The sequence below is a fragment of the Verrucosispora sp. WMMA2121 genome (assembly GCF_027460185.1).
Taxonomy (GTDB): Bacteria; Actinomycetota; Actinomycetes; order Mycobacteriales; family Micromonosporaceae; genus Micromonospora; species Micromonospora palythoicola.
Map to the genome: position 1 here is coordinate 1,431,090 of NZ_JAPZBH010000004.1, position 56,255 is coordinate 1,487,344.

Here is a 56,255-nt window from a genome sequence, read left to right on the forward strand (position 1 = left end):
CCGTCGGCGGCGGCGGTCTCGCCGTACACCCGTGGGCTCGGTGATTCCGGGTAGGCGGACCAGTACCCCCGCTCCGCGATCGCGGTCAGCGCGCGGTTGAGGGTCTCGGCGTGCCTGGCGTAGAGGGGGTGCGGGGTCTCCGTCATGCCCGCCATCATGCAACACGAAGCCCTCAGATCAGTAGGGGCGTGTCACAACTTCAGATGGTCAGCTGCCAGTCGGTCCAGGCGTCGACCGGGCGGAAGCCGAGCTGCTCGTTGATGCCGATCATGTGATCGTTGACCGCCGCGTTCCAGGTGTCGATCGCGGCCAGGTCCGGCTCGTGGGCAAGCGCGTGCCGAAGGTTCTCCACCTTGACGAGCAGGCCCAGACGGTGTCCCCGGTGTGCGGGGTCGACGATGGTGATCTCCTGCCAGGCGTGCCATGGCGTGGACGGACCCCTGTCGATCATCGTCCAGGCGACCATCCGGCCGGTCGCCTCGTGCACCGCGCCGACGTGGTAGCGCCGTCGGCCCCGCAGCCGCTGGATCCGCTCGATCTCCCGGAACCGCGCGGCGTCCACCCGCTCCGCCTCGATCGCGAGGTCGCCCGTCGGCGCGTCGATGAGCAGCCGGCTCTCCAGCCGCGCGACGTCGACCACGTACTCCTCGGCCACCGGTCCTCGCCAGGCCACCGTCCGGTAGCCGGCGGCGCGGGCGCGGGCAGAATCGTGCAGCGCGGCCAGGGCCGCCTGGTCGAGCCGCGTGGTGTCCAGCCGACGCCGTACCTCGGCCAGCGCGGCCTGCGCTCCGGCCGCCGCCGCGAAGGCCGCACCGGGCGCCGCCCGCTCCGGTCCGCCGGGCAGTGGCCCCGGGGTCTCACCGATCAATCGCTGCCGGCCGTGCTCGGCGGCCACCTTCCGGGCGTACGCCAGCAGCGCCCGCCCCACCCCCTGCCGCCGCCGCGCCGGGTCCACCGTCAGCTCGACGGTGGCGATGCCGGTGTTCTCCAATTGCGGCAGCCGCATCCGCAGGTGGCCGGCCACCTCGCCGTCCCGCCGGGCCAGCGCCTGGTGGATCACGTTGCCGTGCGGCGGATGGGCGACCAGGAGCCCGAACTCGGCCCGGTCCCCCACCGGCAGGTCGGGCAGGTCGACGGCCTGCGCCGCCGCGACGACGCGGTGCGCCGCGTCGAGCGCGGCCGCGTCGGTGGAGTCGTACGGCGTGACGGTGACGGCCATGGCGCGAGCCTGCCCGCCGGCCGGCGGGCACCGCCACCGGATTTCCCGCCGGTCACACGTCGAGTTGCCAGTTGCTCCACCGGTCCCGCACCCGGAACCCGAGCTGTTCGTTGATGGTGATCATGTGGTCGTTGCTGGCCGCGTTGAACGTGTCGATGACCCGCACGGCGGGCTCGTGAGCAAGGAGGTGCCGCAGATTTTCGATCTTGGACAGCAGGCCGAGCCGATGGCCCCGGTGCTCCGGGTCGACGATGGTGATCTGCTGGAACGAGTGCCAGTCCGCGGACGCCCCGACGTCCAGCATCGTCCACGCGACCAGTCGACCGGACGCCTCGTGGCGCAGGCCGACGTGGTAGCGCCGCCGGCCGCGCGCATCCAGCGCCGACTCGGTGCCGCGTAGCCGCTCGGCGTCGACCCGCTCCGGCTCCCAGGCCAGGTCGCCCATTGGCGCGTCGGCCAGCAGCCGTCCGTCGAGGTACGCCACGTCGGCCGCCAGGTCGTCGGGAGTACGCCCGCGCCAGCGCAACACCGCGTAGCCGGCCGCCCGAATCCGGGCGTCGGCCAGCAGCGTGTCCAGCCGCGCCTGGTCCAGGTCGGCGACGGTCAGGCGCCGCCGGACGTCGGTCAGGGCGTCGACCGCGCCGAAGGCCGCAGCGAACGCGTTACCCGGCGACCGGCGACCGGGCTCGCCGGCAACCTCCGCCCGGCTCATCGCACTCACCCGTTTACGCCCGCGCTCGCGCAGCAGGCCGAGCCCGTGTTCGGCCAACGCTCGGCCCACGCCCCGGCGACGTAGCGCCGGATGCACGATCAGCTCAGCGGAGGCGTTCTCGGTGTTGTCCAGCTGCGGCAGGTCCAGCCGGAGAAAACCGGCCGGCGTACCGTCGATCCGCGCCAGCAGCATGATGGTCTCGCAGCCCGGCATCGGATGGCGGAGCAGGGCGGTGAATCGTCGCCGGCACATGGGTGGGAAGTCCGGCTCATCGGCGGCCACCTGTGCGGCACCGATCTGGTACGCCTGCTCGACGGCCGCCTCGTCGGCGGCCTCGACCGAGGTGATGGTGATGGTCATGCCGGCAGACTGCGCCAGCGACAGACGAGCGGGCCAGCGAATTTCGCTGGCCCGCTCGGAACGTTGGTCGGGAGGGACGATCGCACAACGCCTCCGGCGCTGGGTCGTAAAGACTGAAAGTCTACGGCGAAGCGCCCTCCCGCACGGAGCATCTTGCGCCGTCCGTTTGCGGTCGTCAAGTCCCTGGCGGCGTGTTTCGCTCACTCCCTGCGAAATGCCGCTCACTCATCCGTTCGTCAGCTCAACAGGCCCGCGTCCCGGGCGGCCCGCAACGAAGGCTTGATCCGGTGGGTGGGACCGACCTCACCGGCGACCGCGTCGAGGGTCTTCAGCCCCTCGCCGGTGTTGAACACGACCGTCTCGGCGGTCGGGTCCAGCCGGCCCGACTCGACGAGCTTGCGCAGCACCGCCACGGTCACCCCGCCGGCCGTCTCGGCGAAGACCCCGGTGGTGCGCGCCAGCAGGCGTACCGCCGCCCGGATCTCGTCGTCGTCGGCGTGGTCCATCCAGCCACCGGTGCGGCGCACCGCCTCCAGGGCGTACAGCCCGGCCGCCGGGTCGCCGATGTTCAGCGACTTGGCGATCCCGGTCGGCTTGACCGGGGTGATGGTGTCGGTGCCCGCGTGCAGTGCGGTGGCGATCGGGTTGCAGCCGGCCGACTGCGCGCCGAAGACCTTCCAGCCGCCGGCCGGGGCCTCGACCAGCCCGATCTCGACCAGCTCACTGAACGCCTTGTCGATTTTGGTGAGCAGCTCACCGGAGGCCATCGGGATGACCACCTGGGCGGGGATCCGCCAACCGAGTTGCTCGGCCACCTCGTAGCCGAGCGTCTTGGACCCCTCCGCGTAGTACGGCCGCACGTTGACGTTGACGAAGGCGGTGTCCTCGAACTCGTCGGTCTCGACCAGCTCACCGCAGAGCCGGTTCACGTCGTCGTACGACCCGTCGATGGCGACGAGGTCACCGCCGTAGACGGCGGTCGTGACGACCTTGCCCTGCTCCAGGTCGCCCGGGATGAAGACCACGGACGGCGTACCCACCCGGGCGGCGTGCGCGGCGACGGAGTTGGCCAGGTTGCCGGTGGAGGCGCAGGCGAACCGGGAGAAGCCAAGCGCGCGGGCGGCGGTGAGCGCCACCGAGACCACCCGGTCCTTGAACGAGTGGGTGGGATTGGCGCTGTCGTCCTTGACCCACAGTGCAGCGGTGATGCCCAACTCGGCGGCGAGCCGGTCGGCGGCCACCAGCGGGGTGAACCCGGGGTCCAGGGTGACCCTGGTGGCCGGGTCCTGGCCGGCGGGCAGCAGGGCGGCGTACCGCCAGAGGTTGCGGGGCCCGGCCTCGATCTGCTCGCGGGTGACGGTGGCGAGGACGGCCGGATCGTAGTCGACCTCCAGCGGGCCGAAACACTCGTAACAGGCGTGCTGGGCGGCGAGCGGGTAGCGGGCCGAACAGGCCCGGCAGACCAGGGCACGAGCGGGGCTGGCGGCGGTGTCGATGCCGGACGGGGCGAGCGTCGACGTCATGTCGAAGTCCTCTCATCTTTCCCCGCATCGCACCCTGCGGCGGGGACGGAATTGGCACCTGCCCCGCCGGACGCTCACCGGTGAGCGCGCGAGGTGGTTGCCGGGGCGTCGTCGGGCCGTATCCCTCAGCCCCTCTGGATGAGGTATGCAGTTGTGTCGCCGAGTCTAGGCAATCCGGACGCGGCCGTCGCCTGTCAATCCCAGCCTGTGAGCGAAACCTCAGCGGCGCCGTTGCCGCACCCTCCGGCGCCGCTGAGCCTCGCCGTCAGGCCGGCACGGACCGCGGTTCAGCCTGATCCACGGCCACCGTCGCCGCCTCCCGGCGCCACAGGTTGTCCACCGCCCAGGTGCCCGGGCCGAGCACCGCCACCAGGAAGAACGCCCAGCAGAAGAGGACGGACAGTTCGCCGTTGTTCCGCAGCGGCAGCAGCGCATCGGGCTGGTGGACCACGAAGTACGCGTAGGCCATCGAGCCCGATGCCAGCAGGGCCGCCGGCCGGGTGAACAGGCCGAGGAGCACGAGGGCGCCGCAGACCAGCTGGATCACCGCGGCGTACCAGCCCGGCCACTGGCCGAGCGGCACCGCCTCGCCGCTACCCCGGTTGCCGCCGAAGACGCCGAAGACCGATGACATGCCGTGAATGAGGAACAACAACCCGATGACGATGCGGAACAGGGACAGGGCCGGCCCGCCGAACCGGTCAGTGCGCATTGGTACCTCCTACGAATGGGGTGGTGGTACCAGCATGCGGACTTGATAGATAGTTGTCGATGCAATCTCTCTTGGTGGGAACGCTCCCAAAATCAGTCTAGCGGCCGAAACTTTCGGCGAGCAGCACCACGAGGAATTCCTTACCGCCCGCTTACGCGAGGGGCGGGACCACCGGCCGCCGCTGCCGGGTGCGACGATGCTCCGATGCCACGCACAACGGTCCGCGGGTCGGCTCCCGGTGGTCGTCGGCTCAGCATCGTGCCGATCTCGATCGCGGCGGCGTTCGGCCTGCTTGCCGGGTGTGCACCGGCCGGCGACATCGTGGCGGCGCCACCCGGTCCGGTCCCGGGCTCCAGTGGGCCGGACGCCAATAGCTCCGGCACCACGCCGCCCAGCGACGGCGGTCTCGACCGCCTGCCCGCCCGCGACGGCGATCTCGGGGGGAGCACCGCCCCGACGTCCGAATGCCCCGACTCCGGCGTCCGGATCACCTACCGCGGCGTCAGCGCCGCGATGGGGCTACGGGCGATGGGCCTGGAACTGGTCAACTGCGGCGACCGCACCTACCGGCTGCGTGGGTATCCGGAGCCGAGCCTGCGGGACGCCGACGGCAAGGTCATCCCGGTCAGGGTGATCCGGGGCGCGAAAGGGATCACCTCCGGCTTCGACGATCCACCCCGGTCGTTGGTGCTGGCCCCCGGTGAGGCGGCCGGCGCCGCCCTGCTCTGGCGCAACCTGGTCGACAACCCGACCGTGGTGGCGACGAACGCCGAGCACCTCGAGGTCGCCCCGCTGCGCGGCCGACCCGCCCAACAGGTCGTCATGGAGGGGCGGATCGACCTGGGCAACACCGACCGGGTCGGGGTCAGCGCCTGGCGGAAGCGGACGCGGAGCACGCCGGACCCGACGCCGTCGACCCCGAACCCGCCACCCACCACACCGGTCCCGCTGCTCTGAGCTGTCCCGGCTGTGGCCGAGCGGTCGCGGGCAGCGCGCTCAGCTGGTGATGTCCTTGCGGGTGAAGCGCCAGAAGGCCAGACCCCAGAACACGGTGGCATAGCAGATCGCCGAGACCGTGCCCCGCACGATGTCGTCGGTCTGCACGGGCGTGGAGAGCAGCCCCAACCACGCGGTGCTGTAGTGCGTCGGCAGGAACGACCGGATGACGCCGAGCGCGGTGATCTGGTCCAGGATGCTGGAGAGGATCCACAGCAGCACCGCACCACCGACCGCGCCCAGCGCCGCGTCGGTGGTCACCGACAGCAGGAACGCCAGCCCCGCGACCACCAGCAGGACGATCGCCAGGTAGCCGAGCACCGCGAGCAGCCGCAGCAGCCCCTCGCCCGGCTCCAGTTGGGCGGCGACCGTGCTGCGCAGCGGCGACCAGCCGTAGCGCAGGGTGCCGATGGCCAGTGCCGTGCCGGCGAGCAGCACCAGCGCCAGCGCCGAGTACGCGAGCGCGACCAGCAGCTTCACCGTGAGCAGCCGGGCCCGGGGCACCGGAATCGCCAGCAGATAGCGCAGGCTGCCCCAGCTCGCCTCGCTCGCCACCGTGTCACCGCAGAACAACGCGACCACCACGACCAGCAGGAACGAGGCCGACACGAAGATGGTGAAGAGGGTGAAGTTCAGCCCGCCGGAGGTGGCGAGATCGATCAGGCTGCCGAACTCTCCGCCGCCGTTGTCGTCGTCGTTCGAGTCGAACTGGAACGCGATCAGGATGATCAGTGGCAACAGCACCATGAAGCCCAGCGCCAACTGGGTACGCCGGCGCGACGCCTGCCGGCGGAACTCCGCGCCGAACGGCAGCGTCCGGGCGGGCCGGTAACCGGCCGCCGCACCCGAGGCGGCAACGGTCGTCGTGTCCCGCGTCGGCTCGACAGTCGATCCCGCCATCACCGGTCCCCGCTTCCCCGAGAGTTCTCGCCCACCAGGGCGAGGAAGGCATCCTCCAGGCGACGCCGGGGCACCACCCGGTCCACCGCGATCCCGGCCCGGACCAGCTCCGCGACCACCTCGCTGCGGGCGGTGCCGTTGGTGTCGACCACCAACTGCCCGTCGGCGTCGTCGAGGATCCGTACGCCACCGAGGCCGTCGAGTACGGTCCGGGCCGCGCTCGGGTCACTCACCTCGAACAGCACGCTCGGCGAGTCGCCGACGATCTCCTCGACCGGGCCGGAGGCCACGATCCGGCCCTTGTTCACCACCACCGCGTGGGTGCAGGTCTGCTCCACCTCGGCGAGCAGGTGGCTGGAGACCAGCACCGCCCGGCCGTCGGTGGCGTAGCGCTGGAGCACCCGGCGCATCTCGGCGATCTGCGGTGGGTCCAGCCCGTCCGTCGGTTCGTCGAGCACCAGCAGTTCCGGCAGCCCGAGCATGGCCTGGGCGATGGCGAGGCGCTGCCGCATGCCGTGGCTGTACTTGCGCACCCGCCGGTGCACCGAGGAGCCCAGGCCGGCGATCTCCAGGGCCTGTTCGAAGTGGGCGTCGGTCTCCGGCCGGCCGGTCGCCCGCCAGTACGCCCTCAGGTTCTCCAGGCCGGACAGGTGCGGCAGGAACCCCGGCCCTTCCACCAGCGCACCGATCCGCGACAACACGGGCGAGCCGGGCACCAGCCGGTGCCCGAAGACGTAGATCTCACCCGCGGTCGGCTGGGTCAGCCCCATCAGCACCCGCAGCGTGGTCGTCTTGCCGGCACCGTTGGGTCCGAGCAGGCCGACCACCTGACCGGGGTGCACCTCGAAGTCCACCTCGGAGACCGCGACGAAGCCGTCGGCGTACTCCTTGCGCAGCCGGCGTACCGCCAACGGGGTGTCCGCGTACTCCGGGTGCACCGAGGTGTCCTGACGGCGGTGCCGGCGGCGTAGCACGGCCACGAGCACGACGAGCCCGACCACGATCGCGGTGAGCAGCCCGACCAGGATCCAGCGCCAGATCGCCGCCTCGGTGGGGATCGGGTCGGCGTCGACCGTCGGCAGGCTGACCGGGGTGTCGCCGAGCGCGACCGCGTGGACGGCCGGCTCGATCGGGGTCGTGTAGGCCTGGTCCGAGGTGGCCACCACCAGCCGGAGCCGGTGACCGGCCGCCACCCGGTGCACGATCGCGGGCAGGGTCACGGTGACCGGCGTGGCGGCATCGACGCTCGCCGGCAGGCCGGTGAGCCGGATCGGCGCGATCAGCCCGCTGGGCAGGGTGGCCGCCCCTTCCGGGTCGACCACGTAGAGCTTGGCGAAGAGAACGGCCTCGCCGCTGCTCGACGCGGCGCGCAGCGACACGGTCGGCGCACCGACGATGTCGACCGCCTCGGTCAGCGGCTCGGACTCGAACCGGGCGTGCTGCCCGGGTATGTCGCCGGCCACCCCGCTGAGCAGCGAGCTCAACGAGCCGGCGAACGGCACCGAGGAGATCGCGGCGGGGTTGCCGCGGGGCGGATTGGCCACCGGCTGGGCCGGGCCGGCCACGGCCACCTCGACGCGGGAGTCGCCACCGAGACCGGGGTAGTCGTCGGTGCGGTAGCCGGTGGCGACCAGCCCACGGTCCATCGCGTCGAAGCCGGCGATCCGGGAGAAGGTGAAGGTGTCGCCCGGTGCCGCACCGTCGCCGGCGACATAGTGGTCGAGCCACTGCGCGGTGAGGAACTTGACCCGGTCGGAGTCGGTCTGTGGTCCCGCGCCGCCATCGTGGCCGCCGGTGAACCAGGCGACCCGGACCGGGGTCCCGTTCGCGGCGATCCCCCGGGCGTTGGCGTCGGCCTCGGCCAGCGGGAAGAGGGTGTCCGCCGCGCCCTGCACCAGCAGGGTGGGCGCCGTGACGCGGTTCAGCACCCCCGCCGGACTGGACCGTCGCAGCAGGTCGACGGCGGCCTGGTCGGCCCGGCCGGTGGCGGCGATGCGCAGGTACGCGGCGCAGACGTCGGCGGCGAACCGTCCGCAGGAGGGATCGGGCAGAGCGCCGACGGTCGGCGCGCCAGGTGCGGTACCGGGCCCCTGGCCCGGGGCGGGGCTGGGCGGCCCGGCACCCGGCGCGCCCTCCGGCGTCTCGGCGCCGGTGCCGGAGATCCCGGCCGGGCCGGAGCCGACGTTTCCGCCGCCGCCGAAGAAGATGCCGGCCCAGCCCGACTTGAACACGCCCTCGGTCGGCTCGCCGCCGGTGCTCTCCGGCAGGAAGGCCCGGGACAGGTCATTCCAGGTGATCATGGGAACGATCGCGTCGACCCGCTGGTCCTGGGCGGCGAGCAGCAGGGACAGCGCCCCTCCGTAGGAGCCGCCGACCACGCCCACCCGGGGGTCACCGGCGGCGTCGGTACGGATCTCGGGGCGCGCGGCGAGCCAGTCCAGCAGCCGTTGGGCGTCGCGTACCTCGTGGTCGGGACTGTCCAGGTGAATCTGCCCGCCACTGCGACCGAAGCCACGCGCGGTCCAGGTCAGTACGGCGTAGCCGCGGTCGGCCAGCTCCTCGGCGTCGGTGCGGACCGACTCCTTGGTGCCGCCGAAGCCGTGGGCGAGCAGTACCGCGGGCACCGTGCGGCCGGCCGCGGCGTCTCGCGGAAGGTACAACGTGGTGTCCAGGTCGACCGGCTCGTCACCGCTCGGTCCGGACCGGACGGTGAGCATCGCGGACTCGGTACGGAAGCCCGGCCGGTCCGGCCGGACCGCCCAGAGCACGGCCACCGCCAGCAGGACGACAGCAGCCGTGGCGGCGACGGCCCGGCGGCCGGTGGGCAGGGCACGTCGGAGCCGCGCGGCCGAGAACGGCGATCTCATTGGGCACACGGTACGGCCCGAAACCTGAGTATTAGCTGAGATCCGCCGTACGTCCGTTCTGGTAGCCCGTTCGTCATCCGACGAAGGTCATCCGCACACCGTCCAGTCGGCGAACCTTTGGGACGACTTCGCATCGCGGAAATTCCTGCCTTTCACTCGAATCTATACTCAAGTACGCCTATCTCCAGCGGAACGGCACCCACCGTGAGCGAAATGATCGCCGTGAGTCACATCGCTCGAAGTGACGCAAAGCTGACCCTCGCCGACCGGGGCCAAGTCAGCACGCTTCGATTAGTTTTCCGGTCCGGCGCACGGGACCGGCTCGTCGACGCCGTCGGACAACCTGCGCCACGCCGGAGGAGACAACCATGACCGTTCCCGCTCCGCGGGTCCGTCGCCGGCCCCGGACACCGGGCCGGCTGTTGCCGCTGCTAATCACCACCGCGCTGCTGCTGCCGGTGGCGTTCCTGGTCGGACAGGCACACGAACTCGTCGACACCGACCGCGACGTCGTCGCCCGGGAGCGGCTCGGCGTCGAGTACCTCCGCGCCCTGGGGCCGGTGACCGACGCGCTCGTCGACGCGCAGAGCGCCGCCGTCACCGGCCGGCCACTGCGGCGGGACACCCTCGACCAGGCGGTCGAGCGGGCCGCCACGGTCGACGCGCGGATCGGCGGCGAGTTGAGCACCAGCGAGCGGTGGGCCGGACTCCGCGCGAAGTTGGAGGCGCTACCCGAACGCGCGCTGACCGACCGGGAGGCCGCCTTCACCGTGTACGGCGAGGTGACCGACCTGTTGCTGGCCCTGCACAACAAGGTCCGGGAGACCTCCGGCCTGATCCGGGACACCGGCGTCGACGCGTACTTCCTCCAGGACGGCGTCGCGGAGGAGATGCCGGAGGCGATGGTCGCCGCCGGCCGCCTCACCGACCTGGCCGTGCTGATGAACCGACGGTCCGAGGCCGAACGGCTCCAGTCGCTCAGCCAGCTGGCCACCCTCCGGGCCGCCGCCCTGCAACCCGCCAACGACCTGGCCAACAACCTGCGGGCGGTGGTGGAGAACACGGAGAGCGCCGACCTGGGCGCGAACGTGCTCACCCCCTTCGACGCGTACCAGCGGGCCGTCGAGACGATGGCCCTGCACTCCCAGCCGGTCGACCGGGCCGGCACGGTGGACACGACCCGGCTCCTCGCGGCCCGCAACGAGGCCCAACAGGCCGCGAAGCAGCTCCAACCGGTCCTGCTCGACGAGATCGACCGGTTGCTGGTGGAGCGGCTCGACGGGCTGGACCGGGACCGCCTGCTGATTCTCGGCGCGGGCGGCCTTGCCGCACTGCTGCTGGTCGGGCTCGCGGTCAATACCTGGATGTCCCGTCCGCGAGACACTTCCGCCGCGCCGGCGGCCGGCGACGCGCCGGCACCGCCGCCCGGTGTCCGGTGGGACACCGCCGGGGCCCGCCCCGTCGAACCGCCACCGGCGCTGCAGCCGGTCGGCCAGGTCCACGAGCCGGATCGGTGGAGGCCCTTCGATGCTGCTCGGTAGGCTCCGGATCCGGGGCAAGCTCAGCCTGCTGGTGACCATTCCCCTGCTCTGCATGCTGGGGCTGACCCTGCCGGTGGTCCTGGAACGAGCCGGGGTGGCCCAGCGCGCCGGCGAGATCGACCAGACCGTCCAGCTTGCCGGCCGGGTCGGCACCGTGCTCCAGCACCTGCAGCGGGAACGCATGCTCGCCATCGGCCTCCTGCTCGGGCAGGTCGAGCGCAGCACGCTGGTGCAGGAGATCGCGGAGGTGGACGACCGAATCGTCGACCTCCGGGTCGACTTCGACGACGAGCTTCCGGCCGAGGTGGGTCGGGCGCTCGACGGCGTCGCGCAACTGGCCGGGATACGCACTGCCGTACTGGCCGGCGAGGCGGCACCGCCACAGGTGGTCGGCGCGTACGGGCCGGTCCACGTGGCCCTGATCGACTCGTTGCGGCTGCCGCACGACGTGGACACCCGGACCTCGGCCGGACGGCAGACGCTGGCGCTGGACAGCATCCTGCGCAAGAGCGAGGGACTCAGCGGCGGTGGCGCCCTGATCGTCCTGGTCGCCGCCGCACCGGACCCACGGTTCGCCACCGCGTTCGTGGCCAACATGGCCACGCTCCAGTCGGAGAGCAACAAGATGCTCGGCCTGCTCACCCCGGAACAGCAGGCGCTCGTGAACATCGAGCAGACCGCCGTGGACGCCCGGACCAGTCCGGAGTTCCTGCAACAGAGCGCGCTCGACCCGGTGGCAGCGGTGGCGGGCATCCCCATCCAGGCCCTCTTCCCGACGGTCTCCTCACTGATCACGTTGGGTCAGTTCGTCGAGAAGAAGCTGGTCGCCGACGTGACCGCCGAGGTACGCGCCCAACGGCAGGCGGCGCTTGCCGGCGCGTACTGGGTGACCGCGCTGGTCGCGGTGATCCTGGTCGGCGTGGTGCTGCTCGCCCTGGCCATCGGCCGCACGGTGACCGGGCCGCTGACCCGGCTGACCCGCTCCGCCGACCGGGTCGCCCGGGTCGCCGAGTCCGAACTGGTCCGGGTGGCCGACGACGAGACCGACAACGCCCAACCCGTCCGCCTCGATCCCGTCGACGTCCGCGCCCGGGACGAGGTCGGCGACCTGGCCCGCGCCTTCGAACGGGTGCAGAACACCGCCGCCAGGCTGGTGGAGCGGCAGGCGGCGAGCCGGCGCAACGTCGCCCAGATGTTCGGTCACGTCGGCCGCCGTACCCAGAACCTGGTCGGTCGGCAGATCGCCCTGATCGACCGGTTGGAGCAGCAGGAGACCGATCCGGGACGGCTGGAGAACCTGTACCGGCTCGACCACATCTCCAGCCGGCTGCGGCGCAACGCGGGCAACCTGGTGGTGCTCTCCGGTGCGGTGGGCGACGTCGCGCACGTCGCGCCGGTTCCGCTGGCCAACGTGGCCCGCCTCGCCCTCGGTGAGATCGAGGACTACACCCGGGTGGACGTCCAGGTGCCGACGGAGGCCGCGGCGGCACCGGCGATCGTCGGTGACCTGGTGCTGGCGCTCGCCGAACTGATGGAGAACGCCACGGTCTTCTCGCCACCGCACACCAGGGTGCTGGTCAGCGGCGAACTCACCGAGAACGGCGTACAGCTCACCGTGGTGGACCACGGCATCGGCATGACCGAGGCACGGCTGGCCGCCGAGAACGCCCGGCTCACCCGCCGGGAGCGGCTGGACCTCGCGCCGACCGAGGTGCTCGGGCTGTTCGTGGTGGGTCGGTTGGCCCGCCGGCACCACTGGGCGGTCGGTCTGTCCGCCACCCCGGGCGGCGGTGTCACCGCCACCCTCCAGATTCCGCGTACGTCGCTTGTCGTCGGGACGCCCGAGCCGGCCGGCCTTCCCACCCCGCCGATCGGCCGGGCCGCCCCGGTGGCCGCACTGCCGGCCCGCCACCAGCTCGAACCGGTGCCACCACACCGGGACGCCCCGGCGGCGGTGGACCTGGTCGGCGCATCGACGGAACCGGCGGCGGCTCCGTCCGGGTTCAACCCCACGCTGTTGAGCCGGGCGTCCGAGAGCATGGAGCTGTCCGAGTCCTGGGACGCGTTCGCCACCGGCCCGGAGTCCGCCGGCAAGTCCGGCGCGGAGCCGGCCGAGCTCGACCCGGAGACCGTGACGGTGCCGCAGGTCGCACCGGTGTCGGCGGCTCCGCCGACCCCGATGCCCGGCGTCCGGCAGCGGGTACCGGGTGCCAGCCTGCCCAGGACGGCACCGAGGGTGGGCCCGATCGACGCCGGTGGCGTCGATCCGAGCGCCGCCCGCGCCGCCGTCGAGGCGTTCGAGTCGGGGGTACGCCGGGCCGAGCAGAGCCAGGCCGACGCCCTGCCACAGCCGGTCGCGCCGCCGGCTCCCCCCGGGCTATCCCAGCTGTCCCGCAGGGTGCCCGGCGCCAACCTGATCGAGCAACTGCCACAGCAACCGCTCACTCAGGACCCGGGCGACCCGGCCGAGGTCCGCGATCGCATGACCGCGTTCGAGACGGGCGTCGCCCGGGCTCTGCGCGATGTCCGTAACCACCGCAGCGACGACGAAGGAACGCCACGTTGACCAGCCCGCACGTGCACGAGAACCTCGACCACCAGAGCCACGGCGACCTCAGCCCCGAGGCCCGCACCTTCAACTGGCTGCTGGATTCCTTCACCTCCGGAACGGCGGGGGTGCTGGAGGCGATCGCCGTGTCGTCCGACGGCCTGCTGATGGCCATGTCCGCGATCAAGGACCGGTCCAACGCGGAGCGTCTCGCCGCGGTCGTCTCCGGCATGACCAGCCTGGCCGGCGGTGCCGCCAGCTGGTACGCGTTGGGCGGCCTGAACCGGGTCGTGGTGGACATGGCCGAGGGCTATCTGCTGATCAGCGCGATCAGCAGTGGTTCGGTGCTCGGCGTGGTCGCCGACCGGTCGGCGAACCTGGGCACCGTCGCCTACGAGATGACCCTCTTCGCCGGTCGGGCCGGCGGGGCGCTCACCCCGCGTCTGATCGCCGAACTGAAGAACTCCGTACAGCAATGAATCCCGACGCCGCCGGTGCCGAACAGGAGCCGGTGATACGCATCCGGCCATACCTGCGCGAGTCCTCCCCGGCCGGCCCCGCCGGCCCGGCGGGCGCACCGGCGGCGATCGGACCGGAGGCGGAGGAGGTCGGGCCGAGCGGCCCGCGCCCCTTCGTGCTGACCGCTGGCCGGGTCGCCGGCGCCGACCCCACGATCGGCCTGGAGACCCAGGTGACCGCCCGACCGACAACCGAACCCTGGAGCGTCACGGCCGCCCGGCTCAGCCCGGAACTCCAGGCGATCGTGGCGCTCTGCGGTGAACCGATCTCGGTGGCCGAGATCTCCGCCAAGACCCGGTTGCACTTCGGCGTGACCCGGGTGCTGGTGGGCGACCTGCGCGCCGCCGGCCACCTGGACGTACACGTGACCGACGCCGACGACGCCCTCGACCCCGACGTCATCCTGCGAGTGATTGATGGACTCCGTGCAATCTCCTGACTGGCCCGCCGCACCGCCGGGCGCGCTCGCCGCCAACAGCGCCGCGGCCCGCTACGGCGGTGCCGTACCGACCCCGCCGCCGATCGGCCGGGCCACCGCGCCACCGCCACCGCCGCACGCCGCCACGGCACCGCCGCCGTACCGGCCGCCCGCCGCGACGCCCGCCGCACCGGGTACTCACCGGGCGACCCCGCCGATCCCGGTGAAGATCCTGGTGGCCGGCGGTTTCGGGGTCGGCAAGACCACCACCGTGGGTTCGATCTCGGAGATCGCCCCGCTGACCACCGAGGCGGAGATGACCACCGCCGGGATCGGGGTCGACGACCCTGGTCAGCGCTCCGGGAAGACCACCACCACGGTGGCGATGGACTTCGGTTGTGTCACCATCGATCGAAGCCTGAAGCTCTACCTGTTCGGTACGCCGGGCCAGACCCGTTTCGGCTTCATGTGGGACGACCTGGCCCGGGGTGCGCTCGGTGCGCTGGTGGTGGTCGACAGTGCCCGGCTCGACGACTGCTACCCGGCGGTCGACTTCTTCGAGCGGGCGGGACTGCCGTTCGTGGTCGGGGTGAACGCCTTCGACGGGCGGTTGGCGCACGACCTCGGTGCGATCCGGTGGGCCCTGGCGATCGGCGAACATGTACCCCTGGTGCAGTTCGACGCGCGGGACCGGCTCTCGGTCCGGGACGCCCTGCTGGTCGTCCTGGACCGCGCGCTGGACCGGGCCACCCGGGAGAAACGGGCCTGAGCCGACCGGCTCGCAGGCCCCTCGTGGGAAGGGGTGAGGCGGATGAGAGGCGGACTGGACGAGACTCTGGCCCGGATGCGTCGACGTGAGGAGGCGCTGCGCCGACGGGCCGCGGATCCGACCGTGCCGGCCGACGAACAGCCCGGCCCGGAGCCGGGCCACGATTCCGGCCCCGGTTGGGGCCGGACCGACAGCCGCAACGCGGGGCCCGGCTGGGCGGGTCTGCACGAACCGGCCCACGAGGCACCGCCACGGCATCCGGTGGAGGACGTGGCCGAGGCGCTGCGCGCGGCCGTCGCCGCGCACCCGGGGGCGTCCGTCGCCGCTCGGGTCGAGCACGACGGGCAGGCGTACGACCTGCGGGTGTCCTGGGTCGACCGGGAGGTCACGGTCAGCGGACAGCCCGCCGCGCCGCCACCGTCCTGGCCGCTGTCGGTGAAGACCGTGCCCGGCTGGTCCGCCGCGCAGGACGGGCTCAGCGACGACCCGGCGGCCCGGCTGGCCGAGCTGATCCGCCGGGATCCGTCCCTGCTCACCGGGGAGGAGCCGGCGGGCTGACCGGACGACGGGTGAGCAGGCGCTAGGGTCGGGCGGTGGGCGAACCCGAGCTGACCCTGATCGCGAGCCTGCGGCCGGCCGCACTGGACGCCCGGCGGGGCATCGTCCGGCTGCACCCGGAGGCGCTCACCGCCCTCGCGCTGCGCCCGGGTGACCCGGTCCGGCTGGCCGGCCGACGGGTCACCGCCGGCCTGGTCGCGGCGGCCGACGGCACGGCCAGCGCGGCGCTGCTGCTCGCCGACGACCTGATGCTGGGCAACCTCGGCGTACGTGACGGCGGTCAGGTGCGACTCAGCCCGGCTCCGGTCGCCCCGGCCCGCCGGGTGCTGCTCACCGGGCCGGCCGAGGTCGTCGCGGTGGTCTCCCCGGAGATGCTGCGGCTGGCGCTGCTCGGCAAGGTGCTGACCACCGGCGACGACGTCTCCCTGCTGCCGCAGGACGTGCTGCCGGACGCCTCGACCCGCACCCTGGTCGAGGCGGCCCGGCGCAGTCTCGCCACCCGGGTCGGCTACGCCTGGACCAGCACCCTGCTGCGGGTGCTGGCCGCCGAGCCGGATCCGGGCGCGCTGGTCACCATGGACACCCTCGTCGGCTGGGAGCACGGCCCGCAGACCCACGGTGGCGCCGGTACCGGCTCGGTCGCTCCCAGCCCGGCCGGAACGAACCGACCGGGCTTCGGCGGGACCGGGGTCACCGGGACCGCGGGCGGCCGGCCGACGGGCACCGGGACGGTGGCCGGCGGCGGGAGCGCGGCCGGTCCCGACGGCAGCAGTGCGTGGACCGCCGGGCGTGCCGGCGAGGCCGGACGGCAGACCGACAGCGGCGGGCGAGCCGGGACCGCCCGGACGGACGACCTGGACGTGCCGTCGGTGGACGAGCTGCCGGGCCTGCGCGCCCAGGCCGAGGAACTGACCGAGCTGCTCGACCTCGGTTTCCACCATCGGGAGGTGCTCAGCCGGCTGGGCACCACCGTGTCGCTCGGGGTGCTGGTGAGTGGTCCGGCCGGCTCCGGCAAGGCGGCCCTGGTCCGGGCGGTGGCCGCCCAGGTCGGTGCCCGGGTGCATCCGCTCTGGGCACCGGAGGTCGCGGCGTTGACGAACGACTCGGCGGCGGCCCGGCTGCGGGCGCTGACGGCCAAGGCGCTGGCCGGCGGGCCGGCCGTGCTGCTGGTCACCGACGTGGAGGCGCTGGCCCCGGCGGAGGCGCCCGGACCGGTGGCGACCGTGTTCCGGCGATGCGTGGCCCAGCTCGTACAAGCCGGCGCGGCGGTGGTCGGCACCAGCAGCCGGCCGGAGGCGGTCGACCCGGCCCTGCGCTCGCCCGACCTGCTCTCGTTGCGGATCGACGTGCCGCTGCCCGACGCCGCCCTGCGCCGGGAGCAGCTGACCGTGCTGACCCGCCCGGTGCCGCTCGCCGACGACGTACGGCTGGACGAGGTCGCCGCGCGTACCCCCGGTTTCGTCGCCGCCGACCTGGCCGCGCTGGTCCGTGAGGCCGGCGTACGCGCGGCGCTGCGGCAGAAGTCGGCGCAGACGCCCACGGTGCTGATGGCGGACTTCACCGCCGCCCTGGAGGTGGTGCGGCCGACCAGCATGGCCGCCGCCACCCTCGAACTGGCCCGGGTCACCCTGGACGACGTCGGTGATCTGGCGGAGGTCAAGCAGACGCTCACCGAGTCGGTGCTGTGGCCGTTGACCTACCCGGACACCTTCGCCCGGCTCGGCGTGCAACCGCCACGTGGGGTGCTGCTCTACGGTCCGCCGGGCTGTGGCAAGACCTATCTGGTGACCGCGCTGGCCGGGACCGGCCGGGCGAACGTGCTGTCGGTCAAGGGCGCGGAGCTGCTGTCCAAGTGGGTCGGGGAGAGCGAACGCGCGGTACGGGAGCTGTTCCGCCGGGCCCGGGAGGCCGCCCCGACGCTGGTCTTCCTCGACGAGGTGGACGCCCTCGCCCCGGTACGCGGCCAGGCCACCGACGGTGGAACCGCCGACCGGGTGGTGGCCGCCCTGCTCACCGAGCTGGACGGGGTGGAGGCGCTGCGCAACGTCGTGGTGGTCGGTGCGACGAACCGTCCCGACCTGGTCGACCCGGCGCTGTTGCGTCCGGGTCGGCTGGAACGGCTGGTGTACGTGCCGCCGCCGGACGCCGAGGCGCGGGCGGAGATCCTGCGGGCCGCCGCGCGCAACGTGCCGCTCGCCGAGGGCGTCGACCTGCCCGCCCTCGGCACGGAGCTGGACGGGTTCTCGGCCGCCGACTGCGCGGCGCTGGTCCGCGAGGCCGCGCTGGCCGCGATGCGGGAGTCGCTGACCGCCTCCACGGTCACCGCCGAGCACGTCGCGGCGGCCCGGTCGCGGGTCCGCCCGTCTTTGGACCCGGCCCAGGTCGCCTGGCTCGCCGCTTACGCCGAACAGCGCGGCTGAGCACGTCGGTCAGCAGGCGGCGGCGTCGTCCAGCGAGATCTCGGCGTACACCCGGTCGTCGGCCTCGCGCAGCTTCGCGCCACACTTCTCCAGCACGGACAGCGCGCCACGGTTCTCCGGCGCGGTGTCCGCCACCACGGTCCGCATGCCGGCCGCCGCGGCAAGGTGCAGCAGTTCCCGCAACGCTGCCGCGCCGATGCCCTGGCCACGGGCCGACCGGCCGAGCCACATGCCGACCTCGGCGACACCGGGCTCGTCCCGTCGGCTCATCCGGATCATGCCGACCACCTCGCCACCCGCCACGATCGCGTACATCGCGCTACGGGTGGGCGCGTCCAGCCCGCCGAAGCTGGCCCGGTGGAACTCCCGGAACGCCTCCCGTCGCGCGTTCGACCAGCCGGCCGGCGCCTCCACCGGCGGCATCACGTCGGCCGGCTCCGCCTCGGCCACCGCCACCGAGAGCAACGGTTCGAGGTTCCGCTCGTCCACCGGCTCCAACCGGACCGCACCAGTCACGTGCCGCAGTCTTCCGCGCCCGGCGCCGCGCGTCCACCCGGTTCGGAGACGACCGGTCCCTCTGGCGGAGCGGACCGACCGGTCGGGTCGAATCACCTCCCGGGTCACGCTCCGCGATCGTCCGGCCGGGCGAACTCGCAGTACACGGCGGAGGCGTCGTCGGCGGCCTTGTGCCGGCGCCGTCGGTCGGGATGGTCCCGTTCGGCGGCACGGACCCGGTCGATCAGCCCGTCCGGGCCCTCCGCCGCCACCACGTCCAACAGGCCGGACCAGTCGAGCAGCCCGAATTCCTCGACGACGGCGGAGGCACCGTCGGAGAGCAGCACGGCGCGACGCAACACCTCGGGCCCGTACCGGGGCACCGTGCCCACCACCGCGTGATAGGCGGCGTCGGGATCGGCGGCGGCGACCCAGTAGCCGTGGGTGCGGTTCATCCGCTCCCGCTGCGCGATGACGGCACGCCGGAAGCGGGTGGCCCAGTCGGTCGAATCGGGCAGCAGGTCGGCGTTTTTCCGTAGGTCGGCCGCCGAGCTGGCCAGTCGGTCGTCGACCACCACGTCGACGCGACCGCCGGTGTCGAGCACCAGCGGACTGTCACAGAGCACCAGGTAGTCGACCTGGTCGCCGCCGTCGCGGAGCAGGCACACCGTGCTCGACGGGGTGCCGGGGTGGTCGAGGTCGCACTGCTCGCCATGGTCGGCACGGACCGCGAGGATCGCCGCCGCCAGGTTGCTCACCAGCGTCGCGGCCGGACGGGCGGCCTCCGCCAGGCCGAGCCGGGCGGCCAGGTGCCGGACGTACCACTGCGGCCCGTGCACGCAGCCGGTGTCGAAGCCCTCCGGCACGGTGGCCCCGTCGAGCACCCCCACCAGCGGCCCGAACCGGAACACCAGGTCCTCGTTGACCGCCCGGCCGGGTGGCGGGGCGGACGCGGATCGCACCCGCATGTCGGGGGCGGTACCGACCACCGCACCCCGGCGGCGCTCGTCCGAGGCCGCTTCGGGCACGCCGGTCTCCGGATGCGCCGTTCGTCCCGGCTGCCTAGGCCCCCCGCCGCTCATTCGCCACCCCCGCGCCCCGGCTACCCATCGAGCACCGGACGACACGTCGAGATCGCAGGCCTAACGGCGGCGGTTGCGGGCCCGGGAGGCGCGCAACCGCACCAGCCGGCCCACCAGCACCGGGTCGGCGGCCAGCGCCGCCGGGTTGTCCAGCAGCGCGTTCAACAGCTGGTAGTAGCGGGTGGCCGAGAGCCCGAACCGGTCCCGGATGGCCTGCTCCTTGGCACCGGCGTGCCGCCACCACTGCCGCTCGAAGGCGAGCATCTCCAGTTCGCGTTCGTCGAGCCCGCCAGCCGGGGACGCTGCTCCGCCCGCATCCGCATCCGACCTCGTCGGTGGTTCCTCGGCGTCCGTCGACACGGCGGCCTGGGACGACGCGGGGTCGCAGGGGTGGTCCTGCGACGTCGACTCGACCTCGGGGGCGGACCTCGGCGGTGGCACCGTGACGGCGTCCGGACCGGTCTGCGCTGCCGGGGTGGCGTCGGCGGGCTGCATCGTGCTCCTCATCCGGGGGCGGCCGGCACGGCTGGGCCAACCTGGCCCATCAGCCTAACGAGGGCCACCACCTGCCGCATCCCGCCGACCGGTGGGCCATCGCGACAAGGAGGGGCAGTGGCGGACCGCCCCCGGCGAGGTCGGTCCGCCACCGGCCGACTCAGGTGATGTCGCGTCGCCGCATCGTCCACAGCGCCGCGCCGAGGAACAGCACGATCCCGACGGTGAAAAGCACCGACGAGTGCTGCCAGGTGATGTCCAGCGTGGCCGGCTGGCACTCGCCGGTGTAGGTGGCGTTGCACGCCTGCCAGTCCTGGAGCGTGACCTTCTTGGTCATCCAGGCGATGGCGTAGGTGGGCAGCAGCCAGGCCTCGGGGAAACGCACCTGCGCCATGGAGAGCAGGATGCCGAGCCCGATCTGGCCGACCACCATGACCGCGATCGCCCCGCCGAGCGCCATCGCGGTGTGCCGGCCGAGCGAGGCCAGGGCGAAGCCCACCGTCGCCGCGACCAGTGCCAGCACGATGCCGCGCAAACCACCGATGAGGAACGACTGCCAGGTCCCCGAGGTCATCCCCTCGGTGGTGCCGCGCAGGTTGGCGACCAGCCACATGCTGCCGAACCAGGCCGCCGTGGCGGGCAGCGCCAGCGCAAGCAGCCCGGTGAGCAGTGCGCCCAACTTGGTCAGCAGGACGGTCAGCCGCTTCGGCCGCCAGAGCAACAGGTTCATCATCCCGCCGGTGTTCCACTCGGCGCCCACGAACGAGGCACCGACCACGAACCCGACCATTCCCAGGATCCCGGCGAGCGGGATCAGCATCTCGCCGAAGCTCTTCCGGAAGTCGAAGGTCGAGGGCAGGAACCACTGTTCCTCGATCGACTCCCGAGGCGGTGGCGTGATCTCGGCACAGTCGGCCGGGTAGTAGTCGACGTTCTCACCCGCCGCCTTCGCCCGCTCGCAGTTCGCACGTTCCTGCTCGGCCCAGCGCACCTGCTCCTGATGCTGCCGGTCGGCGGCCTGCCGCGCCTCGGCGAACTGGTCCGGGCCGATCTTCTGGTTGCTCAGGAACATGCCCACCGCCACCAGGACCAGCACCAGCAGGCCACCGGCGGTCATCCAGCGGGCGAAGCGCCGCTTGGCCAGCCGGCGTAGTTCGGTACGGAAGAGACTCACGCGCCCCAACCTCCTCCGGCGGGTGCGGACGGCGCCGTCCCGTCGACTCGTACGGACTGGTCGACCTGCCGGTGCTGGCCGGGTACCGGCGCGGTGGCGGTCAGTTCGAGGAAGACGCTCTCCAGATCGACCGCGATCGGCGCGAGTTCGCTGACGTAGAGGCCCTGCTCGGCCAGAAGTCGGGTGACCGTGGCGGGCTTGTCCACCCCGGCGAGCATCAGATGATCGTCGTTGGCGGTGACCCGTACCCCGGCCCGGGTCAGTGCGGTGGCGGCGACCGGAAGGTCGGTGACCGCCTCCAGCCGCACCCGGACCGCGCCGGACGAGTGCTGGGCCAGCACCTCGTCGACCGGGCCGAAGGCGACCCGCCGACCCAACGAGATGATGGTGACCGAGTCGCAGATCAGTTGGATCTCGCCGAGGATGTGGCTGGACAGGACCACCGTCATGCCGGCCTCGGAGAGGTTGCGCATGAGCGTGCGCATCTCCCGGATGCCGCCCGGGTCGAGGCCGTTGGCGGGCTCGTCCAGGATCAGCAGTCGCGGGTTCTTGAGCAGCGCCGAGGCGACCGCCAACCGCTGCTTCATGCCGAGCGAGTACGTCTTGACCCGCTCACCGGCCCGGTCGCGCAGGCCGACCAGCTCCAGCACCTCGTCCACCCGCTGCTCGGGCAGGTCACCGGCGCCGGCCAGCAGCGACAGCGTGTCCCGTGCGGTGAAGTGCGGAAAGAACTGCGGGCTCTCCACGATCGCGCCGACCTGCGGTGCGACCTGGTCCAGCCGGTCGGGCACCTCGTGACCGAGGATCGCCATCCGGCCGCCGTCCGGCCGGATCAGGCCGAGCAGCGTACGCAGCGTGGTGGTCTTGCCCGACCCGTTGGGGCCGAGGAAGCCGTGTACCTGGCCCGCCTCGACCCGCATGTCGAAGCCGTCCAGGGCGTTGCGGGTGCCACGGCGTCGACTTCGGTACGTCTTTCGTAGACCTTCGATTTCCAGGACAGCTGGCAAGCTGCACCTCCCCCGTTGGTGTGTGGGCGACGACGACACCATACGCGGTATGCAGCCGCAGGCAATACCCGGTATGCAGCGCCACGCCGAGAACAGGGATTTCGATACCGTGAGCGTCGACGGCGCGACGCGACGTCAGCCGTCCGGGACGCTCAGGCGCAGATGACGTGCACCCCGGCCGCCCGGAAGGCGTCGACCACCTCGGCGGCGGCCCCGGAGTCGGTGACCAGCGTCTCGACCCGGTCGACCGGGCAGATCCGGGCGAAGGCGTGACCGCCGAGCTTGGACGAGTCCGCGATGATCACCACCCGCTTGGCCCGCGCCACCATGAGGTTGTTCATCGCCGCCTCGCCCTCGTGGTGGGCGGCGGCACCGAGGAGCGGATCGATGGCGTCCACCCCGAGCAGCGCCACGTCCAGCGTGACCTCACGCAGCAGCGCCCCGCCGAGCGGGCCGACCAGTTCGAAGGACTTCGGCCGCACCACGCCGCCGGCCACCACGACCTTCATCCGGGACCGGACGAGCAACTCGTTGGCGATGTTCAGCGCGTTGGTGACCACGGTCAACTGGGCACCGTCGGCGTTGGTGTTGAGATCCGGGCGCACCGCCAGCGCCCGGGCCACCTCGGTACTCGTGGTGCCGCCGTTGAGGCCGACCACCGTGCCCGGGGAGACCAGCGCCGCCGCCGCCGCGCCGATCCGCTGCTTCTCCGCCGAGTGCTTGGCCGTCTTGTAGCGCAGTGGCAGGTCGTACGAGACGCCGTTGGCGACCGCACCACCCCGGGTACGCGTGATCATCTGCTGCTGCGCGAGTTGGTCGAAGTCCCGGCGGATGGTCGCCTGGGAGACGTCCAGCCGCTCGGCGGCCTCCTCCACGGTGACCCGGCCCGAGTCGGTGAGCATTTCGAGCAGGGCGTTCCATCTCGCGTAGCGGTCCACCCCGGGCCTCCCGTGTCTGCACGATCGGTGCTTGGTTGCGTGCACACTAGTGCTCGAAACTACGAAGACGCAAAAACCAGCTCTGCTCGATCGCGTCCCCGGTTGCCATTTCCGATGGGTTTCACGCAGAATGACGCGCGAAAGACGGGATTAGCGAGCCGTAATGCGCAAGGCTCCGGCCTGCGAGGAGTTCTCATGGCGTACGTCCACGCGGAGATCGCGAGCCAGCCGGACTGCTGGCGCCAGGCGAGCGAACTGGCTCCGGCGATGCTCGACCGCCTCCCGCGCCCCGGTGAGCGGGTCGCCGTCGTCGGTTGCGGCACGTCCTGGTTCATGGCCATGGCGTACGCGGCCCGCCGCGAGGCCGCCGGCCAGGGCGAGACCGACGCCTTCCAGGCCAGCGAGTTCCCCGTCGGCCGCCACTACGACCGGTTGTTGGCGATCACCCGCTCCGGCACCACCACCGAGGTGCTGGAGCTGATCGCCGCACTGCACGGCCGGATCCCGACCACGGTGCTGGTGGGCGACCCCGACTCACCGGTGGTGGAGACCGCCGACGCCGCCGTCACCATGCCGTTCGCCGACGAACGCTCAGTGGTGCAGACCCGCTTCGCCACCACCGCGTTGGCGCTGCTCCGCGCCCACCTCGGCGACAACATGGACGCCCTCGCCGCCGACGCGGAGGTCGCCGTCCGGGCCCCGCTGCCGATCGATCCGAGCCTGATCGAACAGGTCACCTTCCTCGGTCGCGGCTGGACCATCGGGCTGGCCCAGGAGGCCGCGTTGAAGTGCCGCGAGGCGGCCACCTTCTGGGCCGAGGCGTACCCCGCGATGGACTACCGGCACGGCCCCATCTCGGTGGCCGCCCCCGGCCGGCTGGTCTGGGCCTTCGGCGAGCTGCCCGACGGGCTGCCGGAGGACGTCGCCGCCACCGGCGCGTCCTTCGCACACAGCCGCACCCACGGCTACCGCACGGTGCTCGGCCGGTGGGCCGCCGGGCGTACCCCGGTCGACCCGATGGCCGACCTGATCCTGGCGCAGCGCTTCGCCGTCGCGCTGGCCACCAGTCGCGGCCTCGACCCCGACGCGCCCCGGCACCTGAGTCGCTCCGTGGTACTCACGTGACCGAAGAGGTTGCCGTCGCGCTCGACGTGGGTGGCACCGGGATGAAGTGCGCGTTGGTCGGCGTGGACGGGGTCGTGCGGCACGCCGAACGACACCCCACCGACGCCGGGCGCGGTCCCGACGCCGTGGTCGAGACGATCCTGTCGGTGGCCGAGGGACTCGCCGGCAAGGCGTACGCGGACGGGCTCACGCCGACCGCGCTCGGCATCGTGGTGCCGGGGGTCGTGGACGAGGCACGCGGCGTGGCGGTCTGGTCAGCCAACGTCGGCTTCCGGGACGTACCCCTGCGCGACCTGGCGGCCGCGCGGCTCGGCCTGCCCACGGCGCTCGGCCACGACGTACGTGCCGGCGGCCTCGCCGAGGCCCGGTTGGGCGCCGGCCGGGACACCGGGCACGTGCTCTTCGTCGCGATCGGCACCGGTATCGCCGCCGCGCACGTGGTGGCCGGCCGGGCCGTCACCGGTGCGCACGGCGCCGCCGGGGAACTCGGTCACATCCTGGTCCGTCCCGACGGACCGGTCTGCGGCTGCGGACGGCCAGGCTGCCTGGAGGCCGTCGCCTCCGCGTCGGCTGTCGCCCGTCGCTACGCCGAACTCACCGGGACCGGCACGGCCGGCGACACCGGCACGGCCACGACCCGGCGCACCGGCAGCGCGTCGGACGACGGGTCCGCCGCCGGGTCGGGCCGGGGACGGACCATGGTGACCGCCGCCGAGGTGGCCGCCCGGGCGGACGCCGGCGAGAAGGTGGCCGCCCAGGTCTGGCGGGAGACGGTCGAGGCACTGGCCGACGGCCTCGCCACCGCCCAGGCCCTGTTCGACGTGGCGACCATCGTCCTGGGCGGCGGCCTCGCCCAGGCCGGCGCCGGGCTGTTCGACCCGCTGCGTGCCGCGCTGCGGGACCGGCTCACCTTCCACCGGGAGCCGCGACTGGTCCCGGCCGTCCTCGGCGACGAGGCGGGCTGCCTCGGTGCCGCCCTGCTCGCCCTCGACCAGATGGAGACGCCATGACCGTACGGGTGAACGGCAAGGTGGTGACCCCCGGCGGGGTGATCTCGCAGGGCTGCGTCGAGGTCAAGGGCGACCGGATCAGTGCGGTCGCGGAGTACCCGTCGGTGCGCGACGGGCACTGGATCGTGCCCGGCTTCGTGGACATCCACAGTCATGGCGGCGGCGGGCACACCTTCACCACCGGCGACGCCGATCAGGCCCGGGCCGCGGCCGCGTTCCACCTGGGGCACGGCACCACCAGCCTGGTGGCCAGCCTGGTCAGCTCACCGTTCGAGCTGATGCGCTCGGCCACCGCCGCCTTCGCGCCGCTGGTGCGCGAGGGCGTGCTGGCCGGCATCCACTTCGAGGGACCGTACCTGTCCGCCGCCCGGTGCGGCGCACAGAACCCGGAGTTCCTGCGGGATCCCGCCACCGACGAGCTGACCGAGCTCATCAAGATCGGTGACGGCGCGCTCCGGATGGTCACCCTCGCCCCCGAGCGGCCGGGCGCGCTGGAGGCGGTGGAACTGCTCACCCGGCACGGGGTGGTCGTCGCCGTCGGACACACCGACGGCACGTACGAGCAGACCCGCGCCGCCGTGGCGGCAGGCGCGACAGTCGGCACCCACCTGTTCAACGGGATGCGACCGGTGCACCACCGCGAGCCCGGTCCCGTGGTGGCGCTGCTGACCGCGCCGAACGTGATCTGCGAGCTGATCGCCGACGGGGTGCACCTGCACGAGGGAACGCTCACCTTCGCCACCTCGAACGCCGGACCGGAACGCTGCGCCCTGGTCACCGACGCGATGGCCGCCGCCGGCATGCCGGACGGCGAGTACGAGCTGGGCGGCCAGGCGGTCACCGTGGCCGACGGGGTGGCCCGGCTCGCCCGGGACGGGGCGATCGCGGGGAGCACGCTGACCATGGACGTGGCGCTGCGCAGCGCGGTCGCCGCGGGTGCCTCGGTTCCCGACGCGGTGCGCATGGCGTCCACCACGCCGGCCCTGGCCCTCGGCCTCGGCGACCAGGTGGGCACCCTCCAGGCCGGGCTCCGCGCCGACCTGGTGGTGCTCAACGACGACCTGGAGATCGTCCGGGTGATGCGGGCCGGCACCTGGGTGGAGTGACCCGGCAGCCGCCGGGTCAGCCCGTCGAGATCTCCACGCCGAGAACGGCCTGTTCGTCGGGGCGGTGCACCAGCACGTCCGACAGGAACGACTGCACCGCGTGGCGCATCCCCACGTCCCGGCCGGCCTGCTCGGAGAGCAGCCACTTGTGCTCGATGATCTGGGCGAACAGCTCCTGCGGCTCCAGCTTGCGCCGCAGGTGCGCGGGTACCGCCCGGACCACCGGCTCGAAGACCTCGGTCAGCCAACGGTGCGCGGCCTGCTGCTCGTCGGTCAGGTCGCTCTCCGCCCGGTACGCGTCGAGGTCGTTGAGCAGCTTGCGGGCCTGGTTCTCCTCGGCGTCCAGCCCGGTGAGGCGGAGCAGCCGACGGTGGTGGTACCCGGCGTCGACGACCTTCGGCCGGATGAGGTAACGACCGTTGTCGATGCTCGACATGGCCACCTCCGCCACATCGAAGCCCAGCTCGTTGAGCCGGCGGATGCGCCCCTCTATGTCGTGCCGGGCCGCGCGCTCGACCTGCTGCTCATAGGTGATCTCGTGCCAGAGCCGCTCGTAGCGCTGCACCACCTCCTCGCAGACCACCTCCGGGTCGATCGAGTCGTGCAGCAGGCCGGCCGCCTGAAGGTCGAGCGCCTCGCCGAAGATGTTGACCCGGGCGATCTCCAGGTCCTCGCCACGCTGACCGTTGGAGAGCACGCTGCGCAGCGCGCCGGTCTCGGCGTCGACCAGGTACGCGGCGAAGGCACCCGCGTCCCGCCGGAACAGCGTGTTCGACAGCGAGCAGTCGCCCCAGAAGAAGCCGGTCAGATGCATCCGGACCAGCAGCGCGGCGAGCGCGTCGAGCAGCCGCCCCATCGTCGGTGGCCGCAGCGTGTGGGAGAACAGCGCGCGGTACGGCAGGGAGAACTGGAGGTGGCGGGTGATCAGCACCGGGTCCAGCGGCTCACCCGCGTCGGACTCCCGGTCGGCGACGATCGCCACCGCCTTGACCGACGGGAAGTCGATCCGTTCCAGGGCACGCAGCAGGTCGTACTCCCGCTCGGCCACCCGCTCGCCGGTCTCCTTGACCGCGTAGACGTGCCCGCCCAACTGCACGAACCGCACCACGTGCCGAGAGATGCCCTGGGGCAGCGCGACCAGGTGCTCGGCCGGCCACTGCTCCAACGGGGTCGACCAGGGCAGGTCGAGCAACGCCGGGTCGACGAGGGCCGAGGTGATCCGCACGGCGTCAAGTTTGACGTTTCCGCCGCCGGAACGCCTCCCTTCGTGGCTCGGCCCACAGTCGCCGGCCGTCGGGAGCACCGTGCGGGCCGGTAGCGTGATCGGGGTGCGGGAGACGACACCGGTACGCCGGAGCATCGGCCTGGCACCGGTACGCCCGGCCGGCTGGTGGTTCGACGCCGTCCTGCTGGCGGGGTTCGGGGCGCTGACCGCCGCGCTCGCCCGCGGCCAACTGCTCGATCTCGACCTCGCCGTCAGCGAGTGGGCCTTCACCCACGACCCGGCCCCGCTGTACTGGACCGCCCGGGCGTTCAACCTGCTCGGTCAGGGCGGCGGCCTGCTGCTGCCGCTCTCCGGCGCGCTGGCGGTGGCGGTGGCCTGGCGGCGACGGACGATCCGGCCGTTCCTGCTGGTCGCGGGTGCCCTCCTGGTCACCATGGTGACCATCGGTCCGCTCAAGCTCTGGACCGACCGGGCGGCACCCACCGCCTCGGTCAAGGAACCGTTCCTGCCTCCCGAGGAGGCCGTGCAGGTCTTCAACCACCTGCCGGCCGGCGCCTACTCGATGTCCTACCCGTCCGGACACGTGGCCAACGCGATCGTCTGGTACGGCGTGATCGCCCTGCTGCTGGTGTCGCTGACCGTCGGTCGGCTGCCGGCCGGCCTGTACCGGCTGGTGCGGTACGCGCCGCCGGGGATCCTGCTGGTCACCACCACCTACCTCAACTTCCACTGGCTCACCGACGGGCTGGCCGCCCTGCTGCTGGGGCTGCTGCTGGACCGGCTGCTGCACCGGGTGCCCTGGGACGACCTGCCGCTACCCGGCCGCCTCCGGCAGTGGGACGGGCCGTTCATCCGGTACCGGTAGGGTGCCGCCGTGGACCGACTCACGCGCCGGCTGGGCGTGCCGGACGCCGTCGTCATCGGTCTCGGTTCGATGCTCGGCGCGGGCATCTTCGTGGTCTTCGCTCCCGCCGCGGCGGCGGCCGGTGGCACCGGCCTGCTTGTCGCCCTGGCCCTGGCCGGGTTCATCGCGTTCTGCAACGCGACAAGCTCCGCCCGGCTGGCCGCCCGCTATCCCGAGTCCGGCGGCACCTACGTCTACGGTCGGGAGCGGTTGAACCCGTTCGCCGGGTTTCTCGCCGGCTGGGGTTTCGTGATCGGCAAGACGGCCAGCTGCGCGGCGATGGCACTGACCATCGGGGCGTACCTCTGGCCGGGGCAGGCCCGGCTCGTCGCGGTGCTGGCGGTGGTCGCGGTGACGGCGGTGAACCTGCGCGGCATCGGCAAGACCGCCGCCGCCACCCGGATCCTGGTGGTCCTGGTGCTCGCCGTGCTCGCGCTCGTCGCGGTGGCCGGCGCGACGAGCATCTCCGTCGACCGGATCGACCAGCCCGGCGGCACCGTCCGGGGTGTGTTGACCGCTGCCGGGCTGCTCTTCTTCGCCTTCGCCGGATACGCCCGGATCGCCACCCTCGGCGAGGAGGTACGCGATCCGCAGCGCACCATTCCCCGGGCGGTGCCGTTGGCGCTCGGTCTGGTGCTGGTGATCTACCTGATCCTGGGGGTGGTCGCCGTCGGCGTGCTCGGCGCGGACCGGCTGGCCGCCTCCGCCGCTCCCCTGGCCGACGTGGTGGGCGCGGCCGGACTGCCCGGCCTGGAGTGGGTGGTCCGGGCCGGCGCGACCGTCGCGGTGACCGGGGTGCTGCTCTCCCTGCTGGCCGGGGTGGGCCGCACCGCGCTGGCAATGGCCCGTCGGCGGGACCTGCCGGCCGGGCTGGCCGCGGTGCACCCCCGGCACCGGGTGCCGCACCGGGCCGAGCTGGCGGTGGCCGCCGTGGTGATCCTGGTCGTGGTGCTCGGCGACGTGCGCGGGGCGATCGGCTTCTCCGCCTGCACGGTGCTCGTCTACTACGCCATCACCAACGCCGCGGCGTTGACCCTGGGACGGGAGCCGGAGCGGAAGCTGCCGGTGCAGGCACTCGCCGTGGCGGGACTGGTCGGCTGCGTGCTGCTCGCCGTCAACCTGCCGCTGTCCAGCGTGCTCGCCGGCTTCGGCGTGCTCGCCCTCGGCGCCGCCTGGTACGCGATCCGGTCAGCCCACCGCTGACCGGGTCACTCTGTCTCCCGGGGGTGACCGGTGCCGACGTAGGTCAACCAGATCGTGCGGCGCTCGTCGTCGACGAGGTACCAGATGCGGCCCCCGCCGGTCACCTCGTACTGCCAGCGCTCCAGCTCTTGACCCTTCCAGCTGGCCGAAGCGAGCGTCCCCTTGAGGCGGTGCTGACGTTCCGGTGCGGTACGCGAACGTGGCGCGCCCCGGAGGGTCTCGAAGGCCCGCCGCAGATTTCCTGGTGCCTGTCGAGCAAGGTGTTTCCAACCGTCGGCCGCCGCCGAATCCGCGAAGCGGAGGTCGAACTCACCCGCCAGGGCGGGAGGTGCGGAGCGGTCGCCTCGCTTCGGGCTCACCGGACCGACTCTGGGGCCGGCACCGGCCCGAGGTCACCGGCCGGTTCCCGGGTCACCCGCTCCAGCAGGACCGGGTCGGCGTAGATTTCCGCGGTGTGCCGCCACTGCGTCAACAGGACGGCGACCGGCGACAGATTCTCCAGCGATGCCGCGCCCTGGGCAACCGTGATCAGGTCGTTCAGCAGCTCCGTGACGTCCTCGGGCGGCAGGAAGGCGACCCACGGCAGTGCCTCGCCGAGCACCCGCCGTACGACCTCGGTCGACTCCGACCGGACGAGGCCGGCCAGCAGTCGGGCGGTGAAGTCGATGACCACGGCGTCCCGTTCCATCTGATCGGCGGACGTCAGGGCCAGATCATCCGCGCCCCGTCGGCGCAGCCGTAGCGCCCGCACCTCACCGAGCCGCTCGGCGGCGGCGGCGGGACGGTGCAGGAACTCGCTGAACGGAAGCTCTTCGTAGACTGCGGCCACGACTTCCACACTACCGTGGAGGTCGGCTGATCGTCATTCCGTCGCCTCGCGCGGTACCGGCGCGCCGGACGGCGGTGCCGGCTCCGGTGGTGCGACCTCACGCAGCAACGCGTTCAGGCCGGCCCGGCGGGCCACCACGGTCAGCCGGTCACCGGCCACGATCACCATGCGCGGGTCCGGCGACCAGTCCAGGCGCTGCCCCGCCCGGGCGTGGGCGAGCAGGCGGACGCTGCCGGCCCGGCCGACGGTGGCGAGCGTACGACCGTCGAGGTCCGAGCCGGCGGCCACCGGGACCTCGGTGACCAGCAACGCGTGCCGGCCCACCGGGATGGTGGCGATCACCGCCCGGTCCAGCAGGGCGGCGGCGAACGACGGTGCCGCCAGGTAGGAGACGCTGCGCGAGGTGCCGATGCCGAAGGCCCGCTGCACCCGTTCGGCGAAATCGCCGTCGAACAGCCGCAGCACCACCCGGAGCTGGTCGTCGAGGGCCCGGGCGTTGAGCGCGGCGCGGAGGTTCGCCCCGTCATCCGTGGAGACCACCACCAACGCCTGGCAGGTCGCCACCGAGGCGGCCCGCAGCGTCTCCTCCTGCGCGGCGTCACCCACCACCAGCGGTACGCCGAGCCGCCGGGCCAGCCCGGCACCGCGCGCGTCCGCGCTCTTGTCGATCGCCACCACCTCGACGCCGAAGTCGTTGAGCTGGGCCATCACCCGGGTGCCGATGTTGCCGAGCCCGACCACCACGACATGCCCGGAACGCTCCGGCAGGATCCGACCGGTGTGCAGGGCCAGTCGGGCGTTCACCACCCCGTCCACCACCACCGCCGTGATCAGCGGGATCAGCGCCAGCCCGGCGAGATTGAGCACCACCTGCATGACCTGCTCGGCGGCCGACTTGGCGGGGTCCGGATCCTGCCCGGTGAGGGTGGTGACGAGCGTCAGGTAGAGCGCGTCGCCCCAGCCGACGTGCGCCGCGTTGGCGTACAGCCCGCCCAGGGCGGCCACCATGGCGAGCAGCACCAGCACCGCGATCCCGATCTTCCGGGTGGCGAAGCTGCGGATCGCCCGGAGCACCACCGCCACCGGCCGCCGCCGACGCCGCGCCCGGACCAGCCGCCGCGCGGCCAGCTCGGTCCCGGCGGGCCGACCGACCGCCTCGGCGAGCACCACGTCGGCGGCCCGGTCGTCGGCCGGGAGCACCAGGTCCTGCTGGGCGTCGCGGGTGTCGGCCACCCCGCAGACGATCTCACTGGGGCGTACGTCGTCGCGCCGAGCCACGTAGAGGGTGCGTCCGCCGTGCCGGAAGTGCGTCGGCGCGACCTCGCCGAGCGCGGCGGCCACGAAGGCCGGCGCGGCCATCGAGGCGTCGGAGAGCACCGCCGAGTCGGGGAAGATCTGCCGGACACCGTTGGCCAGGCCGGTGTTGAACATCCGCACCACCAGGCGCAGCCGGGGCTCCACCTCCTGCGCGCAGAGCGCCGCGTGCATGTTTCCCACGTCGTCCTGGTGCAGCAGGGCCAGCCCGGCGGCGTCGACCAGCCCGGCCCGGCGGAACGTGACCTCGTCCAGCCGGTCGGCCCGGATCACCTCGATGCCCGGCAGGTCACGGCCGTCCGGGCCGGGAGAACGCCGACGCTCCGGCACGATCAGGGTGATCCTCACCCGGCCGGACTGTGTCTCGCCGGCCAGCATGGTCCGCACCACCCAGTAGGCGAGCGGGTCCTGCCCGCAGATCACGTAGTGCGCCCGGGACTCCCCGTTGACCCGCAACCGGCGGCTGGCCCGCAGGGCCCGATCGAGCAGCGGCTCCGCCATGCCCCGCATGGTAGTCAGTCGGTCGCGGCCCGCGCAGTCCGTCATGATCGTGGCCGCCGCGTCGCGGCATGTCCCGGTCGGCGACGGGTAGGGCAGCGGCATGCAGACCTTCCTGCCGTACCCGGACTTTCTGGCCAGCGCCCGGGCGCTGGACCAACGACGGCTCGGCAAGCAGCGGGTGGAGGCGATCCAGGTGCTACGCGGGCTGACCTGGCCGACGTACGGCTGGCGCAACCACCCGGCGGTGAAGATGTGGGCCGGGTACGAGGAGGCCCTGACCCGGTACGGGCTGGACATCTGCTCGGTCTGGTGCGCGGCCGGCCGGGCCGACACCTGCGCCACCACGTTGACGGTCGACCTGGCCGCCGCGTGCGGCGTCGAGCAGGTCCGCACCCAGCAGGAACTCGCCGTCGCCGGGGAACTGCCGCCGTGGCTCGGCCGAACCGAGGTGCACCTGAGCCACCGCTCGTCGCTGCTGCGCAAGGACCCGACGCACTACCGGCCCATCTTCGGCGACGACGTTCCCGACGACCTGGAGTACGTCTGGCCGACCTCCGACCGCCCCCGCCGCTGCCTGTCCTGACCTGAGGAGCACACTGGGCCGGGAGGTCAGATGACGCTGTCGCAGTTGGCCGGACGGTTCATCGGCGTACGTCGGCACCGGGTCGACCCCGGCGGGGGTGGCGCCCCCCGCGTGCCGGGTCCGGTCGACGCCGTGGTCGTCGGCGGTGGCATCGCCGGCATGTCCGCGGCGGTGGTGCTCGCCGAACGCGGCGTCGAGGTGACCGTGCTGGAGGCCGCGCCCACCCTGGGCGGCCGGCTCGGTGCCTGGCCGGAAACCCTCGCCGACGGGACCGATCAGGTCAACGAGCACGGCTTCCACGCCTTCTTCCGGCAGTACTACAACTGGCGCAACATCCTGCGCCGGGTCGATCCGGCGCTGCGGTTCCTGCGGGCCGTCCCCGGCTATCCGGTGCTCAGCGCCGAGTGGCCGACCGAGGAGTTCGGCCGGCTACCCCCCGCGCCGCCGGCGAACCTGCTCACCCTGCTCGCCCGTAGCCCCAGCCTGCGCCTGCGCGACCTGCGCCGGATGGATCGGGACGCGGCCCTGCCGCTGCTGACGTACGACCCGGTACGCACCTACGCCGAGTTCGATCACGCCACCGCCGACGACCTGCTCGACTCGCTGCGGCTGCCCGACCGGGCCCGGGCGATGCTCTTCGAGGTCTTCTCCCACTCGTTCTTCAATCACGAGGCGGAGATGTCGGCCGCCGAGATGATCGCGCAGTTCCACTTCTACCTGCTCGGCAACCCGGAAGGGCTCGCCTTCGACTGCCCCGACGAGGACTACGCCAGGTCGATCTGGGAGCCGCTGACCCGGCACGTCGAGCGGCACGGCGGCCGGATCCGGACCGGCGAGCCGGTCACCGGTCTGCATCGCGATCCCGACGGCTGGCAGGTGCACAGCACGCACGGCACGTACCGGGCCGGGCACGTCGTGCTCGCCGTCGACCCGCCCGCACTCGCCGCCCTGGTCGCGGACTCGCCGTCGCTTGTCGAGCAGGCCCCGGCGCTGGCGGCGGCGATGCCCGCGTACGGTCGGCCCGGCCCGCCGTACGCGGTCGCCCGCTACTGGTGCGACGGCGACGTCGATCCCCATCGGGCGATCTTCAGCGGGGTGTCCCGACAGGCCACGTTGGACTCGGTCACGCTGTACCACCGGCTGGAGCGCGAGTCCCGCCGCTGGGCCGAGCGCGCCGGCGGCTCGGTGATCGAGCTGCACGCGTACGCCTGCGAGCCGGACGTGCCCGCCACCGAGCTGGCCGAGCGGATGCGTGCCGAACTGGCGGTGCTCTGGCCGGAGACGGCCCGGCTGCGGGTACGCGAAGTGCGGGCCCGGGTCGAGGCGAAGGCGCCCGCCTTCACGCCGGGCAGCCACTCCTGGCGTCCGGGGGTCCGCACCGACGCGACCGGCCTCTACCTGGCCGGCGACGGCATCAGCACCGACTTTCCCAGCGCCCTGATGGAGCGGGCGGCGGCCACCGGCATCCTCGCGGCGAACCACATCCTGCGCGCCGAGGGTGGTGCCGCCGAACCGCTGCACTCGATCCGGCCGCGTGGTCTGCTCGCCCGACGCTGACCTCCAGGAGCGGCGCTCACCGCCGACCGGGCCATCGAAATGCGTTGCCGCCTCACCTCGGCCGCACCTACCGTGATCGCGCAAGGTCAACCGCCGATCCGGGAGTACCTCATGTCGAGGCCGTACGCCACCACCGCCGTGTCGGCGGGACGGCCGGGCTCGCGGATGCCCGGCGGTTGGCGCACCGAACGCCCCCAGGGTGACCGCTCCGGCTGACGCATACCGCCGCCCGCCGAGCCGCCCAACCCGTGCCCGGGGTCGGGCGCTCGCCGCCGTCCGCCCCTACGTCCGTCACCGTTCGTGGAGGGAGACACCGGTGGACGCCGTCCTCGTCATCAACGCCGACCTCGGCCCGCTGCACCGGGTCACCGTCCAGCACGCGATCCGGATGCTCTGCCGCCGGGTCGCCGAGATCCACGAGGCCGTACCGGACCGGGTCATCGGGGTGTTCCCGGTGCCCCGGGTGGTCCGGCTGGTGCGTTACGTGGTGACCCGCTGGCGGATGCGCGCCGGCCCGGCATGGTCCCGGGCCGGGGTGTTACGCCGCGACGGCAGGTGCTGCGCGTACTGCGACGGGCCGGCCGACACCATCGACCACGTGCTGCCCCGCTCGCGCGGCGGCCGGAACACCTGGAAGAACACGACGGCCGCCTGCTACGCCTGCAACCAGCGCAAGGGGGACCGTACGCCGGCCAAGGCGGGCATGCCGCTGCGGCGCGTACCTGTCGTACCGAGCTGGACGGCGCTGGCCGGGCGGTGACGGGCCGGCCGGCGGGCACAGGGGGCGGCGTCGGGTTTCGCCCGGCGCGGCGCCCGCCGGCCCCCGGCCTGTCGGTCCGGGTGGCCCGGTCTCAGGCCGGCGGTGTCCAACCGAATCGCGGTCCGCGGCGCTCGTGGAAGGCCGCCACGCCCTCCCGAGCCTCGTCACTGGCCCGCACCTGCCCGTGCCACCAGGCCATCCGATCCTCGTCCGCCCGCCCGTCGACGATCTCCTTGGCGGCGGCGACGCTGAGCTGCGAACGCTCGGCGATCACGCCGGTGAGGCTGTCGACCCGGGCGGCCAGGTCGACGCCGGGCAGCACCTCGTCGACCAGCCCGATCCGCAGCGCCCGGTCGGCGTCCACCAACTCGCCGGTGAACAGCAGGTACTTTGCCGCCGCCGGACCGATCAGCCGGGCCAGCCGGTGGGTGGTGGGCGCCGGGTAGACCAGCCCCAGCCGGGCCGGCGGTACGCCGAAACGGGCGTCGGCCGCGGCTATCCGCAGGTCACAGGCGACCGCCAACTGGCAGCCGCCACCGACGCAGGCACCGTGGACGGCGGCCACCGTCGGCTTGGCGAAGCTGGCCAGCCGTTCCTCGGCCACCACGGCGATGCTGCCGTCGCCGGCCGCCAGCAGCTCGTCCAGGTCGCTGAGATCCGCACCGGCGCAGAAGGTGCCGTCGGCACCGGTGAGCACCACGACGCGGACCGCCGGGTCGGCCTCCAGTCCGTCGAGCAGCGTCGGCAGCCGTCGCCACATGGCGGGGGTCATCGCGTTACGCCGGCCCGGATTGCGGATCACCACCGTGGCCACCGCATCCGCGACCTCGACCACCAGGTTCGCGTCCGTCACCGCCCACCATCCCCTCGCCGCACCACGCCGTACGCCACCTGCGGCGACCTTAGCGACGTCTGCTCCCCGCCGGGCCGGATGGGTCGGTCCGGCCGACGACCACCGCTGTACGCCTGAGCGCAGCCCGGCATTCACCTCGGGGCCGCCCGCGCCACCTAACGTCACCGTGCGCGCACGTCGTAGCCGGCCCGAGTGAGCAGGTGGTCATGCCATCCACACCCACGGTCAGCGTGGTCATCCCCACCTTCGCCCGCCCGGCGTTGGTGAGCCGCGCGGTACGCAGCGCGCTCGCGCAGACCGTCACCGACATCGAGGTGATCGTCGTGGTCGACGGTCCGGACGAGGACACCGGCAAGGCCCTCGCCGAGATCGGCGACCCCCGGCTGCGGGTGGTCGACCTGCCCGGCAAGGGCGGTGCGCCCAACGCCCGCAACACCGGCGTACGTGAGGCGCGTGCCCCCTGGACCGCCCTGCTCGACGACGACGACGAGTGGCTGCCCACCAAGCTCGCCGCGCAGCTGAAGCTGGCCCGCAGCGCCACAGTGGGCAGCCCGATCATCGCCAGCCGGCTGATCAACAAAACGCCCCGGGCGCAGTTCGTGATGCCCCGGCGGCTGCCGGAACCGGACGAGCCGATCTGCGAGTACCTCACGCTGCGGCGCGGACTGTTCCACGGCGACGGGTTCATCCAGACCTCGACCATCATGGCGCCGACCGAGCTGCTGCGCCGGGTGCCGTTCACCGTCGGGCTGCGCCGGCAGCAGGAACTGGACTGGACCGTACGCGCGATGAGCCACCCGGACGTCGAGCTGCTGGTCGCCGCCGAGCCGCTGGTGCTCTGGCACCAGGACGAGGACCGGCCACGGATCAGTCTCAGCTCGCCGTGGGAGGCCCAGCTCGAGTGGCTCCGCGGGATCCGATCACTGATCACCCCACGGGCGTACGCGGCGATCACGATGAGCATCATCAGCTCGATGGCCGCGCCCACCCGCAGCGTCCGGGTCTTCCGGCTGCTGCTCGCCGAGGCGCGCCGGCACGGGCGGCCCGGCCTCGTCGACTACCTGACGTTCCTGCAGATCTGGGTGCTTCCGCCGCAGCTGCGGCACCGGGTACGCGACCGGATCCTCGGCCGTGGCCGGCGCGGCGGTCCGCCCTCCCCGGGCCAGTCCGCGAGCACCGAGCCCGATGCCGGCCGGCGAGCGCCAGGTGGCGCGGCGACCGACGCGGCGGGGACCGCCGCCGGCACGTCGACGGGAACGGCTGGGACGCCGGGGATCGGGGCCGATGTCCGGCGATAGGGTCGCCGTGATCTGGCGCAGCTGCCTGCTACCGGGCTCGGAGACGTTCGTCCGCAACCAGGCCGACGCGCTGCCCATCTGGCGTCCGGTCTACCTGGGTGCCGTCCGGGTGGTCTCACCGCTGTCCCGGGACAGCGACGTGGTGCTGTGCCCGGACACGCCGCGTGGCCGCCGCGAGTGGCTGCGGTTGCGGTTGACCGGCGGGTCACCCCGGCTACGGCGGCTGCTGGCCCGGCTGCGCCCCGGGGTGGTGCACGCGCACTTCGGCGGCGACGGCTGGTTGGTCAGCCGGGCCGCCGAACAGCTGGGCATTCCGCTGGTCGTCACCCTGCACGGCCTCGACGTCACCCGGCAGGCGGCGGCGCCCGGTCCGCGCGGCGCCCGGCACCGGCGGAACCTGCGGACCATGTTCGGTCGGGCCGCGCTGATCCTGGCCGTCTCCGGGGCGATCCGGGACCGGGCGGTGGCGCTGGGAGCGGATCCGCAGAAGATCCGCGTGCACCACACCGGGGTGCCGGTGCCACCGGAGCCGGCCGCCGGACCGAAGCGGTGGGACGTCGTGTTCGTCGGCCGGTTCGTGGAGAAGAAGGGGGTCGAGGATCTCGTCGAGGCGCTGGGCATGCTCTCCGAACTGCGGCCCCGGGTGCTGCTGGTCGGCACCGGGCCGCTGCACGAGCGGGTAAGCGCCCGCGCCGCACAGTTGGGCGTGGACGCGACGTTTCCCGGCGCGCTGCCACCGCCCGAGGTGATGCGGCACATCGCCGAGGCCCGGCTGCTCGCGGCACCGTCGCGCACCGCGTCGGACGGCGACACCGAGGGTCTGCCCACCACCATCCTGGAGGCGTTCAGTCTCGGCGTGCCGGTCGTCTCGACCTACCACAGTGGTATCCCCGAGGCGGTCACCCACGAGGCCAACGGCCTGCTCTGCGCGGAAGGCGACCGGCCGGCCCTCGCCGCCAACCTCCGCCGCCTGCTCACCGACGCTCCACTGCGCGACCACCTCGGCAAGGCCGCCCGCCACCGCGCCGAGACCGACTTCGACCTGCACCAGCAGACCCGCCGCCTCGAATCCCTCTACGACTCCCTGCTGCCCCCACCCTGACCTAGCCCCGCCGATCATGCAGTTGTGGTCGTCTTTTCACCACTCTCGCCCCCATTTGTCGCTGCCACAACTGCATGATCGCGGTCAGGGGTAGGACCGTCAGTCGGTGGGTCGGAGGCGGCGGACGGCGGACCGGGCGGTGCGGGCACCGGCCAGCAGGAGCCGTCCGGCCCGCGCGGTGGGGGTGCCGTGCAGCAGTGCGACGATCCGGCGCAGCCGTTTCACCTCGTCGTCGCGCTCGGTCAAGGTCCGTTCGTACCAGTCCTGAAGCGCGCGCGCCTCGGACAGCTCGCGGGCCAGCCGGTCCCGGTCCGTCAGCAGTTCCCGCCAGCCGCCGGCAGCCGCGCCCACCACCTGGTCCACCGACGTCCCCGGCTCCCGACCGGACATCGTGGTCAGCATGGCGGCCAGCTCACCGGCCGGCCAGAGGTCCGCCAGTCCGGCGTCGACCAGCCGGGACGCCAGCCGCCGCAGCACCACCATCGGATCGGCGGCCTCGGTAGATCGGTGCCAGGTGCCGGCCGGGGTGACGACCACGGCGTCCGCGGGCATCCCCGCCGCCGCACCGCCCTGCCAGGCGGTGAGCAGCGCCCGCACCGCCGGCAGGTCCCGGCGCAACGTCGCGGCCACCACCAGATCCTCGACGGTACGTCCCGACGGGACGGTCCCGCCGTCGGCGAACCGCCACCCGCCCGCCGGATCGCGGCGCACCTCCCGGAGCCGACCGTCCAGCACCAGCAGCGCCGCGGGCGGCACCGCCCCGGCCCGGTCAGCCTCAGGTTGGGCGCGCGCGGCGGGCTGATCCGCCGGGGTCGACGGACCCGGCAGGCGTTCGCCGAGCAGCACCCAGGCCGGCGCGAGTTCGACGGCGATCCCGTTCCGGACGGCGGATCCGGCCAGCCGAGCCGGGTCGGCCAGCGGCGGTGCGGCCGGCACCGGGCCACCACCTCCGGTGCCGCGGTCACGCGTTCCGCCGTCGCCGTCGCCGAGTTCGGCCAGGTCGCCGGGGACGGCCTGATTGCCGAGCAGGGGCTGGTCGCCGGGGACGGCCCGATTGCCGAGCACGGCCGGGTCACCGAACACGGCCGGGTCACCGAACACGGCCGGGTCACCGAACACGGCCGGGTCACCGAACACGGCCTGGAGGAAGCCGGTCAGGTCCGGGTCGGCCAGCAGTTCCGGGTCGAGCAGAGCGGCCGGCGCGACCGGCGACGGGAAGGCCGCCCAGGCACCGCCGATCCGCAGCCCCGACGCCGTCAGCCGGGCCCGCAGCCGGGCCGGGCCGGCCGGGCGGGTGTCGTCGTACTCGTCGAACGACCCCCAGTCGGAGTCGGTGCTCGGCGGTGGCGACGCCAGCAACCGGTGCAGCCCGAGCGGGTTCTCGGCCCCGAGCAGCAGCCGACCGCCGGGCCGCAGCACCGATACCAGCAGGTCGAACGCCTCGCCCCAGGACAGCTGCGTCCCCTCGACCGAACCGAGGCGCGCCAGCCCGTCCAGGGCGACCACGCTGTCGTACGCGGCGGTGCCGGCGAGCTTCTCCGGGCCGCCACAGCACACCCGCACCCCGGTCGATCCGGCGTAGCGGGCAGCCAGCGCCTCGGCGTCGGGCAGTCCGCGGACCAGCACGGTCAGGTCGGCCGAGGGCAGCGCGTCGAGCAGTTGGGGATCGTGTGGCCCCACCACCAGCGTGCGGCCGGACGCGACGGACAACAGGGCCGCCAGCCCCGGACCGCGTACCGGGCCCGAGCCGTGCGCGCCGTCGAGATCAGACCAGCCGAGCATCTCGCCACCGAGCAGGTGCACCTCACTCATCGCGCCACCTCGCTGCGCTCGGCGTCACGACGAGCCACCCCACTGCGCTGAATGATTCGCTCGCTGCGCTCGCTCATCGGCCAACCTCCGTGCCCTGGTGCTCGTCGACGGATCGGACCGTGGGGGCCTGGTGCCGCCCGGTGGGCTCGGGCCAGCGGAACAGCCGGCGCAGCTCGGCCGGTGTCAGCAGCCGGTCGGCTCCCAACTCGGCGACGGCCAGGGCACGGGCGGCGTCCGGGTCGACCTGCGGGCCGTGCAGGCTCGCCCACTGGCGCCGGATCCGCGGCTGACCACCCCAGATCGGCACCTCACCGGCCAGCTGCATCGGATCGCCGTAGACGGCCGGCTCACAGCCGGCCAGGATGCCGTAGAAGACCGCGCTGCACAGCCGGTTCGAGGCGACCCGACGATGCCGGCGCAGCTCGGCCAGTTGCCGGTGCAGGAAACCCGGGTCGAGGTCACGCCACCGACCACCCCGGTAGCCGTGGCAGATCACCCGGAAGCCGGCCCGCTCGTAGTGCTGGCGTACCCGGGTGGATCGGTACTCCTGCCAGTAGAGGCAGACCGTCACCGGCCCCGGTTCGACGGCCCGGATCTCGTCGACCAGCCGGTCGTGGTCACCGACGACCCGCTGCCCCTCCCAGCCGTGGAAGGGGTACCAGATGGTGCCCTCCCGCCGTCGCGGGTCGTCCGGCTCCATCGCCAGCAGGTACGCCCACGGAGCGCCGACCACGTACGTCTGTCGGCGCCCCAGGGACCAGGCCCGCCGCCGGGTCCGCTCCGACCACAGGAACAGCGGTACGCCGGGTACGAACTCGTGGTCGTACGCCATGCCGTCGCCGATGTTCCAGCCGTGCTGGAGGTAGCCGTGGACGCGGGGCGGATCCCGGTCGTCGAGCCCGCAGTAGCGGGCCAGCACGTGGGAGTGCCCGTAGTAGTGGTTGGCATGGTGCACGGTGGCGGGCGCCCCTGGTCGTGGTGACGGGTCACGGCGTGACGGGTGGAGGCGGAGCCTAACCGGCCCGTCTGAACACCCGGCCACGCCGAGATGTCCGCCCGGTGTGCCATGCGTGATACGGATGGAGCCCCCGGCCGGGATCGAACCGGCGACATCCCGCTTACAAGGCGGGTGCTCTGGCCAGCTGAGCTACAGGGGCGTTGTGTCGTGGCCAGCATAGCGACCGACGTCCGGTTTTCCTGCTCGGCAGGGGTCCCGAGCATGGGAAACGTCAACATCCCGACCCGTGGACGTCGATTCGTGTCCGACCGTGCCCGAGTGACCGGAATGCGAATGCTTCGGAAGTACCGGTCGACGGTGGACCTTGGCATTGCGGCGAAAGCCGTTTACCGTGCAGTGACACGGCCGACACGGGTTCACCCCGCGCTGGCCGTGGCGCCGGTACGGGCACCCGTGCCGGTCGCTCCTTCACTCGGATCGTCCGGCACGTTCCTGCCGGTGAAAGGAAGCGTCCCCCCTCATGGCTACGGTCACCTACGCGAAGGCGTCCCGGATCTACCCGGGCACCGAACGCCCCGCGGTCAACCAGCTCGACCTCCAGATCGGCGACGGCGAGTTCCTCGTCCTCGTCGGCCCCTCCGGCTGTGGTAAGTCCACCAGCCTGCGCATGCTCGCCGGCCTGGAGGACGTCGACGACGGCGCGATCTACATCGACGACCGGGACGTCACCCACCTGCCGCCGAAGGCCCGCGACATCGCGATGGTCTTCCAGAACTACGCCCTCTACCCGCACATGACGGTGTACGAGAACATGGCGTTCGCGCTCAAGCTGCGCAAGACCTCCAAGTCCGAGATCGACCGGCGGGTCAAGGAGGCGGCGGCGCTGCTCCAGCTGGAGGAGTACCTCAGCCGCAAGCCGAAGGCGCTCTCCGGCGGTCAGCGCCAGCGGGTCGCGATGGGCCGGGCCATCGTCCGGGAGCCGCAGGTCTTCCTGATGGACGAGCCGCTGTCGAACCTCGACGCCAAGCTGCGGGTGCAGACCCGTACGCAGATCGCGTCGCTGCAGGCCAAGCTCGGCATCACCACCGTCTACGTGACCCACGACCAGGTCGAGGCCATGACCATGGGCCACCGGGTCGCGGTCATGCTCGACGGCGTGCTCCAGCAGGTCGACACCCCGCGGACGCTCTACGACACCCCGGCCAACGTCTTCGTCGCCGGCTTCATCGGCTCGCCCGCCATGAACATCAAGACCGTCCCGTTCAGCGAGCAGGGCGCGTCGTTCGCGGAGATGTCCGTGCCGCTGACCCGCGAGCAGGTCGAGGCGGCGAGCGCCGAGGGCGGCAACGGCAAGGTGACCGTGGGCTTCCGCCCGGAGGACTGCGACATCGTCAGCCCGACCGAGGGCGGCATGCCGGTCGTGGTCGAGCTGGTCGAGGACCTGGGCTCCGACGCCAACGTCTACGGCCACGCCGCGCTCGACGGCGCCTCCGAGCGGTTCGTGGTCCGCACCGACCGTCGGCAGATGCCGAAGCTCGGCGACACGATCTTCGTGAGGCCGCGTACCGGCCAGAGCCACGTCTTCCACTCCGCCACCGGGAAGCGCATCTGACGTAGCAACAGCGAAGGGGCGGTCCGCCGATGGCGGGCCGCCCCTTTCGCGTACGCGCTGCGGTTCTCAGCCCTCGACGGCCCGGCGGCGCGCCACCTCGGCCAGCGTGACCGCGGCGGCCACGCTGGCGTTCAGCGACTCCACCTCGGAGATCATCGGAATGCTGACGGTGAGGTCGCAGGTCTGCCCGACCAGGCGGGACAGCCCCCGTCCCTCCGAGCCGACCACCACGACCAGCGGGCCGACGGCGGCCTCCAGGTCGTACAGGTCCGTCTCCCCGTCGGCGTCCAGGCCGACCACCACGAACCCGGCGTCCCGGCAGGCCTTCAGCGACCGGGTGAGGTTGGTCACCTGGGCCACCGGCACCCGGGCCGCCGCGCCCGCGCTGGTCCGCCAGGCGGTCGCGGTGATGCCGGCCGCCCGCCGCTCGGGTACGAAGACACCCTGCGCGCCGAACGCGGCGGCGGAGCGGATGACCGCGCCGAGGTTACGCGGATCGGTCACCCCGTCCAGCGCCACCAGCAGCGGTGCCGGCTGTTCCAGCGCGGCGGCGACCAGGTCCTCGAACGGCTCGTACGCGAACGGCGGCACCTGGAGACCGACGCCCTGGTGCAGCACGCCCCCGGTCATCCGGTCCAGCTCGGCCCGGCTGACCTCCAGGATCGCGATGCCCCGGTCGGCAGCGGTCCGGACGATCTCCTTGACCCGGTCGTCGAGGTCGATGCCCAGCGCGGTGTAGAGCGCGGTCGCCGGCACCTGGGTACGCAGCGCCTCCAGCACCGGGTTGCGGCCCACCAACAGTTCCGGGGAGTCCTTCGCCGGGTTGGACTTGCGCCCCGGCGCGACCCGGGGGCCGCTGCGCCCAGCGGGCTGCTTACCGCGCGCCGGCTTGGCGTTGGCCGTGCCCCGGCCACCACCCTTGCCCCAGGTGGTGTCCTTGCTGCCGGGCTGGCCGATCTTCGGGGCCCGCCCCTCCTCGGCCGCCGCCCGGCGCTCCTTCTCCTGCTTCCACGCGGTGCGCTGCGGCAGCTTCTCGGTGCCCGAGTACGCCTTGTGCCAGGGACGCTCGTCGGCCGGCAACGTCCGGCCACGCCCGGCGAGGGAGTCCCGGTTCTTGCCGCCGGACCCCTTCGGGGCACTGGCCTTCGACGCCACCCGTCGACCACGGCGCTGCGAATTGCCGGCCATCAGTCCTGCTCTCCAATAGTCCAACGCGGCCCCTGCGGGGTGTCCTCGACCACCACTCCGGCCTGCTTGAGTTGATCCCGCAGCGCGTCGGCGGCGGCCCAGTCCTTGCGGACCCGGGCCTGCGCGCGCTGTTCCAGAGCCAGGGCGATCAGGGAGTCCACCACACCACGGAGGTCGCTCGCCCGGGCTCCGCCGGTCCAGGCCGGGTCGAGGGGGTCGACCCCGAGGATATCCAGCATCGCGCGCACGCTGGCGAGTGTGGTGCGCACGGTCACATCGTCCCCACCGGCCAGCGCGTTGTTGCCGTCCCGCAGTACCTCGTGCAGCGCCGCCAGCGCGGCCGAGGTGTTCAGGTCGTCGTCCATCGCCGCGGCGAACGCGGCCGGCAACTCGCCCGGCGCACCCGCGCCGACCCGTTCCACGGCCCGCGTCACGAAGCCCTCGATCCGCCGGTACGCGACGGCAGCCTCGCGCAGCGCCTCCTCCGAGTAGTCGATCCGCGAACGGTAGTGGGCGGCCACGTAGTAGTAGCGCAGCTCGACCGGGCGGACCCCGAGGGTGGCGACGTAGTCGAGGTCGAGGGCGTTGCCCAGTGACTTGCCCATCTTGGTCCCGCCGATGCCGAGCAGGCCGTGGTGCACCCAGTACCGGGCGAAGGGCAGGCCGGCGGCCTGGGACTGGGCCAGCTCGTTCTCGTGGTGCGGGAAGGTCAGGTCGAGCCCGCCACCGTGGATGTCGAACTCCGCGCCCAGGTAGCGCCAGCACATCGCCGAGCACTCGATGTGCCAGCCGGGTCGGCCCCGCCCCCACGGCGACGGCCAGTAGGCGTCCGCCGGCTCGTCCGGCTTGGCGCCCTTCCAGAGCGCGAAGTCGCGCGGGTCGCGCTTGCCCCGGTCCGGTGCGTCACCGGCGGACTGCATGTCGTCGGGCGACTGGTTTGACAACGCACCGTACGACGGCCACGAGCACACGTCGAAGTACACGTCGCCCGAGCCGTCGGTGGCCGGGTAGGCGTGCCCCCGCTCGATCAGCAACGCGATCAGATCGTGCATCTCGGGGATGTGACCGGTGGCGCGTGGCTCGTAGGTGGGCGGCAGCACGTTCAACGCCCGGTACGCCTCGGCGAGCTTCAACTCGTTGGCGTACGCGATCGACCAGAACGGGCGCTCCTGCTCCTGCGCCTTGACCAGGACCTTGTCGTCGATGTCGGTCACGTTGCGGATGAAGGTGACCTGGAAACCGGCCGCCGACAGCCAGCGACGCAACACGTCGTAGTTGACGCCGGAGCGAAGATGACCGATGTGCGGCGGTGCCTGGAGGGTGAGACCACACAGGTAGACCCCCACCTTGCCGGCTTCCCGCGGGACGAAGTCCCGCACCGATCGGGTGGCGGTGTCATACAGGCGTAGCGTCACCGTACAAGGGTAGCCGTCCGCTGTTGCCCGCTCGGCCCGAGCCTGGTAGCGCCCGGCCGCTGCACGCCTGCCGATGCCGCCCCCGCTGGCCGTACGCTGCTGGTCGTGAGCACTCCAGCGACGCCCGGTCCGGCCCCACGGCCGGCGGTGCCGGACGGTTCGGTGCCAGCCGGGTCGATGCCAGCCGGGTCGGTGCCGGGCGGATCGGCGGCGGGCGGCGAGACCTCCCAGACTCTGGATCGGGGGCTGCGGCTGCTGCACCTGGTGGCGGAGGTTCCGGGCGGCTTGACCGTCAGCGAGGCCGCGAGCCGGTTGGGCATCGGTCGGGCCGCCGTCTACCGGCTGGTCGGGCCACTGGCCGGGCACGGCATGCTGCGGCGTGACGCCGCCGGCCGGCTGCGCCTGGGTGCCGGGGTGCTGCACCTGGCTCGGCGTGCCCAGCCGCTGCTCGCCGAGGGTGCGTTGCCCGCGCTGCGGCGGCTGGCCGAACAGGCCGGAGCCACCGCGCACCTCACGGTGGTGGAGGGTGGCGAGGGGGTCGCGCTGGCGGTGGTCGAGCCGAGTTGGACGTCGTTCCACGTCGCGTACCGGACCGGGGCTCGGCACCCGCTGGAGCGGGGTGCCGCCGGACGGGCGATCCTGGCCGGCCGGTCAGGCGACGCCGGGCCGGTGAGCACCGAGGGTGAGCTGCAACCGGGCGCGTACGGGGTGGCCGCCCCGGTGCTCGGGGTACCCGGCCTGGAAGCGAGCGTCGGGGTGGTGGCCCTGGCCCCGCTGGACGCCGACGCCGTCGGCGCCGAGGTCCTCGCGGCGGCGACGGCTGTCGCGGTCGCCCTCCGCTGATCCAGGGTCGGCCCGGTGATCGGCGAGGGCCCCGCCGACCCGACGGTCGACGGGGCCCTACCGCTCGCCCGGGCCCTTACGGCCGGGCGTTCGGCTTGAGCGGAGTGGTCACCGCCGCGTACGCGTCGACGATGCCGTACCCGTAGAAGCCGTTGAAGTTGAGCCCACCCGCGCAGAACGCGTCGTAGGTCTCGTCGAGGCCCTCGTCGCGGTACTGCTGGAGCCTCGGCTGCGGGCAGGGACGCTCCGCGGCCGTCCGGTACAGGTGCTGCTCGACCAGGTCCGGGTGCATGCCGTAGCCGGCCCGACCCTGCTGCTTGCCGTAGCGGCTGACGATCAGCGCGGCGACGCCCGACGCGTGCGGCGCCGCCATCGAGGTGCCCTGCAGGTAGCGGTAGTAGCCGCAGTCACCGTTGCTCTTGCAGTCCTTGAAGACCCGGTCCGCCACCCGCGCGTCGATGTTGCCGTCTGCGTCGACGATCGGGTCCGGGATCGTCGCCGAGATCGGCTGCTGCTGGAGAACGTGCTTGGGGTAGGTCGAGAGGATCCGATTGGCCTGGGCGCCGAAGGTCGGCGTGCCGAATCCGTCCAGCGAGAAACCGCCCGGCGCGGCCACCGAGATCTGCTCCGTGCCGTAGTTCGAGAAGTGCGCCTTGCGCTCCGACGGGCCGACGGAGGACACCCCGATGACGTGTGGGCCCTCGACCGGCAGGTCCCAGCAGCTGTCATTGTCGATCTCCCGTGGATACGCGGGGATCGGCCCGTAGTCAGGGCTGGACGTGTCGGTCCGCGGCGCTCCGAGATCCTCGTGGTTGTTGCCAAGTGCGCCGACCAACGTGACGCCCCGGTTGTGCGCGAAGGTCAACGCTCGCTTCATCGCCTTGATGATGGCCCGCTGCTCGGCCTGGGCCTCGGGCGAGTCGGCCGGGTTGGCCCGGCAGTTGTAGAGCCACGGATCGACGTAGAAGGACATGTTCACCACGTCGAGGCCCGACTTGCCGGCGTGCACCAGCGACCTGACGACCGGCTCCAGGAAGAAGTACCCGGAGTCCTGCCCACCCTTGAGCTGGACGATCGAGACCTTGGGAGCGACACCCGACACACCCATGCCGTTCGCCGCCGCGCCGATCGTGCCCGCGACGTGGGTGCCGTGTCCGTTGTCGTCGGTGCCCACCGGGTCGAGGCAGCTGGGTACCTCGCAGGGACCGTCGACGTCGGTCATGTCCGGTGCGAAGTTGCGGGACAGGCGCCAGTCGAAGTTCGGTGCGAGGTCCGGGTGACTGGCGTCGACGCCGGTGTCCAACACACCGACGAGCACTCGCCGGTCGCCGGGTTCGACCTTGCGGGAGTCGTCGGCCCGGATCATGTCCAGGCCCCACAGCTTCTCGTCGAGGGGGTCCATCTTCTTCCCCCGCGCCCGGCTCGTCGCGGCGCCACCAGCCTTGGCGGCGGAGGCACGGGCCGCAGCGGCCGGGGCCGGGCCTTCCTGCTCGACCGGGTCCGCCTTCGGCTTGCGGCCGATGGCCCGCTGCTCGGTGGCACCGACAAGTGTTCCGGCGGCGAGGACCTGGCGCGGGAAGTCGGTCCGATCGCTGACCACCCGGTAGATGCCGACCTCGTCGGCTCGGTCAACCACCGTGCCGCCCGCGGCGCGGATCGCGGCGAGCGCCGCGTCGGTGGAGACGCCGTCCTCGGCGACCACGGTGAAGGTCCGCAGGTCCGCCGGTTCGGCGCTGGCGGGCACTCCCAGACCCGTGACCGTGAGTGTCAGTGCCGTCGCGGTCGCGACGGCACCGACGGTGAAGCGCTTGCTCACCACATCGAATCCTCTCGTTGAGGGACGTGGCGTCATCAGACATCAATGCTTGAGGTTCCGCCAGAGCACTGCCGGATAAACGGCGGAAGATCCGCTTCGCCGGAAAGATCAGCCAGCACGCTGGGCAGCTCGGTCAACGTGGTGATCACGGCGTCCGGCACCACATTCGCCGGCAACCGCTCGCCTCGGCGATTCAGCCACACGGTCCGCAGGCCGGCCCGCTGTGCCCCGACCACGTCGTGAGCCGGGTTGTCGCCGACGTGCACCACCTGTGCCGGGTCCGCTCCGGCGGCAGCACACACCGCCGCGTAGAAATCCGGGGCCGGTTTCTTCGGCACGCCGTCGCAGTGCGCGTACACCGCGAAGGCGAACTCGCCGACGAGGCCGCAGCGTTCGGCGCGGCTGTTGCCGTTGGTGGCGAAGCCCAGCGTCCAGCGTTGGCGCAGCACGGCCAGCGCCGGCAGCGTGTCGGCGAACGGCCGGGTCAGCGCGAAGCGGCGGGCGAAGAAGAGCGCGCTGATCTCGTCGAGGTGGGCACCGAGCCCTGCCCGATCCAACGACCGGGCCAGCGCGGCCTTACGGACTTCCCACACCGGTGCTGCGGCGTTCGCGCCGAGGGCCAGGTGCCAGTCCGACTCCAGGTCGGCGAGCGAGATCCGGGCCGCCGGGTTCAGTCTGCGCATCTCCTCGAGTACGGCGATCAGCCCACCGGTCACCGCGGGGCGCAGGTCGACCAGGGTCTCGTCGGCGTCGAACACCACAGTGGTCACCACCGGGGCATTGTCCCAGCCGCCCTTCGGCGCTGCCGCCCCCCAGCCAGGGTTCACCGGCGCGTACTGACTGAACGTGTCATTGCCACTGCATCATGCAACTTCTATGGTTGCAGCAGCTTGACGTTCTCCTCGACACGGGGGCTGGAGGACATGTGGGAGCTGTTCCGTTCGGATGCCCGGACGCCTGGCGGGCACTGTGAAGATCTACCTGCTCGGCCCGCTCACCGTGCGCGGCGAGACGGGTGCGAGACGGCCCGACGGTAAGCGGGCGCGGTCACTGCTGGCACTGCTCCTGCTGCATGCCAACGCGCTGGTTCCGATGAACCAGATCGTGGACGAGGTTTGGGGTATGGACCCGCCACGGACGGTCCGTACCCAGGTGCACGGGCAGATCTCGCTGCTGCGACGCTTCCTCCGGGGGGTACCCGACGTCGAGTTGCACACGCTCGCGACCGGCTACCTGCTCCGGGCCGACGTGAACGACATCGACGTCACCGAGTTCCGGCACCGGGCCCAACGAGGACGGGCCCTGGTCGCTCTCGGACGGCCGCAGGCAGCGGCGGAGGCCTTCCGGGAAGCGCTTCGACTGCACACCGGCCCACCTCTCGGTGACGTCGACGCACCGTTCGTCCCGGCGGCGGTCGCCCGGCTCGAGGAGGAGCGGCTCACCGTGCTGACCGAGTTGATCGGGCTCGAGCTGCATGAGGGACGGCACCAGGAGCTGATCCCGAAGCTCACCGCACTTGTGGAGGAGCACCCGCTACGCGAGTCGATGTGGCGGCATCTGGTGATCGCCCTGCACGGTGCCGGCCGACGCAGCGAGGCGATGGCGGCCTTTCACCGCGCCCGGATGCTCCTCCGCGAAGAGTTGGGGTTGGACCCAGGTGCGGAACTCACCTCCGCGTACCGGAACCTGCTCCACGCCGACCCGGTGACGGGCGGGCAGGACGTCGACCTCTCGGACGCTCTGGTCCGACTCAACGAGGTCGAACAGGCGCTCGGGGACATCCGCCGACTGCTGCTGGGGTGGGCGCCATCGGCGGCGTGGTCGGATCCTTCGACCGCGCCGCCGATCACCCACCTCAGGTCAGACGGTGGAGCACCGAACCCCGAGATCGCGGCGTGAGCCGTCGCGGAGCAGCACCGTGAAGGTCCAGGTCCGCCCGGCACAGGATTTCGGCACCGAGACGGCGATGTCGTACCGGCCGTTGGCAAAGGTGACCGCGCCCGCCGTGGCGGGCTGTCCGTTCCAGGAGGCACCGACGACGGCCCCCGGATCGGTGACCGGAGTACTGCCCGCGGTCAGCTTGAAGCCGACCGTGAAGGACGACGGCGCGGCGGCGTCCGGGATCGAGGTACCCACCTTCGCACCGTTTTCGTAGAAGCCGTCGAACGTGTAGGAGGCGGTCGGGCGAAGGACGCTGGCGGTGACGTGATTCGCCAGGGCGGTACCGGACGAGATTCCGCTGTCCGCGTCGAACTGGTAGTGGACGCCGAGCCAGATGCGACTGCGGGCGTTCTCCGTCGCCGCGGCGCTGAAGGTGGAGAAGTTGCGGACGACCCCGACCGCGTGCGGATCCTCGGTGGTGGCGGCGAACGAGAAGGCATCCGCGCCGAAGAAGCCCCTCATCGCCCCGGCCCACGCGGCGCCGAAGGTGGCGTGTCCGGACGTGTAGGCGGGGAATGCCGGAGAGAAGCGCACGTTGTTCCGGTCGGCCGACAGGGGCAGCCAGGCCGGGTCGGCGACCGTGTCGCTGCGAGCGTCCTCGTTGGCCCGCTGGATCGCGGTCTCCGGTCGCCACAGGTCCACGTCGGTCTGGTACTTCGCGTCCCAGGCCACGATCGCCGCGTCTCCCATGGCGATGCCGACCAGACCGAAGAGCCGCGCGTTACCGGCCTGCGTGAGCTTGGCCGCCTTCGCGACGATCTGGGTGTGGGCGAACAACTGACCCGGCGGCTTGTAGGTGCCGTCCAGGTCGTTGGCCCAGAACCAGGCGGCCTGGGTCTGGTCGTTGGTCCGGGTCGAGCTGTCGTAGCGGCCCAGTCCCTTCACCTCGTTGAGCTGATCCGCGTACGCCTGGCTCGCCAGCAGCGTCGCGTAGCTGGAGTGACCGGCCGGCGGGCCGGGCCGGAACTGGGTGTTCGAGGTCATGGCGAACGGCCTGACCAGTCCCCAACTCGGCGTGGCCGGCGCGCCGGAGCCGGTGCGACGCCACTGTCCCGGAACGGTGCCGTCCGTATAGGTCGAGAAGTCCGGGGCACCGTCGTCGACGCGGAAACTGATCATCGCCTGGGCGCTGGCTGAGCCGATACGCTGCCCGTCGGTCCGGGCGGGAGAGCTGGCGATGCCCTCCTGTGCCGCGGCAAGGTCGGCGCTGAAGTTCCGCTGCGGATAAACGCTGCGCAGCACGTCGTACGCCGCGTAGTCGATCGCGGTGGCCAGATCCGGCGTCACGCCAGGCGTGGGAGTGACCTTGATCCGGTACTGCTGGCCCAGGCACCGGTCGGCACCCGTCGCACACAGCGCCGAGTTGGCGGCATCGTAGATCGCGCCGTGCACCATCGCGCCGGCCCTGGCCAGCGGCCCGGGTGCCCCGCCCTCCTGCCGGTAGGTCCGGAGCAGGACGTCGTTCCAGTAGAGGACGTGGTCGGCGGGACCGGCGGCCGACGCGGGCACGGCGGGTGCCACCGCGGCGACGGTGCCGAGACTGACGGCCGTGAGCGCCATTGCGCTCCACCGGCGGGAGGACGTACGCAGCCAGCCCAATGAGACTCCTCGGTCAGCGAACTGATCGGCCGTGGCGATCCACGGCCACCGAGATCCTCGGTGGGGCGGCTACGGCACCACTACGCCGCCGCTACCGCACTGCAGAAGCAGCGGTAGCGGCCGGCGACGACACATCGCGTGCGGAGCCGGGATGTCACCTGTCGACGGCCAGCAATGGTTCGCCGACCACGGGCGGCGCGGCGGCCGCCCGCATCTCGTCGAGGCGGACCAGCGCCACACCCGCGACGATCAGCAACCCGCCGAGCAGTTGCACGATCGTCGGCAGCTCCCCCAGGACCAGCCAGGCGATCAGGACCGCGAACATCACCTCGGTCAGCCCGACGAACGAGGCCAGCCGGGAACCGAGCACCCGCACCGCGGCGATCCCGGCCAGGTAGGCGACGACCGCGGCCACCAGCGTCAGACCGACGATCGGCACCAGCCAACTGGTCTGCGCGCCGGCGAACTGCACGGTGTCGAAGGTGGCCCGCAGCGGCAGCGCGCCGGTCAGGCCGAGCAGCAGCAGCACTCCGGCACCGGCGGCCATCCCGCCGCTGGCCATGACCATCGACGGCAGGGCCGGGTCGACCCGGCCGGCGAGCACGAAGTACCCGGCCAGCCCGACCGCCGCACCCAGTCCCCAGAGGACGCCGACCACGTCGAGCCGACCCGCCCCGGTCAGGTCCAGCACGAAGACCAGCCCGGCCACGGCCGCCACCGAACCGGCGACGGTCAGCCGCCGAGGGCGCTGCCCCTGCACCAGCCAGGTCCATCCGACGACGAGGACGATGCCGAGGTATTCCAGCAGCAGGGCGACGCCGACCGGCAGGTAACGCACGGCGTTGAAGAAGCACGCCTGGGCGACCGCTACCCCGAGTAGCCCGAAGACGCCGATCGAGGTGAGGTTGCGACGCAGCACCGGCCATCGTCCCCGCAGCACGAGCACGGCCGGCACCATCAGGATCAGCGCGGCGATGCCGACCCGGGCGATGACGACCGCCTCGGCCGACCAGCCGGCGTCGATCAGAGATCGGGCGAAGGTGCCTGAGGTGGCGAAGGTGATCGCGGAGAGCAGCGCGAGTGCGAGACCGGCACCCGCGGCGGGCGGTTGACGCATGTGGCTCTCCTTGGCACGACCGCCCGCCATGGGCAAAATAGATTATGCCGATGACGCTAGACGGGGCCACGACAGGAGTCAAGTTGCTTTTCGCCCATGACACCGAGTGTTCGCTGATCGCCGCCGCCGCGCTGGTGAACACCGCTGGCTCCGACGGCGAAGGGCTACCGGACGTCGCCGCCCTGGACGCCTTCTACACCCGCCACTCCTACAGCGGCCGGCACGAGCACACCGAGGCCGAGCTCCGTGCGGTACGCGCGCTGCGCCCCCGCCTCCGCCGGATCTGGCGCGCCGAGGTCGACGAGATCGTGTCGATCGTCAACGCCCTGCTCCGCGAGCACCGGGCGCTGCCCCAGCTCATCACGCACGACGCCGAGCCGTACCACCTGCACGCCGTACCCCGGGACGCCCCGCTGGCCACCCGGATCGCGGTCGAGGCGGCGATGGCGATCGCGGACGTGGTACGCGGTGGCGAGCTGCGCCGGCTGCGCATCTGCGAGCACCCGGACTGCGACAACGTGCTTGTCGACCTGTCCAAGAACCGCTCCCGCCGGTTCTGCGAGGCCGGCTGCGGCAACCGGGCCGCCGTCAGCGCCTACCGGGCCCGCCGGGCCGCCGCCCGCTCCTGAACGCCGGTGTGCGGCAAGGCCGGGCGCGAAGCGCCTGCCTGCGGAAGCCGACTGTGGGTACATTTCTTGTCGCTGGAACGACAACAGATGTACCCACGTCTTCGTTTCGAACGACCGACGCCAGTCAGCGAGCGCGGCCGGCCATCAGCCAGCGGGTCACCACGACCCGGAGCAGCACGTAGCGGCCGTCCGGGCCGTCCACCGTGACGTCCCAGCCGCCGTACCGGTCACGAAGCGCCTCGACCACCTCGGATGGGAACGGCCGGCGGACGATGCTCGCCACACCCTCGGCCACGACCGGCGCATCCCCGTCGGGCAGCGCCAGCGACACCCGAGGGTCGGCGGCGACGTTGCGTACCTTCCGGTTGCGCTCGCCGGTGCCGATCCACCATTCACCCTCGACATAGTGGAACCAGACCGGCGTCAGATGCGGCGAGCCGTCCGGCCGCAGCGTGCAGAACCAGACCACCCGCTCCCGCGCCAGCCGCTCCAGCACCTCCGTGTCGGGCACGGCGGTCACGTGCGGCGCGGCGGCGCCGCGACAAAGGCCCGCCAGGTGTACGCGTCAAAGCTCAGCACCGGCCCAGCCGGATCCTTGCTGTCCCGCACCCCCACCACCCGAAGACTGGTCGCCACCTCAACACACTGGTCGCTGGAGCCGCTGCGGCTACTCTTACGCCACTGCGCACCGATCAGTTCCACGACTCCGCGATCTCCTTCAGCAATTCTGTCGACTCCTGCGGCGGCAACGCCGCGCCGAGAGTAGCCTCCCAGACCCGTTGGAGCATCGACAGATCCGACGCCTGATCCAGTTCTCGGCCACCGATTTGACCACCGAGATACGCAACATCGGTCCCGTCGCGGAACCTGGCGAGGATGAACGGACCGTTGAGCCCCGGGTACTCATCGGCCGACAGCGGCACAACGTGCAGTCGAACCGAGGGGTGGTCGCTGCCGATTGTGATCAGATGTTTCGTCTGGTCGAGCATCACCTTCCGACCACCGACCCGCCGCCGCAGCGCGGACTCGTCGAGCACGAACACCGCTCGCGGCGGATGCTCCTGACATAGGACAGCCTGGCTGGCCATCCGGTCGGCCAGGCGCTCCTCGCGCTCGAGACGGCTCAGCGAGTCATCAGCCTCGAAGATCGCGCGGGCGTAGGGCTCGGTCTGGAGCAGACCCGGCACCCGCACCGGTTCGAACCATCGCAACGCCTGCGCCTCTTCCAGGATGGCGCGCCAGCCGCGTAACCAGACCTGGGCTTTGTCGAGGGCTACCAGGTGGGTGAGCATTCGGCCGTATAGGCCACCGGTGTCCAGGGCCTTGTCGAACTGTTGCAGGTACTTCGGGGTGGGCGGCTGTTGACCCAGCTCGACCGCACTGACCATCGACGGCGAGTAGTTGACCGCCCTGGCCAGTTCTTCCTGACTCCAGCCTCGCCTGGCTCGCGCCCGACGTAGCTCCGAGACCAGGAACGCCGCTGCTGTCAGCTGCCCACCCGCCATTTCCAGCCGCCCTCCAACAATCGGTCGATCGACTACAGCGCACCGCCACCGGCAACCCGGCCCGGTCACAGTGGGCCTCGGACAGTACGGCCAAACCCTTCCGACCGTAACGGTGTGCTCAGCAGACTGTGCGCAGCGACGCTCGCCGCTCATTCCCCCGAGTGCGGCGTCGAGGTGGGACCGTCCGCTCCCCCGGCCGGGCGGTCCCACCGCCGGGGCGATGACGCGCACGACTCAGCTCGACAGGAAGGCCGCGCCATGTCCCGGACCACGCCCGTTACCCCCCGGACCGCACCCCGCAGCGCCCCGGAACGCTTCCCCGACCGGACTCGGACCGCACCCCGGACCGGACCTCGCGCCGCGTTCGGGGCGGCTCGTCCGGGTGTTGGTGGCCGAGGATGACGGCCCCGCCGCGCCGGGCACACCTGCCGTTGCGGCCGCTCTGGCTCTGCCGGGTCTGCGCGGCGCCCTGGCCGTGCGCCGCCGCGCGGCTCGATCTCGTCGCCGAGTACGCCGACGACCGGATCTCGCTCAGCGTCTACCTCTGCGCGGTGCTGCACGAGGCGGTCGCCGACCTGTACCGCCTGAACCCGCAGGACGGTCCGGATCCGGCGGCGCTGTTCGCCCGCTTCCTCGCCTGGGCACCCCGGCGTCGCTTCGCCGACGAATGATCGACTCCGGTTGCGGCACCTTGCGGTCATCGGCCGCCCGGATAGGCCGAGATACCGCAATCGGAGTCGATCAAGCGGGCCGAGAGGGCAGGCGCAGGGCGGCGGCGCAGGCACAGGCCGGGCTCAGGGGTGGGTCATGCGGAGCAGGTCGAGCGCCTCCTCCAACTGGGTCTCGGAGAGCTTGCCGGAGTCGAGGTGACCGCGCGAGATCACCACCTCCTTGATGGAGATCTGCTTCGCCAACGCCTCCTTGGCGATCGAGGCGGCCTCGTCGTAGCCGAGGTGACGGTTGAGCGGGGTGACGATCGACGGCGAACCCTCGGCGTACGACAGGCAGACCTCGGCGTCCGCGACCAGGCCGACCACGCACCGGTCGGCGAGCAGGCGGCTCGACGCGGCGATCAGCCGGATCGACTCCAGGATGTTGCGGCCCATCACCGGCAGCATGACGTTCAACTCGAAGTCGCCCTGCGAGCCGGCGAAGGCCACGGTCGCGTCGTTGCCGACCACCTGCGCGCAGACCTGC

The 56,255-nt window shown here is 72.5% G+C and carries 54 protein-coding genes, 1 tRNA gene and 1 riboswitch (2 of these 56 cut by a window edge); of the genes, 23 read left to right on the forward strand and 32 right to left on the reverse strand.

Going from position 1 to position 56,255, the window contains the following annotated elements; all coding sequences use genetic code 11:
* The 5 genes from paaN to O7605_RS07365 all read right to left on the reverse strand — a co-directional run.
* Positions 1-146, reverse strand: partial view of a phenylacetic acid degradation protein PaaN gene (gene paaN / locus O7605_RS07345; RefSeq protein WP_269738463.1) — the 5' portion only. The gene continues 1,528 nt to the left of window position 1, outside the view; the window shows 146 of its 1,674 coding nt (coding positions 1-146); it begins with the start codon at positions 144-146; the stop codon falls past the left edge of the window.
* Between the two features lie 53 nt (positions 147-199).
* Positions 200-1,219 (reverse strand): GNAT family N-acetyltransferase, encoded by a 1,020-nt coding sequence (locus O7605_RS07350; protein ID WP_269738464.1) that lies wholly within the window; start codon positions 1,217-1,219, stop codon positions 200-202.
* Positions 1,220-1,271: 52 nt separating this feature from the next.
* On the reverse strand, positions 1,272-2,291 hold the full coding sequence (locus tag O7605_RS07355) for a GNAT family N-acetyltransferase (protein WP_269738465.1): 1,020 nt from the start codon (positions 2,289-2,291) through the stop codon (positions 1,272-1,274).
* A gap of 236 nt (positions 2,292-2,527) precedes the next feature.
* Positions 2,528-3,814, reverse strand: coding sequence for a threonine synthase (gene thrC / locus O7605_RS07360; protein WP_269738466.1), 1,287 nt, complete (start codon positions 3,812-3,814; stop codon positions 2,528-2,530).
* A 9-nt stretch (positions 3,815-3,823) separates the two neighbouring features.
* Positions 3,824-3,959, reverse strand: a riboswitch (SAM riboswitch).
* A 120-nt stretch (positions 3,960-4,079) separates the two neighbouring features.
* Positions 4,080-4,526 (reverse strand): DoxX family protein, encoded by a 447-nt coding sequence (locus O7605_RS07365; protein ID WP_269738467.1) that lies wholly within the window; start codon positions 4,524-4,526, stop codon positions 4,080-4,082.
* 204 nt (positions 4,527-4,730) lie between these two features.
* Here O7605_RS07365 and O7605_RS07370 point away from each other — a divergent pair, with 204 nt between their 5' ends.
* Positions 4,731-5,483: a DUF4232 domain-containing protein gene (locus O7605_RS07370; protein WP_269738468.1), complete on the forward strand. Its 753-nt coding sequence runs from the start codon at positions 4,731-4,733 to the stop codon at positions 5,481-5,483.
* Between the two features lie 39 nt (positions 5,484-5,522).
* On the opposite strand, the gene O7605_RS07375 is transcribed toward O7605_RS07370, so the two are convergent.
* Together O7605_RS07375 and O7605_RS07380 are read right to left on the reverse strand one after the other, a co-directional pair.
* Positions 5,523-6,422: an ABC transporter permease gene (locus tag O7605_RS07375; RefSeq protein WP_269738469.1), complete on the reverse strand. Its 900-nt coding sequence runs from the start codon at positions 6,420-6,422 to the stop codon at positions 5,523-5,525.
* Positions 6,422-9,289, reverse strand: a complete 2,868-nt coding sequence (locus O7605_RS07380) for an alpha/beta fold hydrolase (RefSeq protein ID WP_269738470.1) — start codon at positions 9,287-9,289, stop codon at positions 6,422-6,424. The genes O7605_RS07375 and O7605_RS07380 overlap by 1 nt, the downstream gene beginning before the upstream one ends.
* Before the next feature lie 368 nt (positions 9,290-9,657).
* Here O7605_RS07380 and O7605_RS07385 point away from each other — a divergent pair, with 368 nt between their 5' ends.
* From O7605_RS07385 to O7605_RS07415, 7 genes are read left to right on the forward strand one after another with little or no spacing between them, the layout of a single operon-like run.
* Positions 9,658-10,830, forward strand: a complete 1,173-nt coding sequence (locus O7605_RS07385; RefSeq protein ID WP_269738471.1) for a hypothetical protein — start codon at positions 9,658-9,660, stop codon at positions 10,828-10,830.
* Positions 10,817-13,396 carry a sensor histidine kinase gene (locus tag O7605_RS07390; RefSeq protein ID WP_269738472.1) on the forward strand — a complete coding sequence of 860 codons (2,580 nt, stop codon included), beginning with the start codon at positions 10,817-10,819 and terminating at the stop codon, positions 13,394-13,396. Before O7605_RS07385 ends, O7605_RS07390 begins: the two co-directional genes overlap by 14 nt.
* On the forward strand, positions 13,393-13,857 hold the full coding sequence (locus O7605_RS07395; RefSeq protein ID WP_164448556.1) for a roadblock/LC7 domain-containing protein: 465 nt from the start codon (positions 13,393-13,395) through the stop codon (positions 13,855-13,857). Before O7605_RS07390 ends, O7605_RS07395 begins: the two co-directional genes overlap by 4 nt.
* Positions 13,854-14,336 (forward strand): DUF742 domain-containing protein, encoded by a 483-nt coding sequence (locus tag O7605_RS07400; RefSeq protein ID WP_269738473.1) that lies wholly within the window; start codon positions 13,854-13,856, stop codon positions 14,334-14,336. The genes O7605_RS07395 and O7605_RS07400 overlap by 4 nt, the downstream gene beginning before the upstream one ends.
* Entirely contained in the window at positions 14,314-15,084 is a 771-nt protein-coding gene (locus O7605_RS07405; RefSeq protein WP_269738474.1) for a GTP-binding protein, read from the forward strand. The genes O7605_RS07400 and O7605_RS07405 overlap by 23 nt, the downstream gene beginning before the upstream one ends.
* Before the next feature lie 42 nt (positions 15,085-15,126).
* Entirely contained in the window at positions 15,127-15,642 is a 516-nt protein-coding gene (locus O7605_RS07410) for a hypothetical protein (RefSeq protein WP_269738475.1), read from the forward strand.
* A 35-nt stretch (positions 15,643-15,677) separates the two neighbouring features.
* Complete coding sequence (locus O7605_RS07415) at positions 15,678-18,062, forward strand: AAA family ATPase (RefSeq protein ID WP_269738476.1); 2,385 nt, start codon at positions 15,678-15,680, stop codon at positions 18,060-18,062.
* A gap of 9 nt (positions 18,063-18,071) precedes the next feature.
* Here O7605_RS07415 and O7605_RS07420 read toward each other — a convergent pair whose 3' ends face one another.
* From O7605_RS07420 to O7605_RS07445, 6 genes are all read right to left on the reverse strand, one after another.
* A complete protein-coding gene (locus tag O7605_RS07420; protein WP_269738477.1) occupies positions 18,072-18,578 on the reverse strand; it encodes a GNAT family N-acetyltransferase in 507 nt (168 codons plus the stop codon).
* 104 nt (positions 18,579-18,682) lie between these two features.
* Positions 18,683-19,525, reverse strand: a complete 843-nt coding sequence (locus O7605_RS07425) for a hypothetical protein (RefSeq protein WP_443083902.1) — start codon at positions 19,523-19,525, stop codon at positions 18,683-18,685.
* Positions 19,526-19,699: 174 nt separating this feature from the next.
* Positions 19,700-20,146, reverse strand: a complete 447-nt coding sequence (locus O7605_RS07430) for a DUF3263 domain-containing protein (RefSeq protein ID WP_443083883.1) — start codon at positions 20,144-20,146, stop codon at positions 19,700-19,702.
* A gap of 148 nt (positions 20,147-20,294) precedes the next feature.
* Positions 20,295-21,308: an ABC transporter permease subunit gene (locus tag O7605_RS07435; RefSeq protein ID WP_269738480.1), complete on the reverse strand. Its 1,014-nt coding sequence runs from the start codon at positions 21,306-21,308 to the stop codon at positions 20,295-20,297.
* Positions 21,305-22,315, reverse strand: coding sequence for an ATP-binding cassette domain-containing protein (locus O7605_RS07440; protein WP_269738481.1), 1,011 nt, complete (start codon positions 22,313-22,315; stop codon positions 21,305-21,307). Before O7605_RS07440 ends, O7605_RS07435 begins: the two co-directional genes overlap by 4 nt.
* 152 nt (positions 22,316-22,467) lie before the next feature.
* On the reverse strand, positions 22,468-23,253 hold the full coding sequence (locus O7605_RS07445; protein WP_269738482.1) for a DeoR/GlpR family DNA-binding transcription regulator: 786 nt from the start codon (positions 23,251-23,253) through the stop codon (positions 22,468-22,470).
* Between the two features lie 195 nt (positions 23,254-23,448).
* Between O7605_RS07445 and O7605_RS07450 the strand changes: the two genes are divergently transcribed.
* From O7605_RS07450 to nagA, 3 genes are read left to right on the forward strand one after another with little or no spacing between them, the layout of a single operon-like run.
* The gene (locus tag O7605_RS07450) at positions 23,449-24,378 is read left to right on the forward strand and encodes an SIS domain-containing protein (protein WP_269738483.1); all 930 of its coding nucleotides are present in this window, start codon (positions 23,449-23,451) and stop codon (positions 24,376-24,378) included.
* A gap of 41 nt (positions 24,379-24,419) precedes the next feature.
* Entirely contained in the window at positions 24,420-25,388 is a 969-nt protein-coding gene (locus O7605_RS07455; RefSeq protein WP_443083903.1) for an ROK family protein, read from the forward strand.
* A complete protein-coding gene (gene nagA / locus O7605_RS07460; protein WP_269738485.1) occupies positions 25,385-26,494 on the forward strand; it encodes an N-acetylglucosamine-6-phosphate deacetylase in 1,110 nt (369 codons plus the stop codon). The genes O7605_RS07455 and nagA overlap by 4 nt, the downstream gene beginning before the upstream one ends.
* 16 nt (positions 26,495-26,510) lie before the next feature.
* On the opposite strand, the gene O7605_RS07465 is transcribed toward nagA, so the two are convergent.
* Positions 26,511-27,719, reverse strand: coding sequence for a DUF4032 domain-containing protein (locus O7605_RS07465; protein ID WP_269738486.1), 1,209 nt, complete (start codon positions 27,717-27,719; stop codon positions 26,511-26,513).
* A 103-nt stretch (positions 27,720-27,822) separates the two neighbouring features.
* On the opposite strand from O7605_RS07465, the gene O7605_RS07470 reads away from it, so the two are divergent.
* Positions 27,823-28,584, forward strand: a complete 762-nt coding sequence (locus O7605_RS07470) for a phosphatase PAP2 family protein (RefSeq protein WP_269738487.1) — start codon at positions 27,823-27,825, stop codon at positions 28,582-28,584.
* Positions 28,585-28,593: 9 nt separating this feature from the next.
* Positions 28,594-29,826 (forward strand): APC family permease, encoded by a 1,233-nt coding sequence (locus tag O7605_RS07475; protein WP_269738488.1) that lies wholly within the window; start codon positions 28,594-28,596, stop codon positions 29,824-29,826.
* Between the two features lie 5 nt (positions 29,827-29,831).
* On the opposite strand, the gene O7605_RS07480 is transcribed toward O7605_RS07475, so the two are convergent.
* The 3 genes from O7605_RS07480 to O7605_RS07490 are packed head-to-tail and all read right to left on the reverse strand — an operon-like array spanning position 29,832 to position 32,479.
* Positions 29,832-30,185 carry a hypothetical protein gene (locus tag O7605_RS07480; RefSeq protein WP_269738489.1) on the reverse strand — a complete coding sequence of 118 codons (354 nt, stop codon included), beginning with the start codon at positions 30,183-30,185 and terminating at the stop codon, positions 29,832-29,834.
* A complete protein-coding gene (locus O7605_RS07485) occupies positions 30,182-30,655 on the reverse strand; it encodes a hypothetical protein (protein ID WP_269738490.1) in 474 nt (157 codons plus the stop codon). Before O7605_RS07485 ends, O7605_RS07480 begins: the two co-directional genes overlap by 4 nt.
* 33 nt (positions 30,656-30,688) lie before the next feature.
* Positions 30,689-32,479, reverse strand: coding sequence for a potassium channel protein (locus tag O7605_RS07490; RefSeq protein ID WP_269738491.1), 1,791 nt, complete (start codon positions 32,477-32,479; stop codon positions 30,689-30,691).
* A gap of 91 nt (positions 32,480-32,570) precedes the next feature.
* On the opposite strand from O7605_RS07490, the gene O7605_RS07495 reads away from it, so the two are divergent.
* Both O7605_RS07495 and O7605_RS07500 read left to right on the forward strand, forming a co-directional pair.
* Positions 32,571-33,053, forward strand: a complete 483-nt coding sequence (locus tag O7605_RS07495; RefSeq protein WP_269738492.1) for an MSMEG_6728 family protein — start codon at positions 32,571-32,573, stop codon at positions 33,051-33,053.
* A gap of 30 nt (positions 33,054-33,083) precedes the next feature.
* The gene (locus tag O7605_RS07500; protein ID WP_269738493.1) at positions 33,084-34,610 is read left to right on the forward strand and encodes a hydroxysqualene dehydroxylase; all 1,527 of its coding nucleotides are present in this window, start codon (positions 33,084-33,086) and stop codon (positions 34,608-34,610) included.
* A gap of 86 nt (positions 34,611-34,696) precedes the next feature.
* Here O7605_RS07500 and O7605_RS07505 read toward each other — a convergent pair whose 3' ends face one another.
* On the reverse strand, positions 34,697-34,831 hold the full coding sequence (locus O7605_RS07505; RefSeq protein ID WP_269738494.1) for a hypothetical protein: 135 nt from the start codon (positions 34,829-34,831) through the stop codon (positions 34,697-34,699).
* 95 nt (positions 34,832-34,926) lie between these two features.
* On the opposite strand from O7605_RS07505, the gene O7605_RS07510 reads away from it, so the two are divergent.
* Complete coding sequence (locus O7605_RS07510; protein ID WP_269738495.1) at positions 34,927-35,370, forward strand: HNH endonuclease; 444 nt, start codon at positions 34,927-34,929, stop codon at positions 35,368-35,370.
* A gap of 91 nt (positions 35,371-35,461) precedes the next feature.
* Here the strand turns inward: O7605_RS07510 and O7605_RS07515 are convergent, their stop codons facing one another.
* Positions 35,462-36,223 (reverse strand): enoyl-CoA hydratase/isomerase family protein, encoded by a 762-nt coding sequence (locus O7605_RS07515; protein ID WP_269738496.1) that lies wholly within the window; start codon positions 36,221-36,223, stop codon positions 35,462-35,464.
* A 206-nt stretch (positions 36,224-36,429) separates the two neighbouring features.
* Here O7605_RS07515 and O7605_RS07520 point away from each other — a divergent pair, with 206 nt between their 5' ends.
* Entirely contained in the window at positions 36,430-37,521 is a 1,092-nt protein-coding gene (locus O7605_RS07520) for a glycosyltransferase family 2 protein (protein WP_269738497.1), read from the forward strand.
* Positions 37,508-38,623 (forward strand): glycosyltransferase, encoded by a 1,116-nt coding sequence (locus tag O7605_RS07525; RefSeq protein WP_269738498.1) that lies wholly within the window; start codon positions 37,508-37,510, stop codon positions 38,621-38,623. Before O7605_RS07520 ends, O7605_RS07525 begins: the two co-directional genes overlap by 14 nt.
* 99 nt (positions 38,624-38,722) lie before the next feature.
* On the opposite strand, the gene O7605_RS07530 is transcribed toward O7605_RS07525, so the two are convergent.
* From O7605_RS07530 to O7605_RS07540, 3 genes are all read right to left on the reverse strand, one after another.
* Entirely contained in the window at positions 38,723-40,435 is a 1,713-nt protein-coding gene (locus O7605_RS07530) for a hypothetical protein (protein ID WP_269738499.1), read from the reverse strand.
* A gap of 73 nt (positions 40,436-40,508) precedes the next feature.
* A complete protein-coding gene (locus O7605_RS07535) occupies positions 40,509-41,390 on the reverse strand; it encodes a hypothetical protein (protein ID WP_269738500.1) in 882 nt (293 codons plus the stop codon).
* A gap of 125 nt (positions 41,391-41,515) precedes the next feature.
* Positions 41,516-41,592 (reverse strand) — tRNA-Thr (locus tag O7605_RS07540).
* 321 nt (positions 41,593-41,913) lie between these two features.
* On the opposite strand from O7605_RS07540, the gene O7605_RS07545 reads away from it, so the two are divergent.
* Positions 41,914-43,005 carry an ABC transporter ATP-binding protein gene (locus O7605_RS07545; RefSeq protein WP_269738501.1) on the forward strand — a complete coding sequence of 364 codons (1,092 nt, stop codon included), beginning with the start codon at positions 41,914-41,916 and terminating at the stop codon, positions 43,003-43,005.
* Between the two features lie 66 nt (positions 43,006-43,071).
* Here the strand turns inward: O7605_RS07545 and rlmB are convergent, their stop codons facing one another.
* Together rlmB and cysS are read right to left on the reverse strand one after the other, a co-directional pair.
* Positions 43,072-44,193, reverse strand: coding sequence for a 23S rRNA (guanosine(2251)-2'-O)-methyltransferase RlmB (gene rlmB, locus O7605_RS07550; protein WP_269738502.1), 1,122 nt, complete (start codon positions 44,191-44,193; stop codon positions 43,072-43,074).
* Positions 44,193-45,608 carry a cysteine--tRNA ligase gene (gene cysS, locus O7605_RS07555; RefSeq protein WP_269738503.1) on the reverse strand — a complete coding sequence of 472 codons (1,416 nt, stop codon included), beginning with the start codon at positions 45,606-45,608 and terminating at the stop codon, positions 44,193-44,195. The genes rlmB and cysS overlap by 1 nt, the downstream gene beginning before the upstream one ends.
* Before the next feature lie 177 nt (positions 45,609-45,785).
* On the opposite strand from cysS, the gene O7605_RS07560 reads away from it, so the two are divergent.
* Complete coding sequence (locus O7605_RS07560) at positions 45,786-46,451, forward strand: IclR family transcriptional regulator (RefSeq protein ID WP_269738747.1); 666 nt, start codon at positions 45,786-45,788, stop codon at positions 46,449-46,451.
* Positions 46,452-46,527: 76 nt separating this feature from the next.
* Here the strand turns inward: O7605_RS07560 and O7605_RS07565 are convergent, their stop codons facing one another.
* Positions 46,528-48,267, reverse strand: coding sequence for a S8 family serine peptidase (locus tag O7605_RS07565; protein ID WP_269738504.1), 1,740 nt, complete (start codon positions 48,265-48,267; stop codon positions 46,528-46,530).
* A 35-nt stretch (positions 48,268-48,302) separates the two neighbouring features.
* Entirely contained in the window at positions 48,303-49,040 is a 738-nt protein-coding gene (locus O7605_RS07570) for an HAD family hydrolase (RefSeq protein WP_269738505.1), read from the reverse strand.
* Positions 49,041-49,212: 172 nt separating this feature from the next.
* Between O7605_RS07570 and O7605_RS07575 the strand changes: the two genes are divergently transcribed.
* Complete coding sequence (locus O7605_RS07575; RefSeq protein ID WP_269738506.1) at positions 49,213-50,166, forward strand: AfsR/SARP family transcriptional regulator; 954 nt, start codon at positions 49,213-49,215, stop codon at positions 50,164-50,166.
* Here O7605_RS07575 and O7605_RS07580 read toward each other — a convergent pair.
* Both O7605_RS07580 and O7605_RS07585 read right to left on the reverse strand, forming a co-directional pair.
* Positions 50,128-51,768 carry a vanadium-dependent haloperoxidase gene (locus tag O7605_RS07580; protein WP_269738507.1) on the reverse strand — a complete coding sequence of 547 codons (1,641 nt, stop codon included), beginning with the start codon at positions 51,766-51,768 and terminating at the stop codon, positions 50,128-50,130. The two genes, O7605_RS07575 and O7605_RS07580, sit on opposite strands and share 39 nt — an antisense overlap.
* A gap of 193 nt (positions 51,769-51,961) precedes the next feature.
* A complete protein-coding gene (locus O7605_RS07585; RefSeq protein WP_269738508.1) occupies positions 51,962-52,924 on the reverse strand; it encodes an EamA family transporter in 963 nt (320 codons plus the stop codon).
* Between the two features lie 83 nt (positions 52,925-53,007).
* Between O7605_RS07585 and O7605_RS07590 the strand changes: the two genes are divergently transcribed.
* Positions 53,008-53,553 (forward strand): CGNR zinc finger domain-containing protein, encoded by a 546-nt coding sequence (locus O7605_RS07590; protein WP_269738748.1) that lies wholly within the window; start codon positions 53,008-53,010, stop codon positions 53,551-53,553.
* A 124-nt stretch (positions 53,554-53,677) separates the two neighbouring features.
* Here O7605_RS07590 and O7605_RS07595 read toward each other — a convergent pair whose 3' ends face one another.
* Genes O7605_RS07595 through O7605_RS07605 form a run of 3 tightly spaced genes read right to left on the reverse strand, consistent with a single transcriptional unit; the run spans position 53,678 to position 55,058 of the window.
* Positions 53,678-54,064: a pyridoxamine 5'-phosphate oxidase family protein gene (locus O7605_RS07595; protein WP_269738509.1), complete on the reverse strand. Its 387-nt coding sequence runs from the start codon at positions 54,062-54,064 to the stop codon at positions 53,678-53,680.
* Between the two features lie 5 nt (positions 54,065-54,069).
* Positions 54,070-54,255 carry a DUF397 domain-containing protein gene (locus tag O7605_RS07600; RefSeq protein WP_269738510.1) on the reverse strand — a complete coding sequence of 62 codons (186 nt, stop codon included), beginning with the start codon at positions 54,253-54,255 and terminating at the stop codon, positions 54,070-54,072.
* On the reverse strand, positions 54,246-55,058 hold the full coding sequence (locus O7605_RS07605; protein ID WP_269738511.1) for a helix-turn-helix domain-containing protein: 813 nt from the start codon (positions 55,056-55,058) through the stop codon (positions 54,246-54,248). Before O7605_RS07605 ends, O7605_RS07600 begins: the two co-directional genes overlap by 10 nt.
* A 398-nt stretch (positions 55,059-55,456) precedes the next feature.
* Here O7605_RS07605 and O7605_RS07610 point away from each other — a divergent pair, with 398 nt between their 5' ends.
* Positions 55,457-55,729, forward strand: a complete 273-nt coding sequence (locus O7605_RS07610; RefSeq protein WP_269738512.1) for a hypothetical protein — start codon at positions 55,457-55,459, stop codon at positions 55,727-55,729.
* 123 nt (positions 55,730-55,852) lie between these two features.
* On the opposite strand, the gene O7605_RS07615 is transcribed toward O7605_RS07610, so the two are convergent.
* Positions 55,853-56,255 carry the 3' end of a class II fumarate hydratase gene (locus tag O7605_RS07615; protein WP_269738513.1) on the reverse strand. The gene runs 1,007 nt beyond the window's last position, so 403 of the gene's 1,410 nt are visible here — the last part of the coding sequence; the start codon falls outside the window, past its right edge; it ends in the stop codon at positions 55,853-55,855.

Bases quoted from the DNA above. Each gene is read 5' to 3' on its own strand.
- O7605_RS07530 (WP_269738499.1), bottom strand. From the start codon at position 40,435: ATGAGTGAGGTGCACCTGCTCGGTGGCGAGATGCTCGGCTGGTCTGAT.
- O7605_RS07500 (WP_269738493.1), top strand. From the start codon at position 33,084: ATGACGCTGTCGCAGTTGGCCGGACGGTTCATCGGCGTACGTCGGCAC.
- O7605_RS07425 (WP_443083902.1), bottom strand. From the start codon at position 19,525: ATGCGGGTGCGATCCGCGTCCGCCCCGCCACCCGGCCGGGCGGTCAAC.
- O7605_RS07375 (WP_269738469.1), bottom strand. From the start codon at position 6,422: ATGGCGGGATCGACTGTCGAGCCGACGCGGGACACGACGACCGTTGCC.
- O7605_RS07545 (WP_269738501.1), top strand. From the start codon at position 41,914: ATGGCTACGGTCACCTACGCGAAGGCGTCCCGGATCTACCCGGGCACC.
- O7605_RS07450 (WP_269738483.1), top strand. From the start codon at position 23,449: ATGGCGTACGTCCACGCGGAGATCGCGAGCCAGCCGGACTGCTGGCGC.
- O7605_RS07605 (WP_269738511.1), bottom strand. From the start codon at position 55,058: ATGGCGGGTGGGCAGCTGACAGCAGCGGCGTTCCTGGTCTCGGAGCTA.
- O7605_RS07430 (WP_443083883.1), bottom strand. From the start codon at position 20,146: ATGAGGAGCACGATGCAGCCCGCCGACGCCACCCCGGCAGCGCAGACC.
- O7605_RS07580 (WP_269738507.1), bottom strand. From the start codon at position 51,768: ATGGCGCTCACGGCCGTCAGTCTCGGCACCGTCGCCGCGGTGGCACCC.
- O7605_RS07490 (WP_269738491.1), bottom strand. From the start codon at position 32,479: ATGCGGGGCATGGCGGAGCCGCTGCTCGATCGGGCCCTGCGGGCCAGC.
- O7605_RS07495 (WP_269738492.1), top strand. From the start codon at position 32,571: ATGCAGACCTTCCTGCCGTACCCGGACTTTCTGGCCAGCGCCCGGGCG.
- O7605_RS07350 (WP_269738464.1), bottom strand. From the start codon at position 1,219: ATGGCCGTCACCGTCACGCCGTACGACTCCACCGACGCGGCCGCGCTC.
- O7605_RS07405 (WP_269738474.1), top strand. From the start codon at position 14,314: ATGGACTCCGTGCAATCTCCTGACTGGCCCGCCGCACCGCCGGGCGCG.
- rlmB (WP_269738502.1), bottom strand. From the start codon at position 44,193: ATGGCCGGCAATTCGCAGCGCCGTGGTCGACGGGTGGCGTCGAAGGCC.
- O7605_RS07410 (WP_269738475.1), top strand. From the start codon at position 15,127: ATGAGAGGCGGACTGGACGAGACTCTGGCCCGGATGCGTCGACGTGAG.
- O7605_RS07390 (WP_269738472.1), top strand. From the start codon at position 10,817: ATGCTGCTCGGTAGGCTCCGGATCCGGGGCAAGCTCAGCCTGCTGGTG.
- O7605_RS07610 (WP_269738512.1), top strand. From the start codon at position 55,457: ATGACGGCCCCGCCGCGCCGGGCACACCTGCCGTTGCGGCCGCTCTGG.
- thrC (WP_269738466.1), bottom strand. From the start codon at position 3,814: ATGACGTCGACGCTCGCCCCGTCCGGCATCGACACCGCCGCCAGCCCC.
- O7605_RS07560 (WP_269738747.1), top strand. From the start codon at position 45,786: ATGCCAGCCGGGTCGGTGCCGGGCGGATCGGCGGCGGGCGGCGAGACC.
- O7605_RS07455 (WP_443083903.1), top strand. From the start codon at position 24,420: ATGAAGTGCGCGTTGGTCGGCGTGGACGGGGTCGTGCGGCACGCCGAA.
- O7605_RS07355 (WP_269738465.1), bottom strand. From the start codon at position 2,291: ATGACCATCACCATCACCTCGGTCGAGGCCGCCGACGAGGCGGCCGTC.
- O7605_RS07520 (WP_269738497.1), top strand. From the start codon at position 36,430: ATGCCATCCACACCCACGGTCAGCGTGGTCATCCCCACCTTCGCCCGC.
- O7605_RS07385 (WP_269738471.1), top strand. From the start codon at position 9,658: ATGACCGTTCCCGCTCCGCGGGTCCGTCGCCGGCCCCGGACACCGGGC.
- O7605_RS07365 (WP_269738467.1), bottom strand. From the start codon at position 4,526: ATGCGCACTGACCGGTTCGGCGGGCCGGCCCTGTCCCTGTTCCGCATC.
- O7605_RS07525 (WP_269738498.1), top strand. From the start codon at position 37,508: ATGTCCGGCGATAGGGTCGCCGTGATCTGGCGCAGCTGCCTGCTACCG.
- O7605_RS07370 (WP_269738468.1), top strand. From the start codon at position 4,731: ATGCCACGCACAACGGTCCGCGGGTCGGCTCCCGGTGGTCGTCGGCTC.
- nagA (WP_269738485.1), top strand. From the start codon at position 25,385: ATGACCGTACGGGTGAACGGCAAGGTGGTGACCCCCGGCGGGGTGATC.
- O7605_RS07400 (WP_269738473.1), top strand. From the start codon at position 13,854: ATGAATCCCGACGCCGCCGGTGCCGAACAGGAGCCGGTGATACGCATC.
- O7605_RS07575 (WP_269738506.1), top strand. From the start codon at position 49,213: ATGCCCGGACGCCTGGCGGGCACTGTGAAGATCTACCTGCTCGGCCCG.
- O7605_RS07380 (WP_269738470.1), bottom strand. From the start codon at position 9,289: ATGAGATCGCCGTTCTCGGCCGCGCGGCTCCGACGTGCCCTGCCCACC.
- O7605_RS07505 (WP_269738494.1), bottom strand. From the start codon at position 34,831: ATGCGTCAGCCGGAGCGGTCACCCTGGGGGCGTTCGGTGCGCCAACCG.
- O7605_RS07585 (WP_269738508.1), bottom strand. From the start codon at position 52,924: ATGCGTCAACCGCCCGCCGCGGGTGCCGGTCTCGCACTCGCGCTGCTC.